Source organism: Methylobacterium sp. Leaf125 (genome assembly GCF_001423085.1).
GTDB lineage: Bacteria > Pseudomonadota > Alphaproteobacteria > Rhizobiales > Beijerinckiaceae > Methylobacterium.
This window is the reverse complement of sequence record NZ_LMNU01000004.1, coordinates 113331-171001: the sequence shown is the minus strand read 5'-3', so window position 1 is coordinate 171001 and position 57671 is coordinate 113331. Positions and strand designations below refer to the sequence as shown.

General features: G+C 69.6%; 45 protein-coding genes (2 of these 45 cut by a window edge). 25 read left to right on the top strand and 20 right to left on the bottom strand.

The genetic code is table 11. From position 1 onward, the window contains the following. The 3 genes from ASF58_RS07820 to ASF58_RS07810 form a co-directional block, all read right to left on the bottom strand. On the bottom strand, nucleotides 1-329 hold the beginning of the coding sequence (locus ASF58_RS07820; protein ID WP_055949912.1) for a bifunctional protein-serine/threonine kinase/phosphatase. Its footprint begins 1411 nt before the window's first position; only the first 329 of its 1740 coding nucleotides appear in the window; it begins with the start codon at nucleotides 327-329; the stop codon falls past the left edge of the window. A gap of 63 nt (nucleotides 330-392) precedes the next feature. Next, complete coding sequence (locus ASF58_RS07815) at nucleotides 393-1229, bottom strand: formate/nitrite transporter family protein (protein WP_055949910.1); 837 nt, start codon at nucleotides 1227-1229, stop codon at nucleotides 393-395. A 301-nt stretch (nucleotides 1230-1530) separates the two neighbouring features. Then, the gene (locus ASF58_RS07810) at nucleotides 1531-1944 is read right to left on the bottom strand and encodes a VOC family protein (RefSeq protein WP_055949907.1); all 414 of its coding nucleotides are present in this window, start codon (nucleotides 1942-1944) and stop codon (nucleotides 1531-1533) included. Nucleotides 1945-2030: 86 nt separating this feature from the next. Between ASF58_RS07810 and ASF58_RS07805 the strand changes: the two genes are divergently transcribed. Beyond that, nucleotides 2031-2735 carry a YafY family protein gene (locus tag ASF58_RS07805; protein ID WP_055949904.1) on the top strand — a complete coding sequence of 235 codons (705 nt, stop codon included), beginning with the start codon at nucleotides 2031-2033 and terminating at the stop codon, nucleotides 2733-2735. Between the two features lie 411 nt (nucleotides 2736-3146). Next, nucleotides 3147-4190 carry a zinc ribbon domain-containing protein gene (locus ASF58_RS07800; protein WP_055949902.1) on the top strand — a complete coding sequence of 348 codons (1044 nt, stop codon included), beginning with the start codon at nucleotides 3147-3149 and terminating at the stop codon, nucleotides 4188-4190. A gap of 225 nt (nucleotides 4191-4415) precedes the next feature. Here the strand turns inward: ASF58_RS07800 and ASF58_RS25655 are convergent, their stop codons facing one another. Together ASF58_RS25655 and ASF58_RS07795 are read right to left on the bottom strand one after the other, a co-directional pair. After that, complete coding sequence (locus tag ASF58_RS25655; protein WP_156375577.1) at nucleotides 4416-4655, bottom strand: hypothetical protein; 240 nt, start codon at nucleotides 4653-4655, stop codon at nucleotides 4416-4418. 191 nt (nucleotides 4656-4846) lie between these two features. Further along, nucleotides 4847-5263, bottom strand: coding sequence for a response regulator (locus ASF58_RS07795; RefSeq protein WP_055949899.1), 417 nt, complete (start codon nucleotides 5261-5263; stop codon nucleotides 4847-4849). A 662-nt stretch (nucleotides 5264-5925) separates the two neighbouring features. On the opposite strand from ASF58_RS07795, the gene ASF58_RS07790 reads away from it, so the two are divergent. Both ASF58_RS07790 and ASF58_RS27000 read left to right on the top strand, forming a co-directional pair. Further along, nucleotides 5926-7152 carry an MFS transporter gene (locus ASF58_RS07790; RefSeq protein WP_055949896.1) on the top strand — a complete coding sequence of 409 codons (1227 nt, stop codon included), beginning with the start codon at nucleotides 5926-5928 and terminating at the stop codon, nucleotides 7150-7152. A gap of 287 nt (nucleotides 7153-7439) precedes the next feature. Continuing rightward, nucleotides 7440-7877: a hypothetical protein gene (locus ASF58_RS27000; RefSeq protein ID WP_055949893.1), complete on the top strand. Its 438-nt coding sequence runs from the start codon at nucleotides 7440-7442 to the stop codon at nucleotides 7875-7877. A gap of 4050 nt (nucleotides 7878-11927) precedes the next feature. Here ASF58_RS27000 and ASF58_RS07775 read toward each other — a convergent pair. Next, a complete protein-coding gene (locus ASF58_RS07775) occupies nucleotides 11928-13241 on the bottom strand; it encodes a glycosyltransferase family 87 protein (RefSeq protein WP_244477220.1) in 1314 nt (437 codons plus the stop codon). 364 nt (nucleotides 13242-13605) lie between these two features. On the opposite strand from ASF58_RS07775, the gene ASF58_RS24810 reads away from it, so the two are divergent. Then, complete coding sequence (locus ASF58_RS24810; protein ID WP_082512909.1) at nucleotides 13606-14268, top strand: SAM-dependent methyltransferase; 663 nt, start codon at nucleotides 13606-13608, stop codon at nucleotides 14266-14268. A 916-nt stretch (nucleotides 14269-15184) separates the two neighbouring features. Here ASF58_RS24810 and ASF58_RS07770 read toward each other — a convergent pair. Both ASF58_RS07770 and ASF58_RS07765 read right to left on the bottom strand, forming a co-directional pair. After that, entirely contained in the window at nucleotides 15185-15874 is a 690-nt protein-coding gene (locus tag ASF58_RS07770) for a LysE family transporter (RefSeq protein ID WP_055949889.1), read from the bottom strand. Nucleotides 15875-15893: 19 nt separating this feature from the next. Further along, entirely contained in the window at nucleotides 15894-16097 is a 204-nt protein-coding gene (locus tag ASF58_RS07765) for a hypothetical protein (protein WP_055949884.1), read from the bottom strand. Nucleotides 16098-16432: 335 nt separating this feature from the next. Here ASF58_RS07765 and ASF58_RS07760 point away from each other — a divergent pair, with 335 nt between their 5' ends. Next, complete coding sequence (locus tag ASF58_RS07760) at nucleotides 16433-17512, top strand: transcriptional regulator (protein ID WP_055949881.1); 1080 nt, start codon at nucleotides 16433-16435, stop codon at nucleotides 17510-17512. On the opposite strand, the gene ASF58_RS07755 is transcribed toward ASF58_RS07760, so the two are convergent. Then, a complete protein-coding gene (locus ASF58_RS07755) occupies nucleotides 17487-18488 on the bottom strand; it encodes a PfkB family carbohydrate kinase (RefSeq protein ID WP_082512908.1) in 1002 nt (333 codons plus the stop codon). The genes ASF58_RS07760 and ASF58_RS07755 overlap by 26 nt on opposite strands. Before the next feature lie 158 nt (nucleotides 18489-18646). Between ASF58_RS07755 and ASF58_RS07750 the strand changes: the two genes are divergently transcribed. Continuing rightward, a complete protein-coding gene (locus ASF58_RS07750; RefSeq protein ID WP_244477226.1) occupies nucleotides 18647-19351 on the top strand; it encodes a GntR family transcriptional regulator in 705 nt (234 codons plus the stop codon). Between the two features lie 412 nt (nucleotides 19352-19763). Beyond that, nucleotides 19764-24422, top strand: coding sequence for a hypothetical protein (locus ASF58_RS07745; RefSeq protein WP_055949878.1), 4659 nt, complete (start codon nucleotides 19764-19766; stop codon nucleotides 24420-24422). A gap of 114 nt (nucleotides 24423-24536) precedes the next feature. Here ASF58_RS07745 and poxB read toward each other — a convergent pair whose 3' ends face one another. After that, a complete protein-coding gene (gene poxB, locus ASF58_RS07740) occupies nucleotides 24537-26297 on the bottom strand; it encodes a ubiquinone-dependent pyruvate dehydrogenase (RefSeq protein WP_055949875.1) in 1761 nt (586 codons plus the stop codon). 308 nt (nucleotides 26298-26605) lie between these two features. On the opposite strand from poxB, the gene ASF58_RS07735 reads away from it, so the two are divergent. Continuing rightward, on the top strand, nucleotides 26606-26884 hold the full coding sequence (locus ASF58_RS07735; RefSeq protein ID WP_055949872.1) for a hypothetical protein: 279 nt from the start codon (nucleotides 26606-26608) through the stop codon (nucleotides 26882-26884). Between the two features lie 36 nt (nucleotides 26885-26920). Beyond that, complete coding sequence (locus tag ASF58_RS07730; protein ID WP_244477219.1) at nucleotides 26921-27190, top strand: PilZ domain-containing protein; 270 nt, start codon at nucleotides 26921-26923, stop codon at nucleotides 27188-27190. Nucleotides 27191-27200: 10 nt separating this feature from the next. Here ASF58_RS07730 and ASF58_RS07725 read toward each other — a convergent pair whose 3' ends face one another. Genes ASF58_RS07725 through ASF58_RS07695 form a run of 7 tightly spaced genes read right to left on the bottom strand, consistent with a single transcriptional unit; the run spans nucleotide 27201 to nucleotide 36073 of the window. Then, a complete protein-coding gene (locus tag ASF58_RS07725; protein WP_055949867.1) occupies nucleotides 27201-28484 on the bottom strand; it encodes a hypothetical protein in 1284 nt (427 codons plus the stop codon). Beyond that, the gene (locus ASF58_RS07720) at nucleotides 28481-30277 is read right to left on the bottom strand and encodes an alpha/beta fold hydrolase (protein WP_055949864.1); all 1797 of its coding nucleotides are present in this window, start codon (nucleotides 30275-30277) and stop codon (nucleotides 28481-28483) included. Before ASF58_RS07720 ends, ASF58_RS07725 begins: the two co-directional genes overlap by 4 nt. Beyond that, nucleotides 30267-32705 (bottom strand): glycoside hydrolase family 2 protein, encoded by a 2439-nt coding sequence (locus ASF58_RS07715; RefSeq protein WP_244477218.1) that lies wholly within the window; start codon nucleotides 32703-32705, stop codon nucleotides 30267-30269. Before ASF58_RS07715 ends, ASF58_RS07720 begins: the two co-directional genes overlap by 11 nt. A 6-nt stretch (nucleotides 32706-32711) precedes the next feature. Next, nucleotides 32712-33686, bottom strand: coding sequence for a DUF1839 family protein (locus ASF58_RS07710; protein ID WP_082512906.1), 975 nt, complete (start codon nucleotides 33684-33686; stop codon nucleotides 32712-32714). A gap of 4 nt (nucleotides 33687-33690) precedes the next feature. Beyond that, nucleotides 33691-34659 carry an amino acid--[acyl-carrier-protein] ligase gene (locus ASF58_RS07705; RefSeq protein ID WP_082512905.1) on the bottom strand — a complete coding sequence of 323 codons (969 nt, stop codon included), beginning with the start codon at nucleotides 34657-34659 and terminating at the stop codon, nucleotides 33691-33693. After that, nucleotides 34659-35822 (bottom strand): acyl-CoA dehydrogenase family protein, encoded by a 1164-nt coding sequence (locus ASF58_RS07700; RefSeq protein WP_055949862.1) that lies wholly within the window; start codon nucleotides 35820-35822, stop codon nucleotides 34659-34661. The genes ASF58_RS07705 and ASF58_RS07700 overlap by 1 nt, the downstream gene beginning before the upstream one ends. Further along, the gene (locus ASF58_RS07695) at nucleotides 35819-36073 is read right to left on the bottom strand and encodes an acyl carrier protein (protein ID WP_244477217.1); all 255 of its coding nucleotides are present in this window, start codon (nucleotides 36071-36073) and stop codon (nucleotides 35819-35821) included. The genes ASF58_RS07700 and ASF58_RS07695 overlap by 4 nt, the downstream gene beginning before the upstream one ends. A 438-nt stretch (nucleotides 36074-36511) precedes the next feature. On the opposite strand from ASF58_RS07695, the gene ASF58_RS07690 reads away from it, so the two are divergent. The 12 genes from ASF58_RS07690 to ASF58_RS07635 all read left to right on the top strand — a co-directional run bounded on the left by ASF58_RS07690 (nucleotide 36512) and on the right by ASF58_RS07635 (nucleotide 54284). Next, nucleotides 36512-37600 (top strand): acyltransferase, encoded by a 1089-nt coding sequence (locus ASF58_RS07690; protein ID WP_055949856.1) that lies wholly within the window; start codon nucleotides 36512-36514, stop codon nucleotides 37598-37600. Between the two features lie 252 nt (nucleotides 37601-37852). Then, a complete protein-coding gene (locus tag ASF58_RS07685; RefSeq protein WP_055949853.1) occupies nucleotides 37853-39040 on the top strand; it encodes a glycosyltransferase in 1188 nt (395 codons plus the stop codon). A gap of 12 nt (nucleotides 39041-39052) precedes the next feature. Then, nucleotides 39053-41251 carry a polysaccharide biosynthesis tyrosine autokinase gene (locus tag ASF58_RS07680; protein WP_055949851.1) on the top strand — a complete coding sequence of 733 codons (2199 nt, stop codon included), beginning with the start codon at nucleotides 39053-39055 and terminating at the stop codon, nucleotides 41249-41251. A gap of 110 nt (nucleotides 41252-41361) precedes the next feature. Beyond that, the gene (locus ASF58_RS07675; RefSeq protein ID WP_055950099.1) at nucleotides 41362-42468 is read left to right on the top strand and encodes a glycosyltransferase family 4 protein; all 1107 of its coding nucleotides are present in this window, start codon (nucleotides 41362-41364) and stop codon (nucleotides 42466-42468) included. A 44-nt stretch (nucleotides 42469-42512) separates the two neighbouring features. Beyond that, nucleotides 42513-43655 carry a glycosyltransferase family 1 protein gene (locus ASF58_RS07670; protein ID WP_055950095.1) on the top strand — a complete coding sequence of 381 codons (1143 nt, stop codon included), beginning with the start codon at nucleotides 42513-42515 and terminating at the stop codon, nucleotides 43653-43655. Continuing rightward, entirely contained in the window at nucleotides 43636-44895 is a 1260-nt protein-coding gene (locus ASF58_RS07665; protein WP_055949847.1) for a glycosyltransferase family 4 protein, read from the top strand. The genes ASF58_RS07670 and ASF58_RS07665 overlap by 20 nt, the downstream gene beginning before the upstream one ends. A gap of 11 nt (nucleotides 44896-44906) precedes the next feature. Further along, entirely contained in the window at nucleotides 44907-46265 is a 1359-nt protein-coding gene (locus tag ASF58_RS07660; RefSeq protein ID WP_244477216.1) for a glycosyltransferase family 4 protein, read from the top strand. Beyond that, nucleotides 46262-47773 (top strand): lipopolysaccharide biosynthesis protein, encoded by a 1512-nt coding sequence (locus tag ASF58_RS07655; RefSeq protein WP_055949842.1) that lies wholly within the window; start codon nucleotides 46262-46264, stop codon nucleotides 47771-47773. Before ASF58_RS07660 ends, ASF58_RS07655 begins: the two co-directional genes overlap by 4 nt. A 148-nt stretch (nucleotides 47774-47921) precedes the next feature. Further along, entirely contained in the window at nucleotides 47922-49142 is a 1221-nt protein-coding gene (locus ASF58_RS07650) for an O-antigen ligase family protein (protein WP_156375576.1), read from the top strand. Nucleotides 49143-49337: 195 nt separating this feature from the next. Then, nucleotides 49338-50423 carry an efflux RND transporter periplasmic adaptor subunit gene (locus tag ASF58_RS07645; RefSeq protein WP_055949837.1) on the top strand — a complete coding sequence of 362 codons (1086 nt, stop codon included), beginning with the start codon at nucleotides 49338-49340 and terminating at the stop codon, nucleotides 50421-50423. Then, complete coding sequence (locus ASF58_RS07640) at nucleotides 50420-53521, top strand: efflux RND transporter permease subunit (protein WP_055949835.1); 3102 nt, start codon at nucleotides 50420-50422, stop codon at nucleotides 53519-53521. The genes ASF58_RS07645 and ASF58_RS07640 overlap by 4 nt, the downstream gene beginning before the upstream one ends. Before the next feature lie 181 nt (nucleotides 53522-53702). Continuing rightward, nucleotides 53703-54284, top strand: coding sequence for a TetR/AcrR family transcriptional regulator (locus ASF58_RS07635; RefSeq protein WP_055949832.1), 582 nt, complete (start codon nucleotides 53703-53705; stop codon nucleotides 54282-54284). A 49-nt stretch (nucleotides 54285-54333) separates the two neighbouring features. Here ASF58_RS07635 and ASF58_RS07630 read toward each other — a convergent pair whose 3' ends face one another. Further along, on the bottom strand, nucleotides 54334-54711 hold the full coding sequence (locus tag ASF58_RS07630; RefSeq protein WP_055949829.1) for a hypothetical protein: 378 nt from the start codon (nucleotides 54709-54711) through the stop codon (nucleotides 54334-54336). Between the two features lie 160 nt (nucleotides 54712-54871). After that, the gene (gene ndk, locus ASF58_RS07625; protein ID WP_055949826.1) at nucleotides 54872-55294 is read right to left on the bottom strand and encodes a nucleoside-diphosphate kinase; all 423 of its coding nucleotides are present in this window, start codon (nucleotides 55292-55294) and stop codon (nucleotides 54872-54874) included. A 295-nt stretch (nucleotides 55295-55589) separates the two neighbouring features. Here ndk and ASF58_RS07620 point away from each other — a divergent pair, with 295 nt between their 5' ends. Further along, nucleotides 55590-56135, top strand: a complete 546-nt coding sequence (locus tag ASF58_RS07620; RefSeq protein WP_055949823.1) for a DUF2147 domain-containing protein — start codon at nucleotides 55590-55592, stop codon at nucleotides 56133-56135. Between the two features lie 78 nt (nucleotides 56136-56213). Here the strand turns inward: ASF58_RS07620 and ASF58_RS07615 are convergent, their stop codons facing one another. Next, nucleotides 56214-56849, bottom strand: a complete 636-nt coding sequence (locus ASF58_RS07615; protein WP_055949820.1) for a glutathione S-transferase N-terminal domain-containing protein — start codon at nucleotides 56847-56849, stop codon at nucleotides 56214-56216. Between the two features lie 250 nt (nucleotides 56850-57099). Between ASF58_RS07615 and ASF58_RS07610 the strand changes: the two genes are divergently transcribed. Both ASF58_RS07610 and ASF58_RS07605 read left to right on the top strand, forming a co-directional pair. After that, a complete protein-coding gene (locus ASF58_RS07610) occupies nucleotides 57100-57357 on the top strand; it encodes a hypothetical protein (protein ID WP_055950090.1) in 258 nt (85 codons plus the stop codon). 143 nt (nucleotides 57358-57500) lie between these two features. Continuing rightward, nucleotides 57501-57671: the 5' end (the start) of a DUF4345 domain-containing protein gene (locus ASF58_RS07605; RefSeq protein ID WP_055949817.1), read on the top strand. 246 nt of this gene lie beyond the right edge of the window; only the first 171 of its 417 coding nucleotides appear in the window; it begins with the start codon at nucleotides 57501-57503; its stop codon lies beyond the right edge, outside the window.

Below are 57671 nucleotides of genomic sequence, written 5' to 3'. Positions count from 1 at the left end.
CGGGAGCCCTCGGGATCCTGCAGGTGCCGGTTGCGCCGGGTCTCGGCGAAAAGCCACGAATTCGTCGCGGCGATGACCCGGCTGGCCGCCGTCTTCACCGACCAGGTCTCGGGGGTCTCGTAGTAATCGGACAGGAAGCTCCGGACCGCCGTCTCGCTCGCGACGTGGCTGACCGGGCTGCTGCCGATTCCGTCCGCGAGGGCGATGGCGCTTCCCCGCAGAACCAGCGCGGCGCCTTCCGGCACGCGCGCGCCGTGAAAATCTTGGTTGGTCTCCTTGCGCCCGCGCTCGCTGGCCTGGCCGAGGGAGAGGATCAGAGGCGAAGGCATCGGCAGATCCCGGCGGTCGCGCCCGGCACCGTGCGGCGCGGGGCGCGACCGCCGAGTCGGCGCTCAGGCCGCGAGGCGGCGCTCCGCGTTGACGACGGTCCGCTTCGGGGCGGTCCGGACGTGGGTGGTGTAGAGAGTCAGGCCGGTGAAGGCGAGGCCGCCGACGAGGTTGCCGAGCACAGTCGGGATCTCGTTCCAGAAGAAGTAGTCGCCGATCGAGAACTGGCCGCCCATGAGCAGGCCGAAGGGGAACAGGAACATGTTCACCACGGAATGCTCGAAGGTCATGTAGAAGAACAGCATGATCGGCATCCACATGGCGATCACCTTGCCGCTGACCGTGGTCGAGATCATCGCGCCGACGACGCCGGTGGAGACCATCCAGTTGCACAGCATGCCGCGGATGAAGATCGTGAACCAGCCGCCGACGCCGTGCGCGGCGTAGCCGACGGTGCGCCGCTCGCCGATATGGGCGATGAATTCACCGACCTTGTCGGCCGGCGCCGTGAAGCCGAACGTGAACACGAAGCCCATCATCAGGGCCACGGTGAGCGCGCCGAGGAAGTTGCCGAGGAAGACGAGGCCCCAGTTGCGGAACACGCCCGCCCAGGTCACGCCGGGCCGGCGGTCCAGGAGCGCGAGGGGAGCCAGGACGAACACGCCCGTGAGCAGGTCGAAGCCCAGCAGGTAGAGCATGCAGAAGCCGACCGGGAACAGGGCGGCGCCGAGGATGGGAATGCCGGTCTGCTGCGTGATGCTGACGGCGAAGACCGCGGCGAGGGCCAGGATCGCGCCGGCCATGTAGGCGCGAATGATGGTGTCGCGGGTCGACATGAAGATCTTGGATTCGCCTGCATCCACCATCTTGGTGACGAACTCAGCAGGGGCGAGATAGGCCATATCGGGTCCTTTTCCTGTTCGGGCTTCTGCAAAGCTCGCCGGACGGGCTGGGCCGAGGCCCTCATCCGGCCACGCTTCATTGCGCGGCCTGCAGCGAGGGACGTGCGAGGGTCTCGCACGTCGCCTGTCGCCGATCGGCATGCAAAAGCCGTACCCGTTCGGGGCCGATCGCCGCCCGGGAAGCGCGTTCGCGGTTCCCCGACGCCGCCGGTTTCGCAACCGACGCGACCGACACGGGGGCGCCCCCGCGGCCCCGGTGCGGGACGGCGGACGAATCTGCGGTCGTCCGCCAACCGGGAGCTCAGGCGACCATGACGTCCAGGACCCAGGTCACGCCGAAGCGATCCGTCAGCATTCCGTAGAGCGGGGACCAGGCCGAGGCGCCGAGCGGCTGCAGGATCGACGCGCCCGCGCGCAGCGTCTCCCAGTGCGCGGTGATCTCCGCGGCCGAGCTGCCGCGGACCGAGACGTAGACCGCGTTCTCGCCGGGGTGCCACGGCTTCTCCGGCTGCACGTCGTAGGCCATGATCCGGAAGCCCTGATCGGACGCCACCTGGCCCCAGATCACCTGCTCGGCCTGCGCCGCGTCCTGCGTCGCCCCGAGGTCTGCGTACGTGACGATCGTCCGCTCGCCCCCGAAGACGGAGCGGTAGAAGTCGAGGGCCTCGCGGGCCTGGCCGCGAAAGTTGAGATGGGTCGTGGTTTGGACACTCATGGCGGTCTCCGATGCGCGGGACGTGTTGTCCTGCCTGGCGACCGGGATGTACCAACCCCGACCTGACAGAAACCGGCAGTAGCGTGATGGCCCGGAGCGACCGCCTCTTCCGTCTCCTCCAAGCGATGCGCACCCTGCCCGCCCCCGTGACCGCCGCACGGCTCGCCGAGGAGACCGGCGTCTCGGTGCGGTCGCTCTACCGGGATATCGAGAGCCTGCGGGCAGCCGGGGCCCGGATCGACGGCGAGCGGGGCTACGGCTACCGCTTGACCGAGGATTACGCGCTGCCGCCGCAAACCTTGGACCGCCTGGAGATCGAGGCGTTGGCCCTCGGCATGGCGGAGGTGTGTCGCATGGGCGACCCCGACCTGGCGGCGGCCGCGGCCTCGGTCGTGGCCAAGGTCGCCGCAACCCTGCCGGACGACCGCGAGCAGCAGCTGTTTCACGCCGTGTCGAAGGTCTACCGCCCCGACGCGCGCTATCTCCCCGTGCCGGGCCTCGGGCTGATCCGGCAGGCGTGCTGGCGGGAGGACGCGCTCGCCATCCGCTACACGGACGAACACGGCGCGGCCACGCAGCGCACGATCCTGCCGCTGGCGCTCGTGTACACGGAGCGGCGGCTGGTCGTTCTGGCCTGGTGCCGCCTGCGCGAGGCGTTCCGGATGTTCCGGGTCGACCGCATCGTCGAGGCCCGGGTCGCGGGCGGCAGCTTCCGGCCGGGACGGGCGTCGCTGCTGCGGGCCTACCTGGAGGCGTTGGAGAACGGGGCTGCGGCTCCGCCGGCGACCTGACGCGTCAGGCCGGCTTCTCCTGGTCGGCCCTGCGTCGGCCCTGCGTCGGCCGGCCGCTTCGGCACAGGGCGGGGCGCGGTCTCCGGTCTCGGAAGGCTGGCGAGACGCGACGTCCGCGCATCGCCGGAGAGCTCGGGAGGACCTTCACCGCACGAGCCGGAAGGCGACGTCGTCCTGCGCCGACAACCGCTCCGTCCGCGCTCCGGAATCGTGCCGGAAGGACGAGAGCCGGGTGCGCCCGGGCTGAGATCGGCTGCAGATCGTTGGTGACAGGGCCGATGTCTCCTGCGAGATCAAGGGCCGTTCCGATGCGCTCGGAACGCTGCGGGCATCCCGAGACGCGCGTGTCGGCGAGGCCGGTGCCGCACATCGGCGGATGCAGGCCCGTCACGCCCGAGCAAGGTTACTGAAATGGCATCTGGTCGCAGGCTCTCCGAACGCTGGTTCACGCTCGTGCTCTGGCTGGTGGCGTTCCTCTTCGCCTGGTTCCTGATCGGTCTCGGCTCCCTCGTGGTCGGCGACCTCCCCCAGGTCGAGCATCGCTACAGCCTCGACCAGTTCCTCGATGCCGATCAGGCGCGCCCGGCCGCGGAGGCCCTGCGGGAGATCAGGCGCGAGCAGGCGGACAGCCGCCGCCGGACCGAACAGGACCAGCTTGCCCTTGCGGCCGCGCGCGCCGCGTCCGAGGCCGCGCAGGAAACCTTCGCCAACTGGCTGAAGACCCGCGACGCCACGCAGCGGGTCGACCAGGATCCCGGACTGATTGCCCGCACGCAGCAGCTCGACACCCTCAAGAGTGCGGAGCGCGCCATCGAGGAGCGCCTGGAGGAGCGGGCGAGCGCACAGCTTGCCCTCTCGGAGCGCGAAGACGCGCAGGAGCGGGTCGATACGGAACTGCGCGCAACCGCCCAGGCGAAGCTCGATGCGGCCGAGCGGGAGCAGGAGCTGCGCGTGTTCGGCTATCGGCTCGCCCTCACGCTCCCGCTGCTCGCCCTGGCCGGATGGCTGCTGCTGAAGCGGCGGCGCACGCGCAACTGGCCCTTCGTCTGGGGCTTTGCCTTCGCGGCCGCCTTCGCCTTCTTCGTCGAGCTCGTTCCCTACCTGCCGAGCTACGGCGGCTACGTGCAATACGGCGTCGGGGTCATCCTGACCCTCGTCGTCGGCCGCGCCGCGATCAACGCGCTGCAGGCCTACAACGCGCGCCAGAAGGCGGCCGAGGCGCGGCCGAACGAGGAGCGCCGAACGGAGATCGCGACCGACCAGGCTCTGCTGCGGCTCGCCAAGAAGGTCTGTCCCGGCTGCGAACGGCCGATCGATCTCACCAATGCGGAGGCGAACTTCTGCCCGCATTGCGGCATCGGGGTCTTCGAGCGTTGCCCGGCCTGCACCCGTCGCAAGAGCACGTTCGAGCGCTTCTGCTACGCCTGTGGCACGCCCGCCGCAGGACCCGCCTAAGCGCGATCCGGCGCTGCGCACGCCCCGACCCAAGAGAGGCTTTCGAACCGAGACGCTTCCGAAACGCAGCTCCGATCCCGGCCGCGAAGTCCGCGCGCGACAGCGAGGGAATCGGGACCCGTCCGTCCACGTCACGACCGTGTTGCCGAGCGTCCGGGCGCGAGGCGCTTGGCAGGGCCTTCCGCCAGCGTGCCGGAAGGTCCGCCCGGCACGGACCGCTCCGCCCTACGGGGCCACGGGATCGAAGCGCTCGATGAAGCGCACGCCCTGCCAGAGTTCCACGGCGTGCTCGTTGCGCATGCCCTGGGCCACCACGAGCGCCGCGTCGTCGCTCTGGGCATCGAACTTGGTGATGACCAGCACGCTGCCGCGTGGGCAAACCATCATCACCAAGTAGCAACCATCAATGATCTCGTCGCTGACGGCAAGAAATCCATCAGCGCGAGCAGCCTGCTCAGCCGCCATGTCCCGCCCCTCCGAAGTCGAGGCACAGAGATGCATGGGCCACCTAACGCGCCATTACCGCGACAAGGTGAAACTTAGCAGTAGCGTCGTGCCGTGGCCACGCATCTACCACTGGGCACGGTGCGGAGGTATTCAGATTTCCGCGAGCATGATGCCCATTTCGCGTGCAGGAACCGCGCGGCTCTGGTGCATCAAGTCCTTTGACGCAGCGGCTCGGGCTTGTTCCCATCGGGTAAAATCTCGGTGAGATGGTCGTGCACCATGCCGGCGGTGAAAGGCTTACCGATAAAGACGGCTCCCTCAGGCATTTCATCCGGACCCGGCTGCACATGCCCGGAGGCCACCACGATGGAAATGTGGGGCCAGCAGCGTGCGGTTTCCCGGGCGACGGCAAAGCCGTTGCGCGTCCCGGGCATCTGAACGTCGGTGAACAGCAGCACCACCTGTTCGAACTTGTCCGCCAGCAAGGCGATGGCTGTGTCGCCATCGCACGCCTCGAAGGTCAGAAATCCGGCGTCTTCGAGGATGTCGGCGATATCCATGCGGATCAGGCCATCGTCGTCCACGATGAGCGCGTAGCGGGCGGAGGCGTCTGGAGGTTGGCTCATGCCCGTGCAATTTGCTCTATGATAAGGAGGTTCAGGGTTACCAACGTGGGAAGGCGCTCCGCGTTCATTGCATCGGAGCGGCTTCCACAGGCGGGCCGGTTCCACCCTGGGCGGGGCCGTTCCGGAGGAAGAACCGGCAGCACCCCATCGGGCGATGCGCCGATGGCAAGGAACGGGGACACCGCCGGCGCGGGCTCTCCTCGGCAAGCCGGGCCCGCATGGCCCTCCTGGACCAAGCCTCCGCGGGACGAAGACTCCGCCGGACCAAGCCTTCGTCGGACCAAGACTCCGCCGGACCAAGACCCCCTTGGATGAAGACTCCCTGGGAAGAAGACCCCCGCGGAAGCAGACGCCGGCAGCATCGCGAAGCGGTTCGGCCACGGGGGAGCCGTGTTCCAGTGCGCGCGGGTCTCGCCGCTGGTCGATCCGCCCCCGTCCCGGACACCCGCTTCCGCCGCTCGGCCGATGGGCCGCGCACCGGGTTTCGTCGGAGACACCATCCGGGCCGTCGTGGCGGATCGCGTCGCGCGCGACATCCGGGTGGGATACAGCTCGGCCACCCGAAGAAACCGCCAGACCGCGATCCTGTCAGGCCCGACGATGGATTGCCCGCAATGCGGAGCAGAGCCCCCTTGTCCAGAACACCCGTGTCCCGAACACCCTTGCCGAAGACGTCTCCGGCGCCCCCTCCGGCAACAGTCGCCGGACCGACCCTGCCAGGCAACGTCGCCCTCGGCCTGACCCAGATCGTCCTGTGGGGCGGCTCGTTCTTCCTGTTGGCCGTGCTGGCCGATCCCATCGTCCAGTCCACGGGCTGGCCGCAGGGCATGGTGGTGGGTGCCCTGTCACTCGCGATCCTGATCTCCGGGGTCCTCTCACCCTGGATCGGCCGGATGATCCGGCGTCATGGCGGCCGGACCGTCCTGGTCGCCGGATCCCTGGTCATCGCCGCGGGCCAGATCCTGATGGCGGTCTCCCCGAACCTGCCGATTTTCCTCCTCGCCTGGGCCGTCATCGGCGCGGGCATGGCGGCGGCCCTCTACGATCCGCTCTTCGCCGCCATCGGGCAGGCCTACGGTGCCTCGGCCCGCCGGGCGATGACCCAGATCGCCATCGCGTCGGGCTTTGCCATCACCGTGTGCTGGCCGGCGACGCGTTTCCTCGTCGTCCAGGTCGGATGGCGCGGCACCTGCGTCGTCTACGCCGTGCTCGCGGTCCTGGTGGTGGCGCCGCTCTTCGCCTGGGCCCTCCCCCGCCGGGAGCGGAGCGCTGCCGTCCTCCCTCCGCCGGCCGTGGGCGCGACGCCGCTCGCGAAACCCACCGGGCCGGCTCGCCTTCCGGGCGAGCACCTCCTCGCCGTGACGTTCACGAGCGCGGCGGTCATCATGACGGCGGTCTCGGTGCAACTCCTGCTGCTGTTGCAGGCCAAGGGCGTCTCCGCCGGTGCGGCCGTGGCCCTGAGCGCGCTCATCGGGCCGTCCCAGGTCGGAGCCCGCATCCTCGAACTCGTCTTCGGGCGTCGCGCCCATCCGGCCTGGGCGCTCCTCGTCTCGAGCGGGAGCGTCGGGCTCGGCCTCCTGATCCTGGCCACGGCGCCGAGTTTCGCCTGGCTCGCCATCGTCCTCTACGGGGCGGGCAACGGCATGCGCACGGTGGTGCGGGGAACCCTCCCCCTCACCCTCTACGGCCAGGACGACTACGCGGCCGTCATGGGCCGGCTCGCGCGCCTGCCCCTTCTCGGGCAGGCGGCGACGCCCCTGGCCTGCGGCTACCTCACGGACTGGTTCGGCCTCGACGTCCTCCTCGACCTGATGCTCGGCATCGCGGTGGTGAACGGAATCCTCTCGGTGATCGTCGCCCGGCGGGCGATCCGGTCGGCGAAGGCCTGAGGGGTGGACCGCGAACCGGGGCGATCGAAGCCCCCCTTGGCGTGTCGGGCCGCCCCGGCGCGGGTCTCACCCGCTCCATGGGGGCTCCGGCGCCAGCGCCCGTGCCGTCGCGGCCGAGGCCGTCCTGTACGGGAGGTGGATGCCGATGAAGTTTTGATACGCCTTGGAAAGGTAAATGAAATTTCAAATCAAACACAAGAATTGCGCTACTGAGGGGAATAGAATGTATTAACTCGACGGATACAACGCATGCATCAGGTCAATTCAGATCAGGGTGCGAGGACGGGATGGGCGCGGTCATTGTCGACGCGAAGGATTGGAAGGCAGGCAGCCCGATCTATTATCTGATGGGGCTCGGCAACGACGTTTACGACGTTCTGAATGCCGGTTCGGGCTACTCCTACGACACCAACGCCTCCTACGCGTTGACCTCCACCGACAACAACACGCTGCGCTTCGAGGTCCGCTCGGGCGACAGCAACTGGTACGACAAGCAGCGGAACGGGGCCGAGCGCTCCGAGGTGTCCAGCCGCGAGCTGATCAAGCAGGGCGTCCCGGCCGAGATCGCCTACAAGTTCACCCTCGAGCCCGGCGCGGCGAACACCGCCAAGGGCTGGCTCGCCTTCGGCCAGCTGATCCAGGATGCCACCGACGGCCAGGCCGGCGCGCCTCCCGGCATGTCGCGGCGAACACCGCCAAGGGCTGGCTCGCCTTCGGCCAGCTGATCCAGGATGCCACCGACGGCCAGGCCGGCGCGCCTCCCGGCATGTCGATCAACATGGTCGGCGAGAAGATGTCCGTGATGGTGCGCTATCGCGACGCCAGCGGAACCATCGTCGAGAAGGCGGTCTACCTCGACACCCAGGACATCCAGCGCGGCCACACCTACGACATCGACATCAAGGCGGTGTTCGACCCCACCGGCGCCGGCCGGCTCGTGGTCGTGCGCGACGGCCAGGTCATCGCCGACTACACCGGCCCGATGGGCTACGCCGACACCAAGGGCGTCTACTGGAAGGAGGGCATCTACCGCTCGCCCGCCGCCGAGACGATCNGGCGGGCGCGGCCTATGTCGCGGCGGCGGCGGCGCCGACCCTCGCCCTCGTCACCGGCGCCGTGGCCAAGGACGGGACCGTCGGCGCCACCTTCAAGGGCAGCGCGCCGGCCGGCGCGATCGTCAAGATCTACGACGGTTCACAGCTCGTCGCCCAGGGCGTCAGCGGCGCCGACGGGACCTACGTCATCAAGGTCGCGGGCGTCACCGCGGGCAGCAACGTCTTCACCGCCACCGCCACCGACGCCGCGGGCCACCTGAGCAAGGTGTCGGCGGAGGTCGTGGTCGAGGTCGGCACCTCGGCGGACATCCTCGGGCGCATCGATGCGATCGCGGCCAAGGCGGACCTGGCGGGCGTCTACCTGACGGACAAGCACGTCTTCACGGTGTCCTCGCTCGCCCAGATGCAGAGCATGAACGCCCTCGACAAGGATGTGCTCGCCAAGATCGACGGCGGATACCAGTTCCAGTTCTGGAGCGGCACGGCCGACAACCGGACCCTGTCGCGCTACGACGCCGGCGGCACGCTGGTCAGCAGCTACACGGCCCTGACCAAGGACGGGGTTCTCCTGCGCGAGACCTTCGTCGATGCGAGCGATGCGGCCAGCTACGCACGCGAAGTCTACCAGTACGGCATCACCGGCAAGAGCTACACGACCATCTACCAGGCCTACGACAAGGCCGGGAACGTCGTGCTCACGACCCGCAGCCACGCGGACGGCACCCCGGACTACTGGTCCAAGGTCGATGCCAGCGGAACGCTGACCAAGGTCTACGACGCCGCCGGCAAGCTCAAGTCCACCAATCTCGCCGGCAGCGACGGCGTCACGGTGGTCAGCAACTACAACACCGCCGGCGATGTCACGAACAAAACCACCACCTACGCCGACAAGTCGACCGACACGCAGGTCTTCACCAACGGTGTCCTGACGAACGAGTTCGTGACCCACGCCGCCGGCAGCCTGGTCATGAAGGAGAACTTTACCTACAACATCGCCGGGCAGTCCTACGTCACCCTGCACCAGAGCTACTCGGCCACGAACCAGCTGCTGACCGAGTTCAAGACCCGGGCGGACGGCTCGTTCGACACCATCACCTGGCTGGCCACGGACGGCTCGACCCGCACCCGCATCTACGACACCGCCCAGCGCCTCGCCTCCGAGAAGATCGTGCTGGCCGACAAGTCGAACGACGTGAAGACCTTCGTCGGCGGCGTGCAGACCCGGGAGGTTATCACCCACGCCGACGGCACCAAGGAGGCCTGGGACTTCGGGATCTCCGGCAAGACCTACGGCAGCATCCACCGCTGGTACGATGCCTCGGGCAAGCAGACGAAGCTCGAATACGTGGCCGACACCTGGGTCGACACCAAGTTCGCCCCGGCCCTCGGCCTCGGCAGCGAGCCGGCGCCGACCCTGGCCATGGTGCAGGGCGGCGCCCATGCGGGCATCGGCCCCGTGATGGGCCCGGCGCCGACGGCGTCGACCCAGATGGTCGGCGGGGCCCTGGTGGCGGTGCTGAAGGGCGAGGCCCTCGCGGGCTCGGCCGTGATGATCTACGACAACGGTCAGCTCATCGGCACGACGACGGCCGCGGCCAACGGCACCTACAGCTTCAAGACGGCCGGCCTCGCAGCCGGTCCGCACAAGCTCAGCGCCTCGACCCTCACCGAGGCCGGCCTCATGAGCCAGAACTCCGACAGCGTCTCCGCCTTCGTCATGACCAGCGCGGAGTTCGTGAAGCAGATCGGGACGATCAGTGCCACGGCCGGGCTGGCCGGCGTCTGGCTCACGGACAGCCATGTCCTCACCGTGCCGGCCGGGCGCGTGGCCCAGTACGTCGAGCGCTACGGCGCCGCCCTCAAGGCGATCAAGGGGGACGGCTACAGCTTCGAAGTGAAGAGCGGCACGCCCGACAACCAGACCGTCTCGTCCTACGATGCCGCCGGCACCCTGCAGGACGTGGTGACGCGCTCCTACAAGGACGGCAGCCTCACCAAAGAGGTGGTCGTCCACAGCGGGGCCGACGCGGCCTATGCCCGCGAAGTGCACCAGTACGGGGTCACCGGGAAGAGCTACGTCGAGACCTACCAGGGCTACGACAAGGCCGGAAACCTCGTGCTCTCGACCCGCAGCCACGCCGACGGCACCCTGGACTACCAGGCGGTGCGCGACGCGGACGGCACCACGACGACGCGCTCCTTCGACGCCAAGGGCGTCCTGGCATCGACCACCGTCGCCGGCACCGACGGCAGCGCGAAGACCGTCACGGTCGACGCCGCCGGCCACGTCACCGCGATCACCGAGGTCCACGCTGACAAGTCGGCGGTGGCGACGGTCTATGACGGCGCGGCGGTCACGTCGCAGACGGTCACCCATGCCCCGGGCGACGTCCTCGGCAAGGAGGTGTTCCAGTACGGCCTCAAGGGTCTCGCCTACACCGCCACCCACGCGTCCTACGATGCGGCCGGAAAGCTCGTCGCGATCGAGCGGACCGACGCCGACGGGCACCTCGTCTCGACGCTCAAGACCGGCGCCGACGGCTCGACGACCACGGAGAGCTACGTCGGCGGCGTCCTGGACGAGCAGATCATCAAGTACGCGGCGGGCGCGTCGATCGCCAAGATGGTGTTCGACTTCACGCCGCAGGACGCGACGCACGCCTCGCTGGGGACGGCCTTCGACGCCGCCGGGCGCACCCTCTACGCCGATGCGATGCACCGCGACGGCAGTCACGACGTGACGGTCCTGGCCCGCGGCGTGACGGTCGGGTCCTCCGCGTCGGACGACCACTTCACCAGCGCCGGCGCCGACACCTTCGTCTTCAAGGGCGGCTTCGGCCACGACACGATCTCGGGCTTCAACGCCGGCACGGGCTCGCTGCACGACGTGCTCCAGTTCGATGCGGGCGCCTTCCAGCACGACAACCCGATCTGGTCGGCGCGGGACGTCGGCAACGACGTGGTGCTGACCACGATCGCCCACGACACCGTGACGCTCCTCGGTGTCCAGAAGGACCAGCTGGTGATGAACGACTTCCACATCGTCTGAGGCGCTGCGGCCCGGCTCAGGGGGCTATCGCGAGGCCGGCCTGCCCGGCCTCCGGCCCCGGACCAGACGGCCCGCCCGGCCCAGGGGCGGGCCGAATGCCGTTGCCCTCCCCGACGACCTCGGCGCCCAATCTTGCCGGGGCCAGCCCGAGCCGGTCCGACGCGCGGACCCCCTCCAGAGCCGGCGATCCCCGGATCTCGGCGCAGGCCGCGGCGGTCCCGGCCGGGGGTGCGCCCCGAAGCGTGCGCTCGGGAGTGCTCGCGGCGCCCCGCACATGCGGCTTACGGGCCGGTGTCCGGACCGCCGCAACCCCGCGCCAGGCGCGGACGGGTCGCGCGCTCGCGGATCGAACGCCCCGCGCGCTGCCCGTCCCGGAGCGGATCGTCTCTCGCGGCGCACGCCCACCCGCGAACATCCGCCATCGTCCCGGCCATCGCCCGCGCCGGCGTCCGGGACGATCGCGCCGGATCCAGGCGGAACACGGGAGGGACCGCCGCGCCCCGGACGGACCCGACCCGACCCAACCCGACCCGACCGACGCCTTCCGTGGCCACGAGCCCGGAGACAGGACCGGACGGCAGGGGCGAGCCCGCCGGTGTCCGGCCGGGCGAGGCCAGGCGCTGCGGCACGGTCCCGCCTCGGGCGGGTCCGGGGGATGGACCGTTCGGGTCTCACGCCCTGCGCGTCGGCTCCAGGCGTTCCAAGTGTCCCAAGCGTTCCAAGTGTTCCAGGTCGCCCGGCCGCGGAGCCGTCCACGGACCGGGGCGCGTCGCGGCCGCGTCGGGCCGGATCACCCGGAGGGCAACGCAGGCGAGCACGGCCAGCGCCAAGCCGAGCCCGAGGGGCAGGCTCGTCAGGTCGGCGACGACCCTCGGCAGGGCGAACAGGGGCGTGGCACAGAGGAGGGCCCGCTCCGGCCAGCCCAGGCCCCCGGCTTCCCGGGCCGCCAGGACGAGGAACAGGGTCGCGGGCACCAGGGGCGCGAGGTCGTAGACCGGCACGTAGGGCGAGAGCAGCGGCACCGCGGCGAGCAGGGCGGCGGAACGCAGGGGCGCCGGCGTCGGCCCGCGCCAGCTCCGGAGGGCGAGGGCCAGCGCGGCCAGGGCGACGAGGCCCTGGAAGGCCCAGGCGGCGGCCATCGCGCCGCCCGCGAGCCGCACCGCGCCGAAGGCGCTGACGTTGATGTCGAGGCCCGCCCCGGCGTCCCGGAGGATGATCTGGTTCGTGGTGCCGAGGGTCTGCAGGAAGCCGATCCAGGCGGCCGGGCCGAACGCCGCCAGGGAGGCGGCGACCAGGGCGAGCATGGTGGCGAGGCAGGCGCCCAGGCAGGCCCGGCGGCCCGTGGCCAGGAGCAGGAGCGGCGCCAGCACGGCGAAGTGCGGCTTGTAGCAGAGCAGCCCGAAGCACAGCCCCGCCAGCCAGGGGCGCCGGTCCACCCAGGTCGCGCCCAGCGTCAGGAACCCGGCGGTGAACAGGCCGTTCTGGCCGTAGACGAGCGTGCAGAAGACGAGCGGATGCGCGAGCGCGATCCAGGCGCCGTCGCGGTGCCCGGCCGCGATCCGCATCGCGAAGGCGAACACGCCGACGGACAGCGTGGTCCAGAGCCAGAAGGCGGCTTGCGGCTCCCACACCGCCAGGGCGGCGGCCGGCAGCAGGAACACCGGCGGGTAGTGCCAGGCGAAGCGGCAATCCGGCCCGAACGCGGCCTTGAGGTTCGCGAGATGCACGGGCAGGTCGTAGGGCTCCCCGGCGCGGCCCTCCAGCGCCGCCCGGCCGGCGACCCAGATCTGGCTGAAATCCACGCCGAGCCCGTCGCCCTGCCAGTTGCGCCGCGGCGTGGGGCCGGTGCCGTACAGCAGGGCGACGACGCCGAGGGTCAGCGGCACGAGGATCAGGGCGGCGCGCCGGGCGAAGGCGAGCAGGCGCGCATCGGAGCCCACTAGGGCCGCGAACTCGGCGCGCCCTGCGCCGAGGGGCGAAACCACGGCTCTGCACCGTCCCGTCATGGCCATTCGGATCCCACGCACCAGGCCCGCTCCGGGGGACCGGGGGCCACGCGGACGGCCACGGCCCGGGCGGCCGGAGGCTGCGTCCGCCCCGACCAGTAAGGCCGGAAGCGCTTAACAAACCGCGCCCCGCCCTTGGGAACGCGGTCAGTGCGACGTGTGCGACGTGAAGTGGTGCTTCAATTTGGACTCTAGTCGGCGCGAAAGCTCACGTTGAGTCCGAATGCCAGTGGTCGCAGCCCTGCCTTTACGTCGCCTTCTGCCTGCGCTGCCACCATGTTAGATCAGAGACAGGGTTCAAAATTTAGCGTGTGATAAAGTGTCGGAAAAACCAATTAGAACGATGAAGTATCAGTCCTACGCGGTTTCCGCACAAAGGATTGAGCCAAACGATAGCGCGGACGATTTCCCCACGCCGCCATGGGCAACCCGAGCATTATTAGAGCATGTTCTAGATAATAAAGCCGGATTAAAGGAGATGTCCTGTTTAGAGCCAGCTTGTGGTGCAGGGCATATGGCTAAGGTTTTGAATGAATATTTCGGGGAAGTTAAGGCATCAGATGCGTATTGGTATGGTTACAGCGACATAAGAGATTATTTGACATACCCGTATGAGACCAATTCCTGCGATTGGGTCATAACAAATCCGCCATTCAGATTGGCTGAAGAATTCATCATTCGATCGATGCGCGTCGCAAGAAAGGGCGTAGCGATGCTTGCAAGAACCGTTTTTCTTGAAAGTCGCGGTCGATATGAGAATATTTTTCGCGATATGCCTGTGACAAAATTCGCTCAATTCACTGAACGAGTTCCGATGGTTAAAGGTCGCCTTGACCGAAAAGCTTCAACAGCCACTGGCTACGCATGGTTTGTATGGGAAAAAGACGGGTCTTATGAGCCCCGTCTGATGTGGGTGCCCCCATGTCGGAAGGCTCTGGAAAGACCGTCCGATTACCCTGTCCTTCAATCTGACATGGCAGTGGTAGCTCCGATTAAGCTTCGTTAGCGTCAAATCTTTCTCTAGCTTTTTGAAGGATTTTGATGGCCTCTTCGAGGCCATCCTCTCCTTTGGTGCTCAGAATCCCTAGCGCGCTCACAACAGACGCATGGATACGGCGACCCTTGATGCCGGGGGGCCCAGATGGAGGCAGGGACGCGGCCTCGGCCATGGTCAAGCTGCCGTGAGATCCGTCCTTAACTTCAGCAATTCGACCTTGGTTTACTCCAAACCATGCAGATATATCATGGGCCCTATCGCCTCGATTTACCATTCCAAGAACTATTTGGGCCTCGATGTTTGATAGATGGATGCCGCTTGGTCTTGCCATGTCCACTCTCTAGAGATGCATAGTGATCGCGGCGAAACCAGAAATTTCCCGCAAGACAATCTGCTGCGACAGTCGCTATACCACAAGCTGTTTTTTTCGACGCGCCTCGCTTACCCACAGTGTGAACCACCGCCTCGACGAGGGTCGATACATCCTTGATGTTTCAAGGCTGATTGGATGCACCAGTGGCCATAGCAATTCTGATTGGATCTTTCTCGTGTAATTTCGCAAAGTTATACAGGTTGCCAAAAGCTCGAGCATATAAGCTTGTTGATCAGATCTCTTTGATGTGGGGTTCGAGAGGGAGTAAAGCCCTCAATTTGTATGTGCATCGTGCAGCTCTCACGCTCCACGAATATTATATCGATGACGTGAGTGGCCGATGACGCACAATCCTTCTTCGACTTATGGTCTCGCGGCCCTATGTGGAGGCCGGCGCGCCTTGAGCTAACGATGTCCGCTAACGGATGAGGGTGCATGAGTCAGAATCCGCTTGGGCGAGCCTTCAGGCGCGCGCTTCAGCGTGATGTCGGACGGGTTCCCAACCGGGGTGCCAAAGCTGCCCCCGGTTTACCGGTAGACGCGAGCGGAACATTAATGCGCCCCGGCCCGCGCGCAGGACGAGGCCCGATCCAGGCCGGCCGCTGAATCGCCGGCCGTGCCGCTGGCCAGCCCCGTGGCCAGACCTCTGGCCAGGAGGCTCACCGCCAGGACGGCGAGGAGGAGGCCCGCGGCCCGGTTCACCCGGTTCAGGGTGCGGCTGGTCAGGCCGCGCCGGAACAGCGCGACCGCCGTGTTGAGGGTGATCCACCAGCCGAACGACCCCAGGAACACGCCCGCCGCCAGGAGCGGGAGCGGGGCGCTGCCTGGGACCGGCAGGGCCGGCAGGGCGGCCAGGAACAGGACGGGGGTGATCGGGTTCGCCAGGGCGAGCCCGATGGCGCTGCCGTAGCTGGCCACCAGGCTGCGGTGCCCCGCGCCCGGCAGGCCCAGGACCGCGACGCGGCGCAGGACCCGGATGGCGACGGCCAGCAGCACCGCCCCCGAGACGAGGGAGGGCAGGGCCGCGTTCGACCAGGCCGCCGGCAAGCCGGCGCCCCAGCTTGTCGCCAGGGTTCCGTAGGTCAGGTGGACCGTCGCGACGCCGAGCCCGGTGGCGAGGCCGGTGGGCAGGCCGCCCGCGAGCGTGCGCTGGATGCAGAGCAGGCTCGTCGGGCCGATGGGGGCGGCGATGGACAGGCCCAGGCTCGCGCCGGTCAGCAGGGCCGTGACGAGGACGCCCATGGCGCCCGCGGCGGGGCGCCTAATCGTCCTCCGCGCGGTCGAGGGGGACGAGGTCCGCGCGGGGCGCGACGGGGGCGCGGCTCGCCTCCGGGCACCCGATCTGAGCCCGCTCCAGGGCCGAGGAGGCCTGGGCGCAGGCGAGATCGGGCAAGTCGTTGAGTTCGTCCGCCCAGGTCACCGTGCAGGACAGGATGATGATGACGCCGGCGCATAAGATCTTCATGGCTGGATCCTCCGAAACACCGACAGTCTAGGCAGGCCGGGAGGCCGGGCATCCACCGGACGGCGGATGGCGTGGCCGCCGCCGCTCCGGTCGCCGCGGACCCCGCACGGCGCTGGCGTCCCATCGGGAAAGACCTGTCCTGCCAGGGGCTTGCCGCCGTTCCGGACGCCGGCCGGATCCCGCCCGCCATGGCCTCGGCCCTGTATGGAGGCCGCCGCCGACGTTCCCGCGCCCCCGTCGGGCCGGCGGCATCCCCCATTCGGAGGATACCGCTGCCGGTTTTGGACTGATATTGGTCTTATCAAGATCAGACAGATCACTGATGGGGCGGGCCGGTGCGGGAAGCTCTAATCGACCGGATCTACGAGGCGGCCGGCACGCCGGAACTTTGGCCGGACGTGCTCCAATGCTTCGGAGAGACCGCGCATTCCGACGGCGGCGTGCTCATGGTGCTGCCGCCCGCGGGCACGCCGCGCTGGATCGCCTCCCCCGCCCTCGAGCGCCGCCTGCGGCATCACACCGACGCCGCGACCGGGCGCGGCAGCGGGCGCACGGCGCAGTGGCGCGCCCTCGCCCATGGCAGCTTCGTCCGCGACGTCGACCTGCTGCCGGGCTCCTATGACGGCCGGGCCTGCCGGGTCGACGAACCGTTCTGGCAGGTGGGCACGACGATCCCCCTCCCCACCGGCGACGTGGCGATCGTCACGGCCGAGCGCCGGGCCGAGTCGGGTCCGCACGAGGCCGGCCTCCTGCCGCGCCTCGACGCCCTGCGGCCGCATCTCGTCCGCGCCTGCCAGCTCAGCGCGCAATTCGGCTCCGAGCGCGCCCGCACCACCACCACGGCCCTCAGCCGGATCGGGCTGCCGGCGGCGGTCCTGTCGGCCTCGGGCCGGGTCCTGACCATGAATGCCCGCCTGCAGGAGCGGGACGAGGTCCTGCCCTCGGGCCAGCACGGCGGCCTGCTGTTCAAGAGCCTGGCCAACAGCAAGCTCCTGCAGGACGCGATCGCCAACGTGGTCGCCGGCCGGCGCACGGCCCAGACCATGCCGGTGCGCAGCTACGCCGACCACCGCGCCCACATCGCCCATATCCTGCGCTTCGACCGGCACCCCGGCGACGTCTTCGACGCCTCGGCGGTGCTGCTCATCCTGGTGGAGGTCGGCGTCCGGGCGGCGCCGGATGACGGCCTCCTCCACCTGCTGTTCGACCTGACCCCGGCGGAGGCGCGCCTGCTCCAGGCCCTGGCCGGGGGGCTGCGCCTGCAGACCTATGCGGAGAGCGTCGGCGTGCAGACCAGCACGGTGCGTACCCAGCTCACCTCGATCTTCAACAAGACGGGGACCAAGCGGCAGGCGGAGCTCCTGAGCATCGTCGCCTCGCTCTCGCTGTTCAGCGGGCCGTCGGTCCCGTGCTGAGGCCGGCACCGGAAGAGGCGGCGTCCGGCCCGGCGGCGTCCGGGAAGGCTTCGAGGAAGGCGTCCAGGGCGGCGGCGGTCGGGAAGGCGTCGAAGGCTCCGAACTGACCGGTGGCCAGCGCCCCGCAGGCCGCCGCGCGTCGCAGGGCGGCATCGAGGGGGGCCTTCGCCAGCAGGGCCGCCATCAGGCCGGCCGCGAAGGCGTCCCCTGCCCCGACCGTATCGATCGCCGTCACCGCGAAGGCCGGCTGGCGCAGGGGCGGCAGGCCGGGGCGGAACGCGATCGCGCCGCGCTCTCCCAGGGTCACCACGAGGCAGGCCGGGCCGCGGTCGAGGAGGGCGGCGATGGCCGGCGTCGGGGCGCGCGTCCCGGTCCGGATGGCTTCCAAGGTCTCGGCCGCGCCGAGGCCGAGTTCCGCCGCCTCGACCCCGTTGACCACGAGGATCGTGGTGTCGGCCAGGATCGCGGGGTCGAGGGGGCGCATCGGCGACGGGTTGAGCAGGGTGGGCCGGCCCCGCCCCCGGGCCAGGGCGAAGGCCTCGCGGATGGGCGCATCCGGGGATTCGAAGGTCGCCGCCACGAGGTCGGTGGCTTCGACGCGGGCGGCGGCGGCCCGGACATCCGCCGCCGTCAGGGCGAGGTTGGCCCCGAGGCAGACCGCGAGGCAGTTCTCCCCCGCCGGATCGACGAAGGCGACGCCGGCCCCGGTCGAGCCCGCCCGCGGCACCAGCATGGTGTCGGGAAAGCCCACCTGCGCGAAGGTCGACCGGACCACCGGGGAGAACACGTCCTCGCCGACGGCGAAGAGCCCGTCCACCCGGACGCCGAGCCGGTGCGCGGCCAGGGCGAGGTTGAAGCCCTTGCCGCCGGGCTCGGCGCGGAAGGCCGAGCCCGCGAGGGATTCGCCCGCCTGCGGCAGCCGCGCGACCTTGACCGAGCAGGCGATCACGAAGCTGCCGATGACGAAGACCCGCATGGAGCACCCCGGGCTGATCCGATATAAGCATCCCTACCGGAGGTCGGTCGGACGTGCGCCCTAGAAATCGGACGATACACGGCGATGTCGCGCCGGATCTCGCGGCCGGTGATCGCCCCTCGGTGCTGTCCCTGCTGCGGCTGCGCGGCGACACCGCCATGCCGCTCTACCGGCAGATCGAGGGCCAGCTGCGCGAGCTGATCCTGTCGGGCTCGCTGCCGCCGGGCGTCATCCTGCCGGCCGAACGACAACTGGCCGACAGTCTCGGGGTCAGCCGCGTCACGGTCCAGCGCGCCTATGCCGAGCTCAGCGACGAGGACCTGCTCGTCCCCCGCGGGCGCTCGGGCTTCCTCGTGCGCCACCGCCCCGAGCCGGTGCGCCCGGGCATGGACCGCCTCAAGGGCTTCACCGAGGAGATGCGGGAGCTCGGCAAGATCCCCTCCTCCCGCATCCTGGAGCGGGCGGTCACCGAGGACCGCTCGATCGCCTCGATCTTCGGCCTGCCCTCCACGGCCCCGTTCCTGCGGCTGACCCGCGTGCGCTCCGGCGACGGCGTGCCGATGTCCCGGGAGGTGGCCTGGTACAACCTCCGGGCCGTGCCCGCCCTGGAGACCGGCGACCTCTCCGGCTCGGTCTACGCCTTCCTGGCCGAGCACCCCGGCGGCCGCCTCGTGCGCTGCGAGCAGACCGTCGAGGCGACGATGCCGAATGCGGCCGAATGCGAGATCTTCGCCTTCGCCCAGCCCCTCCCCTGCCTGCTGATCAAGCGCCACAGCTACAACGGCGACTCGGTGATGATCGAGTATGTCGAGGGCCTGTTCCGCGGCGACGCGTACCGCTACCGCCTGAACCTGAGCACCTGAGACACGGGTCCGCGCGGCCGTGCCCGGATCGGCACGCCGGCGCCGCTCCGGAGCCGAGCCCCGAGCCGCCCGCAGCGATCCGCCGGACGCGGCGGGTCGCGCTGGCGCCTGCGCCGAATCCACACCGCCGCGGCGTGGATCATCTGCCCGTGCCCGCTCGAAGTCTCTAATCATTTTTCGTTATTCAAAGAACCAAAGGTTTGATTTTCCTCGTTGTCCCGCTGCGGTACGTAAAAATAGACGCAAAAACGGCAGCGTTATCGTCTAATCGCGAATGGTTGTTCTGGAGCCCTGATCTTTACTGCCACTCATCTGGCTCCTCTGAAGCGCGCATCAGGACCTGTTCGCGTCGTTAGATACGCTGTGGTCGTCGTTGTTCGTATCTTTTCTGTCGCAGGGAGACAGGGACGCCATGTATACGATGGACGGTAATCTCGGTGAATGGGCGCCTTCCGATCGTCTCAATCCTGTCGGCAGCGGGCCGACGGATTACGGCCTCTACGGGCACATCGAGGGCGGCGTGGCTTCCTTCGCCATCACGGCCCCCGCCGGAACCGCGATCGGGACCTACACCACGCTCTGGCTCGACACCGACGCCAGCGCGGCGACCGGATACACACTCTTCGGCCTCTACGGCGGCTACGATTTCAACATCAACATCGCGCCGGACGGGAAACCCTATCTCTATACGGGGGCCGATGGGGGGAACCTCGTCTCGGGCACACCCCTCGCCTACGCCTACAATGCCGATCGCACGGTGCTGGAATTCAGCCTTCCGACCGCGCAGATCGGTGGGCCGATCAGCCTGAACGTCCTCGCGGACGTCAACAACGCGGTCTTCATTCCCGGCGATTACGCGGCAGGCCCCTACACGATCGCGGAGACCAATCAGCCCGGGGACCTGACCCTGTCCGGCCTGACCAACGGCGATGCGACCGAAGGCACGCCCATCGTGGCGACCCTCAGCGATGCCGATGGCCTGATGCCCGGTGGGACGGTGCTCTACACCTTCCTGGATATCGTCACGAATCAGGTGCTGCAGGCGACCGCGTCCAACAGCTACACGCCGACCTACGGCGACAGCGGCAAGATCATCGCCGTCACGGCCACCTACACCGACGCCCTCGGGCACGCGGACACCGCTTCCGCCTCGGCCGGCACCGTCATCGACGTGGACCGGGCCGGCAGCCTCCTCCTGTCGGGCTCGGTGGCGGAAGGCGAGACGGTCAGCGCCAGCCTGTCGGACCCCGACGGGGTCCCGGCCGCGGGGAGCGTGAGCTACGCCTTCCAGCTCGACGGCAGCACGGTCGAGACGAATACCTCCGGCCAGTACACCCTGGGCTACGCCGATGCCGGTAAGGCCCTGTCCGTGGTCGCGAGCTACACCGATGGGCAGAGCCATGCCGGCGTTGCCTCGGCCACGGGCGGCACCGTGGTGGACGTGGATCGCGCCGGCATCGTCCTGCTCTCGGGCCTCGTCGCGGAAGGCCAGACCGTCAGCGCCAGCCTGTCGGATCCCGACGGCACCCCGGCGCCGGGGAGCGTGACTTACGCCATCCAGCTCGACGGCAGCACCGTCGAGACCAACACCTCCGGCCAGTACACCCTCGGCTATGCGGATGCCGGTAAGCTGCTCTCGGTGGTCGCGAGCTACACCGATGGGCAGGGCCATGCCGGCATCGCCTCGGCCGCGGGTGGCGCCGTCACGGACGTGGACCGCGCCGGCAGCCTCCTGCTGTTGGGCCCGATGGTGGAAGGCCAGACCGTCAGCGCCAGCCTGTCGGATCCCGACGGGGTCCCGGCCGCCGGTGGGGTAAGCTACGCCTTCCAGCTCGACGGCAGCACCGTCGAGACCAACACCTCCGGCCAGTACACCCTCGGCTACGCCGATTCCGGCAAGCTGCTCTCGGTGGTCGCCAGCTACACCGATGCGCAAGGGCACGCGGACATCGCCTCGGCCGCAGGCAGCACCGTCACGGACGTGGATCGCGCCGGCAGCCTGATCTTGGTGGGGTCGATGGCCGAGGGCCAGACGGTGAGTGCCGTCCTGTCGGATCCCGACGGGGTCCCGGCACCCGGCGCCGTGCGCTACGCCTTCCAGCTCGACGGCAGCACGGTCGAGACCAACACCTCCGGCCAGTACACCCTCGGCTATGGCGAGGCCGGCAAGGTCCTCGCGGTGGTTGCCAGCTACACGGATGCTCAGGGGCATGACGGCGTGGTCGCGGCCGCGGGCGGCACCGTCACGGACGCGAACCGGGCCGGCAGCGTCCTGCTGTCGGGCCTCGTCGCGGAGGGCGAGACGGTCAGCGCCAGCCTGTCGGACCCCGATGGGACTCCGGCGCCGGGGAGCGTGACTTACGCCTTCCAGCTCGACGGCAGCACCGTCGAGACCAACACCTCCGGCCAGTACACCCTCGGCTACGCCGATGCCGGCAAGGTGCTCGCGGTGGTCGCGAGCTACACGGATGCGCAGGGCCACGCGGACATCGCCTCGGCCGCGGGTGGCGCCGTCACGGACGTGGACCGCGCCGGCAGTCTCCTGTTCTCGGGCCCGATGGTGGAAGGCCAGACCGTCAGCGCCAGCCTGTCGGATCCCGATGGGACTCCGGCGCCGGGGAGCGTGAGCTACGCCTTCCAGCTCGACGGCAGCACGGTCGAGACCAACACCTCCGGCCAGTACACCCTCGGCTACGCCGATGCCGGCAAGGTGCTCGCGGTGGTCGCGAGCTACACCGATGCGCAGGGCCACGCGGACATCGCCTCGACCGCGGGCGGCACCGTCACGGACGTGGACCGCGCCGGCAGCCTCCTGCTGTCGGGCCCGATGGTGGAAGGCCAGACCGTCAGCGCCAGCCTGTCGGATCCCGATGGGACTCCGGCGCCGGGGAGCGTGAGCTACGCCTTCCAACTCGACGGCAGCACCGTCGAGACGAATACCAGCGGCCAATACACCCTCGGCTACGCCGATGCCGGCAAGGTGCTCGCGGTGGTCGCCAGCTACACCGATGCGCAGGGCCACGCGGACATCGCCTCGGCCGCGGGCGGCAGCGTCACGGACGTGGATCGGGCCGGCAGCCTGTTGCTGTCGGGCCTGATGGCGGAGGGCCAGACGGTGAGTGCCGTCCTGTCGGATCCCGACGGGGTCCCGGCCGCCGGCGGAGTGCGCTACGCCTTCCAGCTCGACGGCAGCACCGTCGAGACGAATACCAGCGGCCAATACACCCTCGGCTATGCCGATGCCGGCAAGCTGCTCTCGGTGGTCGCCAGCTACAGCGATGCGCAGGGCCACGCGGACATCGCCTCGGCCGTGGGCGGCAGCGTCACGGACGTGGACCGGGCCGGCAGCCTGCTCCTGTCCGGCCCGATGGCGGAGGGCCAGACCGTCAGCGCCAGCCTGTCGGATCCCGATGGGGGCCCGGTGCCGGGAGGGGCGAGCTATGCCTTCCAACTCGACGGCAGCACCGTCGAGACCAATGCCAGCGGCCAGTACACCCTCGGCTACGCCGATGGCGGCAAGGTCCTCTCGGTGATCGCGAGCTACAGCGATGCGCAGGGCCATGACGGCGTGGTGGCGGCCGCGGGCGGCAGCGTCACGGACGTGGACCGCGCCGGCAGCCTACTCCTGTCCGGCCTGGTGGTGGAGGGCCAGACGGTGAGCGCCAGCCTGTCGGACCCCGACGGGGGCCCGGCGCCGGGGGGCGTGCGCTACGCCTTCCAGCTCGACGGCAGCACGGTCGAGACCAACACCTCCGGCCAGTACACCCTCGGCTACGCCGATGCCGGCAAGGTGCTCTCCGTGATCGCCAGCTACACCGATGCCCAGGGGCATGACGGCGTGGTCGCGGCCGCGGGCGGGAGCGTGGCGGACGGGGACCGGGCCGGCAGCCTGGTCCTGGCCGGCCTCAGCGAGGGCAAGGCCGTCGAGGGACAGATGCTCACCGCCCGGGTGACGGACGCGGATGGCGACCCGGCCGCCGGCAGCGTGGCCTACGACTTCACGCTCGACGGGATCGTGGTCGAGACGAACACCACCGGGGTCTATACGCCCGGCTACCAGGATGGCGGCAAGTCGCTCACCATCGCTGCGTCCTACACCGATGGCCTGGGCCATGACGGGCGCGCCACCGAGACGATCGGGGCGATCATCGACGTGGGATCGCGCGACTCCGTCACGTTCAACTTCGCCTTCGACGCCTCGCAGGTCCGGATGGACGAGGGACGCGCGTTCCTCATCGATCCGAACGGGCTGTCCCACGACGTCACCGGGATCTACGAGATCAGGTTCACCGATGGGACCATCGTCGAGAACGATGCGAGCCCGCTGGTCGACGACCTGTTCTACTACGGGAGCAACAAGGACGTCTGGCGGGACGGCATGGATGCCGACACGCACTACGCCCAGTTCGGCTGGCAGGAGGGCCGCGATCCGAACGCCGCGTTCTCCACCACGGGCTACCTGGCGGCCAATGCGGATGTCGCGGCCGCCAAGGTGAATCCCCTGACGCATTACGAGACCCAGGGCTGGAAAGAGGGCCGCGATCCGTCGTCGAGCTTCGACAACGAGCTCTACCTCGCCCGGAATCCCGACGTGAAGGCGGACGGCATGAATCCCCTGACCCACTACCTCGCGTTCGGTCAGGCCGAGGGACGCGAGACCTACGACGCCGTGGGCCGCGCCACCGACCTGAACACGCATCCGGGCTTCGACGCGGAATACTATCTGCTGTCCAACCGCGACGTCGCCCAGGCGGCGCTCAAGGCCGGCGGGGACAGCTTCGCCTTCGCGTACCAGCACTACGAGACCAACGGCTGGCACGAGGGCCGCAACCCGAATGCGATCTTCGACACCCAGGCGTACCTGAACGCCTACGCGGACGTCGCCGCGGCGAACATGGATCCGCTGGCGCATTATCACGCGTTCGGCTGGAAGGAAGGGCGCGACCCCTCCGCCAGCTTCCACACCAACGCGTACGAGGCGGCCAACCCGGACGTCGGCGCCGCGCAGATGGACCCGATGCTGCACTACCTGCAGTTCGGCGCGATCGAGGGCCGTTCCCCCTTGGACTGACGGCCTTGGGCTGACGGCCTTGGGCGGCCGGGCGAGACCCGGCCGCGCCCGCGGCGGTGGTTCGGGGCCGGGGGGCCGGCCGGCGAACTCGGGCCGCTCGCGCGGCTCCGGGTCTCAGCGCAGGAGGTTCGTCTTCGCCAGGTCGAGCACCGAATCCCCGCGCCCGCTCATCACCGCCCGCAGGACGTAGAGGCTGAAGCCCTTCACCTGCTTGCCGTCGATCTTCGGGGGCATCGAGAGTTCCTGGCGGGCCACCACGCAGTCGAGGAGGGCCGGACCCGGATGGGTCATCACCTCGCGCACGGCGCCCTCCAGCTCGGCCGGGTCCTCGACCCGGACGGCATGGATGCCGGCGCCGCGGGCCATGGCGGCGAAGTCCGGGTTGTCGAGGGACACGCCGGTCTCGATGTAGCCGGCGGCCTTCATCTCGAGCTCGACGAAGCCGAGGGTGCCGTTGTTGTAGACCACGATCTTCAGGGGCAGCTGCTGCTGGCGCAGGGTGAGGAGGTCGCCCATCAGCATGGTGAAGCCGCCGTCGCCGGAGAGCGAGACCACCTGCCGGTCGGGATAGGCCGATTGCGCGCCGATGCCCTGCGCCATGGCGTTGGCCATCGAGCCGTGCACCCAGGAGCCGATCAGCCGGCGCCGGCCGTTCATCTTGAGGTAGCGCGCCGCCCAGATCGTGGGGGTGCCGACATCGGCCGTGAACACAGTGTCGTCGTCGGCCGCCTCGCTGACGAGCTTGGTCAAGTATTGCGGGTGGATCGGCTGCGGGCCGGATTTCAGGCCGAACCAGCTCCGGGTCGGCGTGACCGTGGCGAGGTCGTCGAGGTCCTCCCGCGCCTTGGCGTAGTGCTTCAGGGCGGCGTCGAGATGCTTGCGCTCGGACTTGACCGTGAGCTTCGGCAGCAGGGCCCGGATGGTGTCGTCCACGTGGCCGACGAGGCCGAGGTCAAGCTTGCACCGGCGCCCGAGCTGGCCCGGGCGGATGTCGACCTGCGCGATCGTGGCGTCCTGCGGGTAGAACTGCCGGTAGGGGAAGTCGGTGCCGAGCATCAGCAGCGTGTCGCAGGACATCATCGCGGCATAGCCCGAGGCGAAGCCGATCAGCCCGGTCATGCCGACGTCGTAGGGGTTGTCGTACTCGACCACGTCCTTGCCGCCGAGCGCATGCACGATCGGGCTCTTCAGGGCCTCGGCGAGCTGGAGCAGCTCGGCATGGGCCCCCGCGCAGCCGCGCCCGCACAGCAGGGTGATCCGCTCGGAGCCGTTCAGGAGGTCGGCCAGCGCGGTGAGCTCGGTCTCGGCCGGCCGCACCACGGGCCTGGGCGGGATCAGCCCCGCATTGGGGGCGACCCCGCGGGTGGGCGCGTCCATCAGGGCGACGTCGCCCGGGATGATCACCACGGCGACGCCGGAGAGGCCGATCGCCGCCCGCATGGCGTTCTCCAGCACCTGCGGCAGCTGGGAGGCGTCGCCCACCATCTCGCAGTAATGGCTGCACTCGCGGAACAGCTCGCCCGGATGGGTCTCCTGGAAGTAGCCCGAGCCGATCTCGGACGAGGGGATATGGGCCGCGATGGCCAGCACCGGGGTGCGGGTGCGGTGGCAATCGTAGAGGCCGTTGATCAGGTGGACATGGCCCGGCCCGCAGGACCCGGCGCAAACCGCGAGTTTGCCCGAGAGCTGGCTGTCGGCCCCCGCCGCGAAGGCCGCCACCTCCTCGTGCCGGACATGGACCCAGTCGATGGTGCCCCGGGCCCGCAGCGACTCGGTCAGCGCGTTCAGGCTGTCGCCGACGATGCCGTAGATCCGCTGGACGCCCGCCTGATCCAGGGTGTCGACGATGAGGTCCGCGACGGTGACGATCTTCATGGCGCTCGGCTCCGGTTGTCCCCCTGCCGAACGGGACGTCGCACCCCCCGGTTCCACCTGAGGGTTGTGTCCCGTGCACAGCTGTCACCCGGGGGCGTTGGCCCGTCGCGCGACCTCGACACGACCTCCGCCGTATACCCGGCGCGGTTTTCCCGCCCGGACGTCCGCGTTGCAGGCTTTCTCGCGGGGTACGGGCAATTTGAGCGACCCGGTTAGGCCGTTCTTCGCACGGCCCCCTGAATCCTGCGATATCCGAATCCTGCGACGTCCGAATCCTGCGATATCCGATCGGTCTCGAGATCCGTCCCATGCAAGACCGCCGCGCCGCGCCCTGGATCCGGTCCGATCACGCCGGCCGCCTCACCCTCGACAAACCCGTCAAGATCGCCTGCCGGGTCGATGATGTCTCCCGGATTGGGGTCAGGATCACCCGGCCGGATGCCGCCTCGGTGCCGCGTCCCTGCCTGCCGACGGCCTCACCGCTGAACAGTCGCAAGGTCTTCCACATCGTCCGGCCCACCCAGGACATGCTCGGTGCGCTCTTTCGATGCCGATCCGCCCCGGGCATCGTCGTTACCGGGTCGTAACCACTCAGGACTTACCTTCGCTCAGACCACAACCACATGGCACTCCCGATGGAAGAGAGACGATCCGAGCCCCGTTCCCGCACGTTGCTGGCAGGCAAGATCGCGTTGCACGGTGGCGGAGTGATCGACTGCACCCTGCGCAACCGCTCCCCGTCCGGCGCCCGCCTCCGGGTCGCCAGCGTGGTCGGCATTCCCGACCGCTTCACGCTGCTTCTGGAGATGCAGGGCGAGCGTCGCCCGGCCCGGGTCGCCTGGCGCAAGCCGGGTGAGATCGGCATCCAGTTCGTCGACGAACCGGCCCCTTAGGACCGGCGGACTACCAGATCTCGAGCACGGCGAGGCGGTCGGTGACCGCCACCGTGAAGGCCTGCATCGGCGCCAGCGCGGTGACGCTGACGACGCCGTCATCGCCGAAGCGGTGCAGCCGCAACCGCCGGGGCGGGCTCGAAAGGTGCAAGTCCACGGCGCGCGGCGCGCTGTCCGGGCGGGGCGCCCGGGCGTTCCGGTCCCAGCCGTCGAGCCCGAGCCAGATCGGCACCAGCAGGGCGCCGTCCGCCCGCGCGAAGCTGGCCGCCACGAGATCGGGCACGCCCACCGGCAGCACGACCCCGATGCGGTCCCGGGACGCCCGCGCCTCTTCTGCGCGGCCGTTGAACAGGCGGATCAGGCTTCGCACGGCTGCGAAGGACGCGCTCGGCGTGCCGTCATGGGCGATGAGGCCGAACCGGCTCTCCGGGTCGGCCTCGCCCCCGTCGAAGGCGGAGATCAGCTCGTAGAGATAGGTCCGCCGCACGCCCTGCAGGTAGCTCCATAGGAGCAGGCGCGGCAGGTAGCGGGCGCGGACGGCTTCCGAGACCGGCAGGTGGGCGCTCCGGGTGGCCAGGGCCGTGTGATAGCCCGTTTCCGTAACGATGACCGGCGCGGAGCCGAAGACCGGACGAACGGCCGCGACGAAACCGCCGAGACTGCCCGCCCCTCGGGTCTCGGGATGCTCCATCCCCGGATAGGCGTGGACATTGGCGAGATCGACCGAGGCGGACAGGTTCTCCGCGGCGGCGATGTTGGCCTGGATGTAGCTCGGTCCGGCAACCCGGACGGTGCGATGCCGCGGGGTGTCCCGCACGGTGCGAAACAGCGCCGCCTGATGATCCGCGGACAGGCGGGCAAGGCCCGCCCGCGCGGCCACCGGCGGCTCGTTGCCGCCCTCTACGACGACGAGCCCGTCCTCGGCCCAGTCGGCAATCTCGGCGAAGCGCTCCGGGGGTACGCGGGGACCGGGCGTCAGTCCGTCGTAGAAGACCAGACTGAAGCGGTAGCCCCGGCGGGCGAGGCCGGCGATCCGCTCGAACTGCCCGGCAGGCTCCGTGCCGACGAGGACGATGTCGTCGCGCAGGTGACGCAGGCCGAGGTCGTCGAGAGCGGCGGCGCACTCGGCAAAGCGCGCGACGTAGGGCGAGCCGCCATGGCCGAGATGCACGTTGATGCCGATGGCATCGATCAGGTCCTCGCAGCGATGCACGGGCGCGGGCGCGGCCACGACCCGCGGCGCGAAGACCCCCGCCGCCAGGGCCAGGGTCGCCCGGCGGGTGAGCCGGCTCACGCCAGGCTCGCCAGACTGGTGGCTCCGGAATCGGTCTCGACGAGGCTGCGCGCTTCAACGCGAAACGCCTGAGCCTCCTGAACCGCCCGCAGGAGGTCGCGCAGGTGATGCCAGAGCAGGGCCTGGGCCGCGGGCGAGCTGAAGTTGTGGTCGACCTCCGGCACGATCGCCACGGGCGCGCCGAGACGCCGATCCGCCCGGCCGGGCGCGCGGCCGAGATGGCGATGCAGGGCGGCGAGCCCGGGGTCACCGGCGCTGTAGACGAGGCGGATCTCGGCACCCCGTCGTCGCAGTCGCGCGACCCGTCGGGCGACGGAGCCGCCGGGGGAGATTGGGTTTACGAGGCGCCGCAGCCGCCGCACGGCGGCCGCGAGGCTGCGCTTGGCCAGGGTCGCACCGATCGCCCGCACGTGGATCTCGCCGCGCAGGAGCCGCCGCCAGGTCGCACCCCGCTTGAGCAGCGCCGCGTAGGTACCGGTGCTGCCGAAAGTCTGGCGAATCGCGGCGTCGACATCCTCGTCCGGGTCCCAATCGAAGCAGTAGAGGTTGACGAGGAGCGCTCCATCGACCCGCGCGTCGCGGCAGAGGGCCTGGAACGCCGCATGGGCGCCGCTGCAAGTGCCCACGAGGACGATGGGTCCTCGGACCTCGGCCAGGTGATCGAGGGCCTGGCCCACATCCGCGAACCCGTCGGGGGCGTAGGGCGGCTTGCGGCCATCAGACCGGCGGCCGCTGTCGCCGATGCCGGCGAGATCGAAGCGGAAGGAGGGAACTCCGTCCGCGGCGAGCCTGCGGGCGAGCGTCGTGGTCTGCCGGCCCCAGCCCGAATGCACGGTCATGCCGGTCGAGACGAACACCACCGTCGGCGCGCCCGGATCCTGCCGACGCGGCGTACAGCGGATGCCGAACAGGTCCGGCTGGAACCGGGCGGGCGCCTCGGACCAGTCGCTGCCGGCGAGGCGCGCCGGGCCGAGATGCAGGGGGATCGCGGGTCCGGCGATCGTCACGCCGTCCGTCGCGAAAGCGGTGATGCGATCGAAATCCGCCTCAGGGACCTCGGCGAAGATCGGGTCGCCGACGAGGAGCGGAAGGCCCGGCAGTGGTCCCGTCTCGACGGTACTGCCGAGCGCCGTCAGGCGTCCCGCCAGCGTCCGGGTTTCCGGGGCGAGGAGGAGGGTTCGCGGCGCCGGCGCACGCGGGATCGCGGTGGCGTCGAGGGCGCCGACATCGGCCAGGAAGGCCGCATCCATGCGGAAGCCCCCGACGGACAAGCCGTCCGGATCCGCCGTCGGGGCCACACCCCCCGCGACACCGCCCACCGTCCGGGCGCGAAGCCGCATCTCGCGGAGATAGGCGCGTCCGGTGACGGCCGGCGCCAGCAGGACCAAGCGGTCGACAGCCTCCTCCTGGGCCGCCAGAAGAGCCAGGTTGGCGCCGAGACGCAGGCCGACGAGGACGATCTCCGTGACGCCGGTCGTCTCGCGCAGGAAGCGCACTGCTCGGCGGATTGCCGCAACATTGGCCGAAACCCGCGCCTCGGCTGGATCGCCAGAGTTGCCCTCCCCCGGATAGTCGAACCGCAGGGTCGGGCAGCCGGCCGCGGCGATCCGATCCGCCAGGGCACGCCAGGGGCGATGGGCGGCCATCTGCTCGAACCCGAAGGCGCCGCACAGGACCACGCCACGCCGGCCCGCGGCCGGGTGGATCCACCCGAACAGGTCGTCGAAGGTCACCGGCATGGCGGCGTCGGGCGCCGCGCTCGTCCCATGCTGGTGGCGGACCTCACGCGTCATGACCGAACCTCACGCTCTCTCTACTGTTGAGGGCCGCGATCATGCCCTGCGGGAGCTGCTGGCAACCGGGAAAGCGAACCAGCCTGTCCGACCCCGGCGCTAGGTGGAAGCCACTGTCGCAGGGCCGCGCCGCGGAACTCCGTACGGTCACAGCGAGAGCGAGGTGGTCGGTTCCGACGCGCAGGGTCGGCACGGATGCACCCGCCACGGGTTCGACCCGCAGGCCGATCGCCTCGGGGGTGACCGGCCGGGTACCGGGAAAGTGGAAGCTCTCGGCGACGACCGCGCCGTCCGTATCGGTGAGACGGGCATGTGCCACGTCGTGGATGCGGGGGCCGAAGCGATAGCTGTCGGTGGCATCGAAGAAGCGGCCGAGCATCTCGGCCGAGGATAGGGTCAGGGAGGCGCGCGGGTCGAGCGTGATCCCGCGCTCGGCCCGCGCCGCGACCTTGCCGGTTCGGTCCGCGAAGGTCAGTGCGAGGCGCAGGTCCACAGGCCCGGCGGTCTCGTTGTGAACATGGATGTATAGACCGCCCAGGCCCTCGTCCGACAGGGTGACCTGAACCGGACGGAAGGCCCGCTTCAGAGCGTACCACCCGGATTTTGGAGCTTGGGTCCAGTCGATCACGCCCCAGCCGGTGCCTGGTCCGAGGTCGCGCAGGAACCAGACGAGGCCGCCGGCTGTCGGAGAGCGCGCTCGGCGCCACTCGGCGAAGGTCTGCTCCATGACCTCGGCCACGGCAGCGCGGCCGAGCTCGAGGTAGCGCTCGGGATCGTCGGCGCGCAGGGCGGCGGGATCGACCCCGTAGAGCAGGCCGACATAGTGGTCGCGCACCTGCTCGAAGTCCCAGTCGGCGCCCCGGTCGCGGGGGATGCCGCGCGTCCAGATCGGATCGGCGGGCCGTCGCTGCCCGAGCGTCGCCGGTTCCGGCAGGTTGGCGAAGGCGAGGCATTCGCTGGCGAAGCCCACCTCGGCCCAGCGCGCATCCTCAAGAGGCCGACGATAGGCACCGACGCCGTAATAATGGGTACAGCCCGCGCTCGGCAAGAACGGCAGGTCGCCGCCCGACGGCGAGTTCGGCACCACCACGAGGTCGGGACGGGTGTCGGCGACGAGCCCGGGCAACGTTTCGCTGCAGAAGGCGTCGGCCCAGACGGTCCGCGGCGCTCCGAGCATGGCCGCCTGCTGCCAGACCTCGCTGCCGCCGCAGATCACGGCGAGGGAGGGGGCGAGCTGAACTCGGTCGAGCACGCCCGTCACCTCGCGTGCGAGCGCGTCCGTAAAATCGGCGGCGTCGTGCGGATAATCGAAATTCGCCAGCATCAGGTCCTGCCAGACGAGGATGCCGGCGGCGTCGCAGAGGTCGTAGAATTCGGACGCGGGATAGAGGGTGGTGCCGGGGACGCGCAGCATGTTCATGCCGGCCTCGCGCGCGAGGTCGACGAGGGTGCCGCACTCCGCGGTGCCGAGGCCGACGAGGTCCGACGGGGTCCAATTGGCGCCACGGCAGAACACCGGCACGCCGTTGACGGCGAGGGCCAGACCTTCTGCGAAGGGACGTGTCAGCGCCAGGGTGCGAAAGCCTGTCCGGCCGAGATCGATTGTCGTGCCGTCGATCGCCACGCTCACGGCATGGAGGTGGGGCGTGCCGTGGGTATGGGGCCACCAGGGCGCAATGCCGGGCAGCGCCAAGGTTCCGGCGTACAGGCCGGGCGCGGATTCTGTCAGGACGATCGCCCGCCCGTCGCAATGCAGCGTGACCGACGCGGGGTGGCCGCTGATCCGAAGGCGCGCCGAGAGCCGGCCTGCGTCGGCATCATAGATGGCCCGAAGGTCGGCTTCCACCAGACCGGGGTGCTGGGGCTCCACCGTGATCGGGCGGTAGGGACCCACGAGGTCGATTTCCGGGCACCAGCCCGGCATGAACCCGAGGAGGCTCGTGCGGACGTGGCGCAGGGAGCCCGGAGTAATCATTCGGGGGCGCCAGCGGCCGCGCTTCGACGGGCGGTCGAGCTCCGCCTTGAGCGACCGGAAGCAGAGGGCCAGCTCGGTCCCCGGCCGGAGATCGGCCTCGACGGCGTGAGCCTCGAACATCGAGCGTGAGACCAAAACGGGCACGCCGTCGAGCCACACCTCGGCGAGCGTCGCCAAGCCCTCAAAGCGCAGGCGGACGGGGCCACTGCGGGCCAGCGGACCCCGGTACCAGACGTCCTGATCATGAATCGGCGTCGGGGTCGCCTCGGACCAGAGTCCGGCGCCCCGCAGGGCCGCGGCGGCGGTACCGGGCACCGGGGCGGGGATCCAGTCGGCGGACTCCAACAGGTCGCCAGGCCCGGTCCAGGCACCGGGAGGCGTCAGGGTGAGCCGCCAGGGGCCGTCCACGGCCTGCGGCACGACACCGTCGATCGACCGGATTCGGGCCACCATCCGCCCCTATCGATCGAGCGCGCGGTCGAGGGCCGCGAACACGTCCGCGTAGGTGGCCGCGAGCCGGTCGAGACGCGCTGCGAGGCCGTCGGCACTGCGGCGGTGAAAGGCCCGGGCAAGCTGGAACTGGAAGGCCTTGGCCTCGACGGCGAGGCGTGAGGCCACGTCCGAGGCGGGGGCGAAACGCCCCGCACCCGCCGCCTCAAGCCAGGTGAGATGGCTCGCGAGCATCTCGAAATTCGCGCCGAGCTGGCGCGTGGTGTTGAAGGCGTAGGCGTGGAAGATCCCGAGGGGGCGCTGAACCAAGGCTGGTGCCGTCCGCGTGAGAGTGTCGTGAAACGCCAGGATCGGGTTGTGCCCTGGCGCCCGGTCGCGGTGGCGTCGGAGCAGGTCGAGCGCGGCGCCCGGCAACTCCGCCGGGCTCATGGGAGGGGCGACCGCCTTCACGAACTCCGCGTAGGGCGGCAGCACGGCGGATCCGAAGAGGCCATGATAATCGTCGCCGGAGAGCCGGAAGCGCCCGGCATTGTGGAGGTAGTCGAGCTCCCGTGTGTCCGGGTCGAGAGCCAGGATGCCGATCGTGGTCTTGCCGTGCTCCCGGCCGTAGGTGGTGCCCTGGGTGTCGGGCAGGTAGATCGCGTCGACCTCGACCAGCACCGGCCGGCCCTGGCGGACCTGGATCAGCGCCTGTGCTTCGAGGGTGTCGTAGACCGCGAGTTCCAGCACCTCGAGCCCGTAGAGCCGCTCGAGATCGGCTGCCTGTGGCTTGAAGAACGTGAATTGGTCGCCCTCGAAATCCTGCCGCAGGGTGAACCCCAACATCGCCTCCGGCACGAGGCCGCGCCCGTGCAGGAGTTCGATCCAGAGGTCGACATAGCAGTTCGTCTCCGGCCAGTTGCGATCAGCTCCATGCAGCGGATGCGGCGCGTAGGGCATCGCGGGGCCGAGCCCCGGCGCCGGCTGGAGAAGGGCGGCGGTCACCAGCTCAACCCCACAGGGTGGTGCGCACGGAATCCGGCCAGGCAGCAAGGTCCAGGCCGTGATGGCGCAGGAGCGCCAGGGTGATCCGCTCCAGGCCGAAGCCGACGCAGGCGGTGTGGGCGACGCTGCCGTCGGCTTGGCGCAGGTCCCAGGTCGTTCCGAAATGGTCCTGGTGGTAGTTGAAGCTGAGGCAGGCGGTCGGCTTCTCGACGCTGTTTACGGGCACGTTCAGCTCGAACTTGAGGTTCTGCTGGCGCTGGTTGTTGGCGAGCATCCGACCGGCCCGGCCGAAGAAAGGATCGTTTGCCACGTCGATCGCCAGCGGCAGCGCGAGGCTGCGGATCATCTCGCTGCCGCGGGCGAGCCAGGATTCGCGGAAGGCCAGCACCTGCTCAGGGCTGCCCATGCGGACGAATTCGCGCATCCGGAAGAGCTGCATCCGGGTCGGCTCCAGGCTGGGCTCGCGCCGGAAGCAGTAGGATTGCAGGTCGAACAGGCCACCCTCTGCGGGCAGACGGCCGCGCGCTGCGGCGGCCGGGTAGAGGGGGTAGCAGGCCGCGGGGGTGAGCACGATGTCCGTCGCCTGCTGGTGGCCGGTCCAGTCGTTCCGGGCCTCGACGCAGGCGAGAAGCTCGGCATGCTCCGCCTCGTTGCCGCAGAAACTGTGCACCGTGCCGGCGAGGTTCGGGAAACCCTTCAGGTAGCCGCTGCGCTCGAAAGCCGGCCGGCTCATGGCGGGGGGAAAGCGCATCACCTCCGCGCTATCCGTCGCACCGAGTCGGCTGATCAGGCGCTCGAGGGCGTCGACGACGCTCTCGAAGGCGCCGCTGCGGCCGTAGAGGCCGTCGACGCCGGTGCGCACCAGGAGGCCCTGGTCGAACAGGCGGTCGAGGAAGCTCGGGACGGCGCCCGAGGCATCGTCAAAGATCTCGGCGGCTCCGGAATCTGCCGGAAGAGAGAAGGTCGAGTCCATCACGCGCTCATGAGCTGGCCGCCGCCCTTCTGCACGAGCAGAAGCTTGGCGGTGTTGGCGAGGATGCGGTCGTTTCCGATCATCAGCGGTGCCGACAGGATGTCGCGCAGTGGCCGGCCGAGGCTGAAGGGCGTGCCGTTCTTGTAGCCGGCGAGGCCGACGATCGAGAGGGCGCGCTGCACGATATCGACGGCCATCTCGGAGGTGGTCGTCTTCAGGTTGTTGAGCATGACGGAGAAGCCGATCGACCCGATGGTGTCGGCGTCACCCTGCGCGTCCTCGTAGCGGCGGAGCGCCGACACGATGGCGGCCCGCATCGCCTGGAGGGTGTTGGAAACTTCCGCGAGGCGCAGGGCCGTGGGCGGCACCTGTCCCGGCTGGCGCCGGGCCTCGGCCTGCACGAAGGTGCGGGCGCGGTCGACGGCGGAGTTGGCGATGCCGAACCAGACGCTGCTCCACAGGAGGTGCGAAGAGGCCAGCATCGACTGGGCCGCGATCTCCGCGAAGGGCTTGGGCAGGATCTGCTCGACGGCAATATCCCGCGCCTCCAGACGAAAGCCGTCGCTGCAGGTGCCGCGCATGCCGAGGGTGTCCCACACGGTCTTGCACTCCAGGGAGATCTGGTCGGCGAACAGGGCCACCAGCACTTGGTCGGAGCCCGCGGCTTCGGGGTGACGTCGGGCGGTGGCGAGGATCAGGTCCGCCTGCGTCCCGTAGGAGATCACGGAGGCGTCCTTGCCGAGGGCGAAGACGCTGCCGGTGGTCTCGACGGCGCAGAAGCTGGTACGCAGGTCGCCGCCGATTCCAGCTTCCGTGGTCGAGGAGGCGACGAGGAGCTGCTCCCGGGCGATCTGTTCCATCAGGTGGCAGTGCCAGGCGCTGTCCAGCCCATGTGTCACGAGGCTCGCGACCTTGATGTGGTGCATGGCGAACACCATCGCGGCACTGCTGCACGCCTGCCCGAGGGTGCTGCACAGGTCCGCGATCTCTCTCAGCCCCGCGCCTTCGCCGCCGAATTGGCTCGGGATCTGTAGTCCCAGCAGGCGCTCCGCCTTGAGGGCCGTGACCGCCTCCAGCGGGAAGCGACCGTCGCGGTCGACCGAGTCGGCGTGAAGCGCAGCGACTGCCGCCGCGCGCTGCCCGCGCTGGGCCACGGTGCTCATGCGGCCTTGGGACGAAGGACGGTGGCCACGGTCTCGCGGATCGCAGCGATCGACGCGAAGGACTTGCGGGTTAGGAACTCGTCCGGAAATTCGATGCCGAACCGCTCCTCAAGGGCCAGCATCAGCTGGACCGAGCCGAACGAGTCGAGGCCGCGATCGAACAGGCTGTCGTCGTCGCCGATCTGTTCGGCGACCGGGGCCAGCGCCTCATTGGTTGCGAGGATCTGGCGGATGTCCTGGGATGTGACCAAGGTACGGCTCCTGTCTAAGCACTGATTCATGTATTGGTCATCCGAATGAATTGTCAAACAACAAGGAGCGCAATGGTAAATACCGGCCTCTGTTGTATGCAATTGAGCTTGCCGGCTAAGGGCCTTCTGATGCTCACCCGCGTGCCGAACCTTGGCGCAGCCTCTTGATCTTCGCGCAGATCCTTGCAGTTGGCGCCCTTCCCGGATCTCTTCCTAAGACCGCCCTCCTAAACAATTCGCCGTCAATCTCAGCGCGCGGGTGAAACACCTGATAATGTGATGAACAAACTCTGACGATGATTGACGAAATGCGCAATGATTCAGGATAATGCCTGGAATGACGTGACTTTGCCAACCGTTTAGCGCTCAAGTTTGATGATCAGGCGTTGTTCGGGGTCCGCTCCGGTTCGGCGGACGCACGCGATCCTTCGGCGAGAGATGATCTACAACCTGCAGATCCTGCGCGCCCTGGCGGCCTACTCGGTCTTCCTGACGCATTTCGGACTGTACGCGGGCCCCATCCTGCCGAGGCCTGACGCCCTGGCTTTCGGAGCGGCGGGCGTGGACGTGTTCTTTGTCCTGTCCGGCTTCATCATGTTCGTGAGCACGGCTGGTCGGCGTGAGAGCCCTGGCCGGTTCCTGCTCCGCCGGGCGATCCGGGTGGTGCCCCTCTACTGGCTCGTCACCCTTGCGCTGGCGCTGATCGCGCTTGCCGGACTGAAGCCGATCGGCATCGTCGAGCTGCGGCTGGACTATGTGGTGCAGTCACTGCTGTTCCTGCCGTTCTCGCGGGGCGGCTACGTCGAGCCCCTCAATTCGGTGGGCTGGACGCTCAATTACGAGATGTTCTTCTATGCCGGCTTCGCTGGCCTGCTGATGCTGGCAGGCCTGCGGGCGCGAATGATCGGCCTCGCCGCCGCCTTCGGCGCGGTGATCCTTCTCGGCCTGGCGCCTGTGCCGGGGCTCTACTGGGCCTATTACACGAAGCCGATCGTGCTCGAATTCGTCGCCGGCGCGGCTCTCGGGTACGCCTATCTCCGCCTGGGGACGCCCACGCCCGGCTTTCCCGTTCGGCGGACAGCCGGCGCCGCCCTCGGGGTCGCAGGCGCCCTCATCCTCGGTGGCCAGGTGGTCGCGGGGGCCCTCGGCGCCGATCTGGAGATGACGGGTTTCCTGCGTCCGCTCATTTGGGGGAGTGCGGCGGTGCTGGCGGTCGGCGCGCTGCTTCTGCTGGAGCAAGGCGACATCGTCCTGCGCGCGCGCTGGCTCTTCTCGCAGGGGAACGCCAGTTATGCGTTCTATCTTATCCACAACCTTATGTTGCACGTCAGCGCCAAGGCGGCGGCCATTCTGGTGGCGCCCGGTCCCCAGCGCGTCGCGCTGGTCTTCGTCCTGGCCTTCAGCGCCTCCGTGCTCCTCGCGGAATGGCTGTTCCGCTGCGTGGAAAGGCCCATCGGAGCCGCCTTGCGGCGGGTGTGCGACGGGAGCCCACGTCCTGCAGCACTGCCCGGGCCCGTTCCTCTATGACTGGATAAAAGCCGCTTCGCGCGACCGCCCCCTACCCGGATCCCTAATAAAAACCTAAGACGGGTGAGGAGATTTTCGATAAAAGCATCCGTAAAGCATTATCTGTAAGTAATAATCGCTTGTGACGCTGCTTTAAGACCTGGGTCGATCATAGTATTGAAGTTCGAAGAGAGAATGCTCTCCTGGGTCGGTGGTCTTGCCGCCCGTCGGCGGAGATTCTCTGTGTCCGGCATGCCGGCGAGGATGGTTCGGATGCGCGTAGCGATCGTTCACGACTGGTTATACGTGGTCGGAGGCGCCGAGCAGGTGCTTCGCCAACTGCTGAAGATCTATCCTCAGGCGCATGTCTTTACCTTGTTCGACTTTTTGCCCGAGTCCGCCCGGGCCTATCTCGGCTACACGCAAGCGCGCACCAGCTTCATCCAGCGCCTTCCCTTCGTGCGTACGCGGCACCGGCACTACCTGCCGCTGATGCCGCTCGCCATCGAGCAATTCGACCTGTCGAGCTACGACCTCGTCATCTCGAGCAGCTACGCGGTGGCCAAGGGCGTGCTCACCGGACCGGACCAGCTTCACGTGTCCTACGTCCACTCGCCCATGCGCTACGCCTGGGATCTGCAGCACACCTACCTGCGGGAGAGCGGCTGCGCGAGCGGCCTCAAGGGCCTGCTTGCTCGCCTCATCCTCCACCGGATGCGTCTGTGGGACTACCGCACCGCGGCCGGGCCGAACGCGATCATCGCCAATTCCGGCTTCGTGGCGCGGCGGATCCACAAGGTCTACGGCCGTGGCGCCGAGGTGATCCCTCCGCCCGTCACCCTGTCCAGTCAGCGCTACGACGGGCCCCGCGGGAACCACTTCCTGGTGGCGAGCCGCCTCGTGCCCTACAAGAACGTCGAGGCCGTGGTGCGCGCCTTCGCACAGTTGCCCGGCCTCAACCTCGTGGTCGCGGGCACTGGTCCGGAGGCCGAGCGGCTGAAGGCGATCGCGACGCCGAACGTCACCTTCGCGGGGTTCGTCTCCGACGAGGAGCTGCGCCGCCTCATGGCCACCGCCCGCGCCTTCGTCTTCGCGGCCGAGGAGGATTTCGGGATCATCGTGGTGGAGGCCCAGTCGGAGGGCACGCCCGTCCTGGCCCTCGGTCGCGGAGGAGCCCGCGAGACCGTGCTGGTGCGGGGGCCGAACCGCACGGGCATGTTCTTCGATACGCCCGAGCCCGATGCCATCGCGTCCTGCGTCTGCGACTTCATCCGCCAAGAGGACAGTTTCACCCGCGAGGCCTGCCGGAACCAGGCGGAGCCGTTCTCCGCCGAGCTGTTCCGCATCCGCTTCTCGCGCTTCGTCGACGAACAGCTCACGATGCATCGCGCCGCCTGCGAGCCACGCCTGCGCACCCTCCCTCGGCTCGAGGCTGTTCCCCGCTTCGAAGCCGTGTCCTGAGGAACGGCGCGCATGTCCCTCCTCACCCTCGACATGCCCGATCGCGCGCCGGTCGCCGGGCGCGTCCCCGAGCAGGACCGCGAGCGCGGCGGCGCCCTCATGGCGCCTCTCCTCAAGATCTGGCGCCGCCGCGTCCTGTTCGCGACCATCTTCGTCGCCATCCTCGGGCTCGCGGTGGCCATTCTGATCCGCACGCCGGCCCAGTACGTCGCGACCGGCTCCGTCATCGTGGCCGAGCCCGAGCCGGGCGCCAGCAACGCCTCGATGGCCTGGATCCAGAAGCTCGGCGACCCGGCCGATCTCGAGAGCCAGATCCTGGTGATCCGCTCGCCCCGCATGATGCGCCTCGCCGCCGAGAGCGGCCTCGCCGAGGCGGTGATGGCCGAGTGCCGTGAGACCGTCACCCGCGGGCACCCCGACCGGATCACGGAAAAGAAGAATGCCGTCTGCGCCAAGCTCGGTGCGGATCGCGACGCGCTCGTGGAGTATCTGCAGAAGCGCTACATGGTCGGCAGCGCCGGCCGCTCGCGCGTCATCGCCATCGGCTACAAGTCGCCGCTGCCCGAGGTGGCGCAGACGATGACCAACGCCCTCATCAACGCCTTCCTGGAAGACCAGCGCAACGCGCAGGCCTCGAGCCGCAAGGCGGCCACCGACTGGCTGTTCACCGAGATCAAGCAGCTCGACGCCTCGATCCGCGACGACGAGGCACGCATCCAGGCCTTCCGCCGCCGCAAGGGGCTTGTGAAGGGCGCGACCGGTCCGATCAGCGCCGAGCGCCTCACCGGGATCAGCCAGCAGCTCGCTGCCGCCGAGGCGGCCAAGGCAGATGCCGCCGCACGCCTGAAGGAGATCGAGGCCGACCGGCGCCGTGGCTCCGACAGCGCCCCGGCGGTGCTCGCTAGCCGCGCCGTGGGCGACCTGAAGCAGCAGATCAGCGGGGTCAGTGCCCAACTCGCCAATCAGAGCACTCTGCTCGGCCCGAACCACCCGACCGTTCGCGCTCTGCAGACCGAGCAGGCCAGCCTGCGCGCCCGGATCGACCGGGAGCTCGCCAACGTCGCCGACGGCCTGCGCAAGACCTACGAGGCCTCGAACACCCTGGCGCGCTCCCTGCGCGCCCAGATGGACAGCGCCAAGTCCGAGGCGGCCGCCGCGATGGACGACGAAGCCTCGATCGAGGGCATGGTCCGCAACGCGGAGATCAAGCGCGCCCGCTACGCCGACCTCGTCAAGCGGGCGAGCGAACTGGAGACCGAGCGCCGCATCCTCACCGGCAGCACCCGCCTGGTGAGCCTCGCCGAAGTGCCGCAGGAGGCGTTCTCGCCCAAGCCCGTGCCCTTCCTCGCCGGTGCCGTCGTGTTGGCGACCGTGCTGGCCGCCGGCGTCGCCCTGCTGCGCGATCTCGCCGACCGCCGGGTCCGCACGCCCGCCCAGCTGGTGGCCGGCACCGGCGCTCCGGTCTTTGCCCAACTGCCCTGCCTGGATGGCGGCGGCCTGATGGGCCGTCTCTCCGACCGGCGCCGGGAACTGCCCCTGGCCGAAGCCCTCCAGCGGGCGAAGGCCGACCCCGGCATGCGGAACGTGCTGCGGACCCTCCACGCCCACCTGTTCCTGGCGGGGGGCGACGGCTCGCGCACAGTCCTGGTGACCTCGGGCAAGCCGCGCGAGGGCAAGTCCTTCACGACTTTCGCGATCGCCGGCCTCAGCGCCGCGAGCGGCCGCCGCGTCCTGGTGATCGAGTGCGACCTGCGCCGGCCCAACTTCGAGGCGTCCCTCGGTCTCGGCCGCAGCCCGGGCCTCGCCGGCGTCCTGCGCGGCGAGATCGACGCGGCGGCGGCCGTCATCGCCAAGGACGGATTCGACGTCATCCCGGCCGGCGTCCCAACGCCGGACTCGACCGAGCTCCTGATGAATCACCGGATGGCGAACCTCCTGCGCTGGAGCCGGCGCTACGACCTGGTGCTCCTCGACAGTCCGCCGACCAGCCTGCTGATGGATGCCTGCATGCTCGCCCGTCACGTAGACGGCGTGCTCTGCTGCACCCGTGCGGGCCGCTCGCAGCTTTCCGACACGATCGAGACCGTGACGAGCCTGCGCAAGGCGGGCGGCGCCGTCCTCGGCATCGCCATGACGATGGTCAAGTCCGGCGGCCAGCCGGCCTACGAGGCGATGCCCCTGTCCTTGCCGCATCGCGCGGGAGCCGCCTGATGGCCGGGGTGCTCTCCACCGCGGTCGGGTCCGAACTCGCGCCCGCCGCGCCTCCGATCGAGACGCGGGCGGCCTACCCCCGGGTGCTGTTCGTCAGCCACACCGGCACCATGTCCGGAGCCGAGCTCGTCCTGCGGGACGTCGTCGGGGCCTGGCCGGACTCTCAGGCGTTCCTGTTCGAAGGCGGTCCCCTCGCCGATGCCCTGCGGGAGGCCGGCCTGACGATCCGTCTCGCCGCGCCGGGCGCCGATCTGTCAGGCCTGCGCCGGGACGTCTCCCCGCTGCACGCCCTTCCGGTGCTCGGGCGCCTCGCCCGTCTGGCGTGGGACCTCGCCGGGGCGGCGCGTGGCTGCGACGTGGTCTATGCCAATTCCCAGAAAGCTTTCCTGCTCGCGGCCCTGCCCACCCGTCTCGTCGGTCGCCCCTTGGTCTGGCACCTGCACGACATCCTCGACGGCGCGCATTTCGGCCGGGCGCAGCGGATCATCCAGGCCCGGCTCGCAAATGCCTGCGCGGTGCGCGTCGTCGTCCCCTCGCGGGCCGCGGCCGAGGCCTTCGTGCAGGCCGGCGGCCGCCGCGATCGGGTGACGGTGGTGCCGAACGGCCTCGACCTGACCCTCGACCCGCGCCCCGCGGCCGAACTGCGCGCGGAACTCGGCCTGCCGGTCGGTCCCCTCGTCGGCGTGTTCAGCCGTCTCGCGCCCTGGAAAGGGCAGGACGTCGTGATCGAGGCGCTGGCAGCGGTGCCGGGCCTGCGCTGCGTGGTGGTGGGCTCTGCCCTGTTCGGCGAGGATGCCTACGCGGCGACCTTGCGCGATCTCGCGGCGGCCCGCGGCGTCTCGGACCGGGTGCTGTTCCTGGGCCAGCGCAGCGACGTGCCCCGCCTGATGCAGGCCGTCGATGCGGTGGTCCATCCCTCCGTCGATCCCGAGCCATTCGGCCGGACTCTCGTCGAGGCGATGCTGGCCGGCGTGCCGGTGGTCGCCACCGATGCCGGTGCCTCCAGCGAGATCCTCGACGGCGGAGCCCTCGGCACCCTGGTGCCGCCCCGTCGACCCGATCGCATCGCCGCCGCCCTCAGCGAGATCCTGGATCGCCCGGAGGCCTTCGCGGAGCGCACCCGTCTGGCCCGCGAGCGAGCCCTTGCCCGCTACGGCGCCGCCCGGATGCAGGACGACCTCGCCGCCCTGATCCACCAGGTCGCCGCCCGCGCGTGACGCATACAGGCCATCCCCTCTTCCGAAGCTGCCGAGCCACGATGATGCGCGTCCTCGTCAACATGCCGAGCCAGCACGGGGGGCGCCCGTCCGGGGTGGCGCTGGTCGCCTTCCGGGTGATTGCCGGGCTGCTCGACCGGGGCAACGTCGCGGTCGTCCTGCGCTCACCCTGGACCCGCACGCAACTGCCCGAGGCGATCCGCGACCGGGTCGCGGTCCTGACGGTGCCGCGCCCGCGCCTGATGGTCCTCGATGTCCTGCGCCAGGCCGTCACCGTCCCGGCCCTTTGCCGGGCCGAGGGAATCGACGTGGTGCTGAACGCCGATCCCTACGGTGCGGCCTTCGGGGGCCGGGCCCGCGTCAGCGTCGTGCATGACATCTACTTCCGCACCATCCCGGACTGCACCGGGTGGCGCGAGGCGCTCACGACGGACCTGATCTTCCGGCTCGTTCTCGGCAACAGCGCCCGCGTGATCGCGGTGTCGGACACCACCCGGGACAGTCTCGGGCAGTTCTACCCCTCCTTGCGCGAAAGGGTCCGGACCGCGCCCTCCGCGGCCATGCTCGATGCGTCGGCATCGAGCGGCGTCGCGCCCGAAGCCACGCGGGGCGCCTACGTCCTGGCGGTGGGCAATGCCACCCACAACAAGAACTTCGCCACCCTGGCGCGTGCGGCCGCGGCGCTCTCCCACACCCATCCCGACCTCGCCATCGTCCATGTGGGCGAGGACCCGCAGGAGACCCTCGCGGCGGCCCTTTCGGGAGCGCCGGTGCGTCTGATGCGCCTGTCGCGCATCGGCGAGGATCGCCTTGCCAGCCTTTACCGGGGCGCCCTCTGCCTGTGCGTGCCCTCCTTCGCAGAGGGATTCTGCCTGCCGGTGCTCGAGGCGCAGACCCTGGGCTGCCCGGTGTTGTGCTCGGATCGCTCGGCGACGCCCGAGATCGCCGGGGATGGTGCGCTCACCTTCGATCCCACGGATCACGCCGCGCTCGCCGCGGCCCTGCGCCGCCTCCTGCACGAGCCCGGCCTGCGTGCCGACCTGATCGTGCGCGGCCACGCCAACGCCCGCCGCTACGACTGGGCCGAGACCGCCCGGCGCTACGAGGGCGTGCTGATCGAGGCGCTGCAGGACGCCGCCCGCCCGATGCCCGCCGGGGAGGCCGCGGATGCGCATCCTGCACCTTAGCTCCCTCTACGCCCCCGAGCAGGTCGGTGGCGCCGAACTGATGGTGGAGACCCTGGCCCGGATTCAGGCCGACCTCGGCCATGCCGTTGCGGTGGCCTGCGCCTCGCGCCGGTGGGAGGCCCCGACCCTGCAGGACGGGGTCACCGTCTATCGGACCGGACACGGTACGCCCTTCCACAGCCTCGACTGGCCGCGGCAGGGACGCCTCGACCGCCTCCGCTACAAGCTCGCCACGCAGTGGAACCGGCAGACGCTGAGCCGGATGGAGGCGGCGGTCCGCGATTTCGCCCCCGATATCGTGAACACCCACTCGATCTCGGAGATCACCCCGGCCATCTGGCCGATGCTCCGGCGCCTCGGCATTCCGGTAGTCCACACGCTTCACGACTTCACGAGCCTGTGCACCAACGGGGCGATGGCGAAGCACGGACGGGCCTGCGTCGGCCAGCACCTCAAGTGCCGGCTCTACGCCGAGCCCCACCGCCGGTGCCAGCGTGCGGTTTCCGCGGTTGCGGCAGTCGGCACCGACATCCTGGACCGGCACCTGGCCGCCGGCTTCTTCACCGCGATTCCCCACCCGCTCCGCCAGGTGATCTGGAACCCGATCGCCCCCGGCGGTCCTTCCGCACGCCAGCCGCGCCGGCCCGGCGACCCGGTCGTGTTCGGCTCCCTCGGACGCATCGAGGCCTCGAAGGGCACCGACGTGCTGCTGGCGGCCTGCCGCCACCTGCCACCCGAGGGCTGGCGCCTCGTCATCGCCGGCCGCGCGGCGGATGGACTGGAGCGATACCGTGCCCTGGCCGAAGGGTTGCCGGTAACGTTTGCCGGGTATGCCGACAAGGATGCCTTCCTCGACGCCATCGACTGTCTCGTCGTCCCACCGGTCTGGCCGGAAGCGTTCGGCCGCACAGTGGCGGAAGCCTACGGTCGCGCCGTGCCGGTGATCGGTACCGCCGTGGGTGGAATCAGCGAGCAGGTCGGCCCCGGTCCCTGGCTCGTCCCTCCCGGCGATGCCGCCGCCCTGGCCGCCGCGATGGCGCGGGTCGTGGCCGCGCCGGAGTGCCTTTCCGACGGTCTGTCCCGTGCCGAAGCCGTTCGATCGGGCACAGACCCCGACGCCGTCGCCGCCGCCTATCTCGCACTCTACGCCGCCGTTCGCGCTGGCGTCGCGGCCTCCCCCCATCCTCTCCCGCCGGTGGCCTTCTCCGAGCCTCCGCGTCTCGACGAGTGTCGCCCATGACCGCTTCCGTGATGACAGCTTCCGAAATGGCCGCTGCCCCGATGACGGCCTCGGGCCTCGCCCGCGCCCCGCTGGCGCCGTCCGCTGCCCCGGCTCATGCAGCGCGCGGCGCGGAGGGCGCCGCGCGGATCGCCGCCACCGGACCGCTGCGCATCCTGCATCTCAGCGCGCTTTACCCGCCCTACATCGTCGGCGGTGCCGAGCGCTCGGTGGAGCACCTCGCCGAGGAATTGGTCGCGGCCGGTCACATTGTGGCGGCGGCCTGCATCGCCCGGGAGGCCGAGCCCAAGACCGTGCGCAACGGCGTCACCGTCTATCGCATGGCCCACAACAACGATTTCTGGCTGGAGGACTGGCCCAAGGCGACACGGGTCGGCCGCACCTGGGCCAAGCTCAAGCAGCAGTGGAATTTCGCCATCGCCGCCGAGTTCGGCCGCGTCGTCGACGACTTCCGGCCCGACATCGTCAACACGCACTCGCTGCTCGACGTCTCGACCCTGGTCTGGCGCGAGGCGGCCAAGCGCGGCATCCCGATCGTTCACACGGTCTGCGAATACGACCTGATCTGCGGCAATGCCGCGATGTTCCGGCACGGCAAGCCCTGCACGCACTGGCACCTCGGCTGCAAGGTGGTGAACGCCACCAAGCAGATTACCAACCGGGCGGTGGGGGCCGTGGTCAGCGTCGGGACCGAGATCCTGAAGACCCACGTGGATCACGGCCTGTTCCGCCATCTTGCGCCGGAGCGCCGCCGGGTCATCTACTATTCCTGCACGGTACCGGACGGCGATCCCGAGGCGCGGCGGCAGATCGACCGCACCGGCCGACCGCTGACGTTCGGCTATCTCGGCCGCATCAACGTCGAGAAGGGCGTCGGCACCCTCGTCGACGCATTCCGCGCGGTCGGACCCGGCGACTGGCGCTGTCTCGTGGCCGGCCAGGCGATGGACGACTCGATCGACCGCTTCAGGGCGCAGGCCGAGGGCCTACCGATCGAGTTCGTGGGTTGGGCCAAGCCCGCCGACTTCCTCAGCGAGATCGACGTGCTCATCGTGCCCTCGTTCTGGGCCGAGCCCTCGCCGCGGACGATCTACGAGGCCTACGTCATGGGCGTGCCGGTGATCGGTGCGGCCTCGGGCGGCATCCCCGAGCTGATCGGCGAGGACAACGCCGCGTGGCTGTTCACGCCGGGCAATGCGGCCGAACTCGCCGACCGGGTCCGGGCCGTGATCGCCCGCGGTCGCGTCGACCTGCCGGACGAGCGCAGCTTCCAGCACGTCATCCGCGAATCGACCTCCGAGCGCGTGGCCGAGAAGTATCTCGACCTCTACGCCGAGCTTGTGGACGAGCGCCGGGCCGACCGCGCGTGAGCGCCACCGCACTGCTTCCGGGGCAGGCCGCCACCGCACCGGCCTCCCTCGGTGTCACCGACGAGCCGGACGTCTCCGGCCGCTCCTTCGCGGCGGCCCGGTGGGTGGCGGTGGCCTCGGTCGGCAACGTCGTGCTCAGCTTCGGGGTGTTCCTGGTGCTGGCCCGACTGATCGAGCCCGCCGAGTTCGGGCTCGTCGCCGTCGCCGCCGTCTTCATCGACATCCTGCAGATCGTCGCCCGCGGCGGCCTGCCCGATGCGGTGGTCCAGCAGGCCGACCTCGACGAGGCCTTCGCCGCCACGGCCTTCTGGGTGACCCTGGCCTCCAGCGTCGTCTACGCGGCGGCCCTCGTCGGTCTGTCCTGGCCGATCGCCTGGTTGCTCGACCTGCCCGAACTGCGTCCCGCCCTCTGCGCGCTCTCCGCCTGCTTCGTGATTTCGGCCCTGGGCGCGATCCACGAGGCGCGCCTTCAGCGCAGCTTCGGCTTCCGCAAGCTCGCCCTGCGGGCGCTGGGCGCGAACATCCTCGGGGGCGCCGCCGCTCTGGCCCTGGCGCTCGCGGATTACGGAGTCTGGAGCCTCGTGGTCCAGCGCCTCGTCGCCACCGGTGCGACCACACTCCTGACCTGGGCGGCGATGCCCTGGGTCCCGGCCCGGCGCCTGGATCTCGCGGCGGCCCGGCGCCAGCTCGCCTTCGGCTCGCGGGTCTTCTCCACCAACCTGCTGCTGGTGTTCTCGATCCGCAGCCAGGAGGTGATCGCCGCCTATTTCCTGTCCACCACCGATGTCGGTCACTTGCGCCTCGCCTGGCGCTGTATCGATCTCGTGAGCCAGGTCGCGGTGATCCCGTTCTCGGCCGTCGCGCTGACCACCTATGCGCGCCTGCAGGATCGCCCTGCCGACCTCGCCGCCGCCTTCCACGATTTCACCCGGACCTCGGCGTTCCTGGCGCTGCCGGCCTTCTTCGGCATGGCGGCCGTCGCCCCGACGCTGATCCCGTTCCTGTTCGGCGATCAGTGGCACGATGCGGCGCCGGTCCTGCGCATCCTCGCGCTCCTGGCGCCGGAATTCGTCGTGACCTCCATGCTGTGGATGATCTTTACGGCCCTGGGCCGCAGCGGCACCGCCCTGAAGCTCGCCGGCGTCCAGTTCGGGATCGGAGCCGTGGCGGCGATCCTCACCGGACCGTTCGGCCTGTCGGCCCTCGTCATCGGCCACGTAGTCCGGGCCTACCTGTTCTCGCCCCTGATCGTCGCGCGGGCGGGGCGCTTCGTCCCGGTGAGCAACGGGGGTCTCGTCGGGGTGCTGCTGCCCGCCACCGCCTGCGCCGGAGCCATGGCGGCCGTGGTGCTCCTGATGCAGGAGCCGATCCATGCGGGCCTCGGCGACCGCCTCGGCCTGTTCGCCTGCGTGAGCTTGGGCATGATGGCCTATGGCGCCCTCGCCCTGGTCTTCCTGCGTCCCACGGTCCGCGCGGCGCTCGGGTTCTTCGTCCGCCGCGGCGGCTGAGCCGGGCGCGTTCCGCCGCCTGCACGCTTCGCAAACCTTTGCGCGCGAGAGTGCGCGCGTGGTCGGAGGCGTGCCCCCGCCGGGTTCACGGCGTATTCTCGGAGGGTCCGGAGCGATGACGGGGCCAGCGGAGCCGATTGCGGTCGGGATGCAACGGACGCGGGCGGTGCCGATCGTGGCCGACCGTGCCGCCGTGTTCCTGCTCGGAGTCGCGTTGCAGCTCAACGTCCTGACGTCGAGCTTCGGATTGCCGGTCCAACGCCTGTCGGACCTCCTGCCCTTCCTGCTGATCCCTTGGTTCGGCCTGCGCCGCGCCGTGATCGTCGAGGGGCTGCGCCAGGCTGTCCCGATCGGAGCCGTCGGCATTCTGATTGCCCTCTCGCTGGTGCTGAAGGCCGAGATCCAGGCGGGCGACGTCTACCTGACCCTCGTCCTGCTGCTCTACTTCGTCCTGGCGATGATCCTGCTCGTGATGTTCCGCGACCGAAGCCTGGAGAACGCCTTCTGCTGGGGCCTTCTCGCAGGCCTCGGCGGATCGCTGGTCGTCCTGCTGCTCTCGTCCTCCGGACTCCCCCTGGACCGCTTCGGCCTCGGAGTTCCGACCGACGGCCTGGACGAGGAACTCAAGCTCTTCGTCGAGGACAAGCAGGGCGGCCTCTGGGCGTCGGGAAACGAGACCGGCCACGTCTTCGCCCTCGGCGGGGCCGCGGCCCTGCTGCTCAGCCTGCGCTACCGCCTGAACCTGATCTACCTTGCCTATTTCGCGGCCCTGCTGGCGAGCTTCCCCCTGACCAACAACCGCTCCGGGTTGTTCATGCCGGTGCTGATCCTGCTGGTGCTGATGCGCCGCAGCATCCGGCTGCAGGTGGTGCTGCCCGTCCTCGGGGTGCTCGGGATCCTGCTCATCGGCTTCTCGATGACGGGCGAGATCCCCCTGCCCCAGAAGCTGGCGCAGTCGATCGAGACGCGCTTTGCCGGCGACGGCAACGTCTCGGGCAACGCCGACGAGCGCTTCATCTCCGGCTTCACCGCCCTGCAACTCGTGGCCGAGTACCCGTTCGGCGTTGGCGAGACCACGCGGCGCGAAGAACTCCGCGCCCTCACCGGGCTCGTGACGCCGCATAACGGCTTCATCTCCCTCGCGCTCCAGAGCGGCATCGCGACGGCCCTGCTCCTCCTCGCCGCCCTGGTGCGCATCGCCCTCGCACCCGCCGCTGCCGGTCCCTTCGCCGCCTACACGGCCCTGTTCCTGGTGCCCTCGATGATGTTCGAGGAACTGTCGGTGAACCAGTACTTCCTCTTCTTCATGGCGGTGCTGCTGGCCTCCCTGGTCGTGCGGTCCGGCCCGGCGCCAGCGCCAGGGCGCTGAGGGGCACGGGTGCCGCGTTGACCGATCCGGTCGTTCAGAACTCCTGATCAGGGACTTCACCTCTCCCGGTGTTCCTGTTTCCCCGTGTCCATTCGCACGCCGGCCGCCACAGCATCCTTGACCCCGACCCTTCACCAAAATAGATTATGATCGTAATTTTAGGGCGGCGGACGGTCCGGCTGCGGAGGATGCGTCATGCAGAAGTGGTTCGTACCCGGACTTGCCACCCTCGCCCTCGGCGCGTGCTCGCCGGCGGAGACGGCGGTGAACCCCGAGCCGCCCCTGGTTCAGATCGCCGAGGTGGCCCCCGGCCCCGACGCGGTCTCGCGCTACACCGGGGTGATCCGGGCCCGCACCGAGAGCAATCTCGGCTTCCGGGTCGGTGGCAAGATCTTCGACCGCCTCGTGGATCCGGGTGATCGGGTGCGCCGCGGCCAGCCCCTGATGCGCCTCGACCGCACCGACTTCTCGCTTGCCCTGAATGCCGCCCGCGCCTCCGTCGAGGCGGCCCGGGCCCAGATGATCAAGGCCAAGGCCGACGAGGAGCGCAGCCGCAAGCTGGTGGCCGACGGCTGGACCTCGCGGCAGACCTACGACCAGAACAAGGGCGCGGCCGATGCCGCCATCGCTCAGTTCGCCAATGCCGAGGCCCAGGCCAGCCAGATTCAGAACCAGGCGGGCTATGCCGAACTCCAGGCCGATGCGGACGGCGTCGTGATGGAGGTGCCTTCCGAGCCCGGCCAGGTGGTCGCGGCCGGGCAGACGGTGGTCAAGCTCGCCCGCGACGGGGCGCGCGAGGCGGAGGTGTTCCTGCCCGAGGGCAGCCGCCGCGCCGCCGAAGGGGAGGCTTCCGCCACTCTCTATGCCGAAGGCGCGGCGACCTACCCGGTGCGCCTGCGTGAATTGTCGGCCACCGCCGACCCGGCCACCCGCACCTACCGGGCGCGCTACATCCTGTCGGGCGGCGGCGAGGCCGCGCCCCTGGGCGCCACCGTCACCCTTCAGCTCAGGGCCCCCGCGACGGCCCGCCTGCCGCGCGTCGAGGTGCCCCTCGCGGCCCTGTTCGACCAGGGGCGCGGCACCGCGGTCTGGCGCTACGATGCCGCCACCGAGACCGTGCGTCCGCAGATCGTACAGGTCGCCCGCCTGGGCGAGGAGCGCGCGGAGATCGTCGGCGGCCTCAACCCCGGCGACCGGATCGTGGCGCTCGGCGCGCATCTCCTCAAGGCGGACCAGCGGGTGCGCCCGGCGCCCGCCAGCATGACCGGAGTGGTGCGATGAGCGGCTTCAATCTCTCGGCGCTCGCCGTCCGCGAGCGGGCCGTCACCCTGTTCCTGCTGATCGCCCTTACGGGGGCGGGCTTCTTCGCCTTCGAGAAGCTCGGGCGGGCCGAGGACCCGGCCTTCACCGTCAAGGTCATGACGGTCTCGGCCGCCTGGCCCGGCGCCACGGCGGAGGAGATGCAGCGCCAGGTCGCCGACCCCCTGGAGAAGCGTCTGCAGGAGCTCGTCTATTACGACCGGGCCGAGACCACGGTGCGCCCAGGCCTGATGGTGACGAAGGTCATCTTCAAGGATGCGATGCCCCCGGCCAAGCTCCCGTCGGAGTTCTACCAGACCCGCAAGAAGCTCTCCGACCAGGCCTCCAGCCTGCCACGCGGGGTACTGGGACCGCTCTTCAACGACGAGTTCTCGGACATCTACTTCGCCCTCTACGCCGTGCAGGCCAAGGGCCTGCCGCATCGCGAGCTCGTGCTGCGCGCCGAGGACCTGCGCCAGCGCCTGCTGCGGGTGCCGGGCGTGGAAAAGATCAACATCCTGGGCGAGCAGGCTCAGAAGATCTTCGTCGAGATCTCCTACCAGCGCCTCGCGACCCTCGGCGTCACCGGCCAGCAGCTGCTGGCTGCGCTGGCCAACCAGAACGACGTCACCCCGGCCGGCTTCGTCGAGGCGGCGGGTCCACGCGTGTACCTGCGCCTCGACGGGGCCATTGACGGGCTCGACGCGATCCGCGACCTGCCCGTGGCCGCCGGTGACCGCAGCCTCAAGCTCGGCGACATCGCCGAGGTCCGGCGCGGCTACGAGGACCCCAAAACCTTCGAGATCCGCAACGACGGCGAGCCGTCCCTGATGCTCGGCCTCGTGATGAAGCCGGGCTTCAACGGTCTCAAGCTCGGCGAGGCGCTCAATGCCGAGGAAGTGGCGATCCACCATGAGACGCCGGTGGGCATCAGCTTCACCAAGATCACCGATCAGGCCAAGGTCATCGACGACGCCATCCACGAATTCATGGTCAAGTTCTTCACCGCCCTCGGCGTGGTGATCTTCGTCTCCCTGGTGGCGCTCGGCTTCCGGGTCGGCATCGTGGTGGCCCTGGCCGTGCCGCTCACCCTCTCGGCGGTGTTCGTGGTGATGATGGTCACCGGCCGCGACTTCGATCGCATCACGCTGGGCGCCCTCATCATCTCGCTCGGCCTCCTCGTCGACGACGCCATCATTGCCATCGAGATGATGGTGGTGCGCATGGAGGAAGGCGCCGACCGCATCGAGGCGGCGACCTATGCCTGGAGCGCCACGGCCGCGCCGATGCTCACCGGCACCCTGGTGACTATCGCGGGCTTCCTGCCCGTGGGCTTTGCCGCCTCCACGGCAGGTGAGTACGCCGGCAACATCTTCTGGGTGGTGGCCTTCTCGCTGATCATCTCCTGGATCGTGGCCGTGACCTTCACGCCCTATCTCGGCGTCAAGCTCCTGCCGAACATCATGACGGTGGCGGGCGGCCACGACGCGATCTACGCCACGAAGACCTACGAGCGCCTGCGCCGCGTCGTGCGCCTGTCCGTCGACCACAAGTGGCTCGCCGCCGGCATCACCGTGGGGCTCTTCGCCCTCGCCGTGGTGGCGATGGGCAAGGTCGAGCAGCAATTCTTCCCGAATTCGGAACGCCCCGAGCTCATCGTCGAGGTCACGCTGCCGGCGGGCTCGGCCTTCGCCACCACCGAGGCCAGCGTCAAGCGGGTCGAGGCGGCCGTGCGCGACCTGGCCGAGGCCAAAGAGATCACGAGCTATATCGGGCAGGGTATGCCGCGCTTCGTCCTCTCCTTCGATCCCGAGCTGCCCGATCCGGCCTTCGCGCAGATCGTGGTGCAGACGGCCGACGCCCAGGCGCGCGACGTCCTCCGGGGCAAGGTGCGCCAGCTCGTGGAGGACGGCCGCTTTCCGGAAGCCCGCGTGCGGGTGCTCCAGATCGTGTTCGGCCCACCCATCCGCTTTCCCGTCGCCTTTCGGGTGGTGGGGCCCGACCTCGATGTCATCCGCGGCATCGCCGCCGAGGTTCGGGAGGTCATGGCAGCCAATCCCAACATGCGCCTCGTGCACCTCGACTGGGGTGACAAGACCCCGAGCCTGCGCCTCGCCTTCGACCAGGAACGCCTGCGCCTCATCGGCCTGACCCCGAAGGAGGCCGGCCAGCAGCTGCAGAGCTACCTCAACGGCACGCCCGCCACCCAGGTGCGCGAGAACCTGCGCTCCGTCGACGTCGTCCTGCGCAGCCCCGGGCCCGAGCGGCGCTCCCTGGGCGAGATCGGCGACCTGACGCTGACGACCAGGGACGGGCGCCAGGTGCCGGTCTCGCAGGTGGCGCGCCTGGAGAGCCGGACCGAGGAGGCGGTGCTCAAGCGCTACAACCGCGAGACCTACATCCGCGTCCAGGGCGACGTGCTCGACGGCAAGCAGCCGCCGGACATCCACGCCCAGGTCTTTCCCCTCCTGGCGCCGATCAAGGCCAAGCTCCCGCCGGGCTACCGCATCGATACCGCGGGTGCCGTGGAGGAGAGCGAGAAGGCGATGCTGTCCCTGGTGGCGGTGTTCCCGATCATGCTGATCGTGACGCTCACCGTCATCATGATCCAGGTCCGCTCATTCGCCACCATGTTCATGGTCTTCGCCACCGCGCCCCTCGGTCTGGTGGGCGCAGCCCCGACGCTGTTGCTCTTCCACCAGCCCTTCGGCTTCAACGCGATCCTGGGGCTGATCGCCCTCTCAGGCATCCTGATGCGCAACACCCTGATCCTGGTGGACCAGATCCACCACGATCAGGCGGCGGGCCTGGGGGATTACGACGCCATCGTGGAATCCACCGTGCGCCGGGCGCGCCCCGTGATCCTGACGGCGGCCGCCGCCATGCTGGCCTTCATTCCCCTCACCCACTCGGTGTTCTGGGGGGCGCTGGCCTACGTGCTGATCGGCGGCGTCGGCGTCGGCACCCTGCTGACCCTCCTGTTCCTGCCCGCCCTTTATGCGCTCTGGTTCCGGGTGGCCCGTCAGCCACGCGCCGCAGGGGACGCAACCGAGGCGGCACCGCAGGCGGCCGGGACCTGACGTGGGCACGGGGTGAGATCCCGGCGTCGATGATATAAGCGCATCGCGCTGGGCTTCCTCAGCCTCGCGCGGTCCGTCGGCCGACCCGCACCCTGCCCCCTCGGCGGGTCGGCCGACGCGGACCTGTATTGATGACGGCCCGCATCTATATAAGACCGGGACGGCAACGGGAGAGCCGGAGATGCCGAGAGTTTCGCAGGAGCAGGCCAAGCTCAACCGCCAACGGGTCGTCGAGGTCGCCGCCGCCCTGTTCCGGGAGCGTGGCCTCCACGGAGTCGGGGTGGCCGACATCATGGCCTCGGCCGGCCTGACGCATGGCGGCTTCTACGGCCAGTTCGCCAGCAAGGATGCGCTGGCCGTCGAGGCGTTCGACTCGGCCCTCGGGGAGGACCGACGCGGCGCCCTGGACATGCTGATCGCCAACTACCTGTCCGTCGGCCACGTCCAGTCGCCCGGCATGGGCTGCCCCCTCGCCGCCCTGGCCAACGACGTGGCCCGCGAGCCGACGGGGAGTCCCCTGCGGGCACGCTTTACCCACGGGGTTCGGCACCTCGTCGGTCTGCTGTCCGAGCTCTCGCCCCAGGGTGCGAAGGAGCGCCGCCGGCAGCGAGCGCTCGCCAAGTTGTCCACCCTCGTGGGCGCCGTCGTCCTGGCCCGGGCGGTGGACGATCCGGGCCTCGCCGACGAGCTCCTCCAGGCCGCGCGCATCGCGGCGGGGGAGCGGGGAGACGCGCCGGCTCCGGACAACGCGTCGTCGCACTGAAGCGGCTCCAACGCGTTGCCAGCCGCGGCTGTCCGGGACGAGCCGAGCCTTACGCCGGACGCGGCAGCTTGCAGCTGTCGAGGGCGTTCAGCGCCTTGGCGCGGGCGGAATCATTGAAGTAGCCGGTGCTGCGGTAGGCATCGAGTTCGCTTCTGTCGAGGCTTGCCAGCGTCTGGTTCGCGTAGCAGCCACAGGGGCGAGCGAGGGAGACCTCGGAGACGTTCTGCAGGCGGGCCTGGGTGACCGTGCAGGCGTGACGCACGCGCCCGGTCAGGTTGCCGGCGGAGGCCGTCTTCAGCGCCGGATCGGGGGTGTAGCCTTCGAGCGACGCGGTCGGGCCGGACTTGTTGGTATTGCAGGCGGCGACGAGCGAGAGCAGGCCGGCGGCGAGCAGGAGTCGGCCGGTGCGCGGGGCGATGGAGCGCATGGAATGATGGGTCCGTGAAAGCGATTCGGGAACGAACCGGTTTCACGTCCGTGCCCCCGCCGCGCAAGGGCGCCGGGGCCACACTGGGACGGCAAACGCCGAAGCTTCCGGGAAGCTCCGGCGCGCCGGTTTGGTCGACCGTGTCCGAACCCCGAAGGATTCAGCCGGCGATGTCGGAATCCTGGAAGAACTGGGCGATCTCGGCCTTGGCGTTGTCGAGGCTGTCGGAGCCGTGAACGGTGTTCTCGCCGACCGACTCGGAGAAGGTCTTGCGGATGGTGCCCTCATCGGCGTTGGCCGGGTTGGTGGCGCCCATCACTTCGCGGTACTTGGCAACGGCGTTCTCGCCCTCGAGCACCTGCACGACGACCGGCCCGGAGGTCATGAACTCCACGAGCTCGCCGAAGAAGGGGCGCTCCTTGTGGATCTCGTAGAACTTCTCGGCCTGGGCGCGGCTCATCTGGATGCGGCGCTGGCCGACGATGCGCAGGCCCGCCTTCTCGATCACGGCGTTGACCGCTCCGGTCAGGTTCCGCTTCGTCGCGTCGGGCTTGAGAATGGAGAAGGTGCGCTCGGTGGCCATGGTCCGTCCGGTTGTGATCGCTCAGCCGAAAATGGCTTCGGCGCCGGGCTTATAGCCGGCAGGCTCCCGCCCCTCAACCCGAGGCGCGAACGCGGGGGATAACCCGACGATCGGTGCCGGTTTTCCCGCCGCCATGGCTTTGGCGCAACAGCGCCGGAAAATCGCCCGAATGCGGACGCCTCCTGTGGCCAGACGAACACGGCCCTGCCGCCGCGCCGGGTCGCTTGCCGATCCCCTTGCCGACTCTCTGGCCGCCGGCCTCCTGCCGCAGCCACGCCACGATGGAGACCAGGACATGCGCGTCGCTCTTACCGCCGCCCTCATCCTCACCGGCCTCGCCCCTGCATCCGCCGCCCCCGCGCAGGACCCCTCGGGCACCTGGCTCACCGGAGACGGCCGCGCCAAGGTCCGCATCGACCGCTGCGGTCCGGGTGCCGCCAACATCTGCGGGAAGGTGGTGTGGGCCAAGACTGCGACCAACGAGGACGGGACCCCGCGCACGGATATCAAGAATCCCGATCCGAAGAAGCGCAGCCGCCCGGTGCTTGGCCTGACGCTCCTCGATAATCTGAAGCCCGAGGAGGCGAAGTTCTCCGGCGAGATCTACAACGCCGACGAGGGCAAGATGTACCAGGTCAGCCTGGAGCGCGAGAGCAACTCCGAGCTCTCGGTCTCCGGCTGCCTCCTCAAGGTCCTGTGCGGCTCGCAGACCTGGACCCGGGTGCCGGACGTGAACCAGCAGGCCTCCGCCGCCACGCCCGACTCGGCGCCCGCTCCCCGGCCCGCACCGAAGGCCGCCAAGGCCGCCCCCGCGAAGGCGGTCGCGCCGCCGGCCGAGTGATGGCGGCCAGAGGACGCCCGCCACGGGACGCCGGCCAGTGACACCCTTGAGGTGACGCTGGCTGGGTGAGGCAGCCGCTCAGACCGCCGCGAATCCCCGCTGCACGGCCGGCCGCGCCATGACGCGGTCGAGCCAGGCCCGCACGTGGGGCACGCTGGCGAGCTCGATGCTCTGCTTCTCGTGGTACTTGGCCCAGGGCAGGATCGCGATGTCGGCGATGGAGAAGTCGCCCGCCACGAATTCGTGGTCCGCGAGGTGCCGGTCGAGCACGCCGTAGAGGCGCTGCGCCTCCGCGGTGAACCGGTCGATGGCGTAGGGGATCTTCTCCTGCGCGTAGATGCGGAAATGATGGACCTGGCCGAGCATCGGCCCGAAGCCACCGACCTGCCAGAACAGCCACTCGTCCACCGCTACCCGGGCGCGCGCGTCGGCCGGGTAGAGGCAGCCGGTCTTGCGCCCGAGATACTGCAGGATCGCACCGGACTCGAACACCGTGATGGGCTCGCCCCCCGGTCCGTCCGGGTCGACGATGGCGGGAATCTTGTTGTTCGGCGAGATCTTCAGGAAGTCGGGCGCCATCTGGTCGCCCCGGCCGATATTCACCGGCACCACCCGGTAGGGCAGCCCGCACTCCTCCAGCATGATCGGGATCTTCCAGCCATTCGGCGTGCTCCAGGTGTGCACGTCGATGGGTTTTCCCGGCGCGTGTGCCATGCTGATGTTTCCGACCTTATTCAGGCTCGCTCGACCCGCCGAAACAATCGGGAACGCGAGCGGATGGTTGCAGACTCCGTGCCATCGCTCCGACACGTGGCACGAGCGGTGGATCGCGTCGATACCCGTACAAATGGCACTTGCCCTCGCCCGGGGTTGTGGCTGTGATGCGGCCGGCCCGCCACACGGCGGCGCCCAAGCGTCCCCGGGGGTCGTCATGCTGTCGTTCCGTTCGCGTCACACCCGTGCTTTGTTCGCGGGCTTGCTGCTTCTGGCAAGTCCCCTCCTTCTGACAAGCCCGTTCGTCGCCAGCGGTGCGCTGGCACAAGCCGCGGCGGCGAAGCCCGCCAAGGAGTTCAGCGTCGGCCAGAGCGCCGCGCGCGAGCGTCAGAAGAAATGCGGCGCCGAGTGGCGCGCCCTCTCGGTCGCCGACAAGGCCGCGCAGGGACCGAAATGGCCGCAATACTACAGCAAATGCGTCAAGCGCCTGAAACAGATGAAGGCCTGAGGCGACCCGGCCGCGCGCGATCTTCCGCGGGCGGCCGACATCCCGTGCGGAACCGAGCCGGTCCTTTCGCGGGTCGCCAAGGAACGTAAGCCTGGCCGTCCCGGTTGCCGATCCTGACAGGCGGATTCCGAACGGACGCGACGATGCGGGAACGGCAGGCGCTGCAGCGCGCGGTGGCGGTGATGGCCCTGGTCCCGGTGGCCTCCGGTCTCTACGGCGTGCTGTTCGGCCTGAACGGGATCGGACACGGCGGCCTCGTCGACGTCTCCGCCGACAGCCACTTCCGATACCTCTCCGGCCTGCACATGGGCATC

What these genes read in the sequence shown, in the direction of transcription:
- ASF58_RS07645 (WP_055949837.1), top strand. Translation starts at nt 49,338, where the DNA reads ATGCAGAAGTGGTTCGTACCCGGACTTGCCACCCTCGCCCTCGGCGCG.
- ASF58_RS07730 (WP_244477219.1), top strand. Translation starts at nt 26,921, where the DNA reads ATGGCACTCCCGATGGAAGAGAGACGATCCGAGCCCCGTTCCCGCACG.
- ASF58_RS07720 (WP_055949864.1), bottom strand. Translation starts at nt 30,277, where the DNA reads ATGACGCGTGAGGTCCGCCACCAGCATGGGACGAGCGCGGCGCCCGAC.
- ASF58_RS07670 (WP_055950095.1), top strand. Translation starts at nt 42,513, where the DNA reads ATGCGCGTCCTCGTCAACATGCCGAGCCAGCACGGGGGGCGCCCGTCC.
- ASF58_RS25655 (WP_156375577.1), bottom strand. Translation starts at nt 4,655, where the DNA reads ATGGCGGCTGAGCAGGCTGCTCGCGCTGATGGATTTCTTGCCGTCAGC.
- ASF58_RS07715 (WP_244477218.1), bottom strand. Translation starts at nt 32,705, where the DNA reads ATGGTGGCCCGAATCCGGTCGATCGACGGTGTCGTGCCGCAGGCCGTG.
- ASF58_RS07765 (WP_055949884.1), bottom strand. Translation starts at nt 16,097, where the DNA reads ATGAAGATCTTATGCGCCGGCGTCATCATCATCCTGTCCTGCACGGTG.
- ASF58_RS07750 (WP_244477226.1), top strand. Translation starts at nt 18,647, where the DNA reads ATGCCGCTCTACCGGCAGATCGAGGGCCAGCTGCGCGAGCTGATCCTG.
- ASF58_RS07620 (WP_055949823.1), top strand. Translation starts at nt 55,590, where the DNA reads ATGCGCGTCGCTCTTACCGCCGCCCTCATCCTCACCGGCCTCGCCCCT.
- ASF58_RS07660 (WP_244477216.1), top strand. Translation starts at nt 44,907, where the DNA reads ATGACAGCTTCCGAAATGGCCGCTGCCCCGATGACGGCCTCGGGCCTC.
- ASF58_RS07810 (WP_055949907.1), bottom strand. Translation starts at nt 1,944, where the DNA reads ATGAGTGTCCAAACCACGACCCATCTCAACTTTCGCGGCCAGGCCCGC.
- ASF58_RS07675 (WP_055950099.1), top strand. Translation starts at nt 41,362, where the DNA reads ATGTCCGGAGCCGAGCTCGTCCTGCGGGACGTCGTCGGGGCCTGGCCG.
- ASF58_RS27000 (WP_055949893.1), top strand. Translation starts at nt 7,440, where the DNA reads ATGGGCGCGGTCATTGTCGACGCGAAGGATTGGAAGGCAGGCAGCCCG.
- ASF58_RS07755 (WP_082512908.1), bottom strand. Translation starts at nt 18,488, where the DNA reads ATGCGGGTCTTCGTCATCGGCAGCTTCGTGATCGCCTGCTCGGTCAAG.
- ASF58_RS07745 (WP_055949878.1), top strand. Translation starts at nt 19,764, where the DNA reads ATGTATACGATGGACGGTAATCTCGGTGAATGGGCGCCTTCCGATCGT.
- ASF58_RS07815 (WP_055949910.1), bottom strand. Translation starts at nt 1,229, where the DNA reads ATGGCCTATCTCGCCCCTGCTGAGTTCGTCACCAAGATGGTGGATGCA.
- ASF58_RS07680 (WP_055949851.1), top strand. Translation starts at nt 39,053, where the DNA reads ATGTCCCTCCTCACCCTCGACATGCCCGATCGCGCGCCGGTCGCCGGG.
- ASF58_RS07705 (WP_082512905.1), bottom strand. Translation starts at nt 34,659, where the DNA reads ATGGACTCGACCTTCTCTCTTCCGGCAGATTCCGGAGCCGCCGAGATC.
- ASF58_RS24810 (WP_082512909.1), top strand. Translation starts at nt 13,606, where the DNA reads ATGAAGTATCAGTCCTACGCGGTTTCCGCACAAAGGATTGAGCCAAAC.
- ASF58_RS07685 (WP_055949853.1), top strand. Translation starts at nt 37,853, where the DNA reads ATGCGCGTAGCGATCGTTCACGACTGGTTATACGTGGTCGGAGGCGCC.
- ASF58_RS07615 (WP_055949820.1), bottom strand. Translation starts at nt 56,849, where the DNA reads ATGGCACACGCGCCGGGAAAACCCATCGACGTGCACACCTGGAGCACG.
- ASF58_RS07805 (WP_055949904.1), top strand. Translation starts at nt 2,031, where the DNA reads ATGGCCCGGAGCGACCGCCTCTTCCGTCTCCTCCAAGCGATGCGCACC.
- ASF58_RS07770 (WP_055949889.1), bottom strand. Translation starts at nt 15,874, where the DNA reads ATGGGCGTCCTCGTCACGGCCCTGCTGACCGGCGCGAGCCTGGGCCTG.
- poxB (WP_055949875.1), bottom strand. Translation starts at nt 26,297, where the DNA reads ATGAAGATCGTCACCGTCGCGGACCTCATCGTCGACACCCTGGATCAG.
- ASF58_RS07665 (WP_055949847.1), top strand. Translation starts at nt 43,636, where the DNA reads ATGCGCATCCTGCACCTTAGCTCCCTCTACGCCCCCGAGCAGGTCGGT.
- ASF58_RS07795 (WP_055949899.1), bottom strand. Translation starts at nt 5,263, where the DNA reads ATGAGCCAACCTCCAGACGCCTCCGCCCGCTACGCGCTCATCGTGGAC.
- ASF58_RS07640 (WP_055949835.1), top strand. Translation starts at nt 50,420, where the DNA reads ATGAGCGGCTTCAATCTCTCGGCGCTCGCCGTCCGCGAGCGGGCCGTC.
- ASF58_RS07800 (WP_055949902.1), top strand. Translation starts at nt 3,147, where the DNA reads ATGGCATCTGGTCGCAGGCTCTCCGAACGCTGGTTCACGCTCGTGCTC.
- ASF58_RS07635 (WP_055949832.1), top strand. Translation starts at nt 53,703, where the DNA reads ATGCCGAGAGTTTCGCAGGAGCAGGCCAAGCTCAACCGCCAACGGGTC.
- ASF58_RS07690 (WP_055949856.1), top strand. Translation starts at nt 36,512, where the DNA reads ATGATCTACAACCTGCAGATCCTGCGCGCCCTGGCGGCCTACTCGGTC.
- ASF58_RS07650 (WP_156375576.1), top strand. Translation starts at nt 47,922, where the DNA reads ATGCAACGGACGCGGGCGGTGCCGATCGTGGCCGACCGTGCCGCCGTG.
- ASF58_RS07735 (WP_055949872.1), top strand. Translation starts at nt 26,606, where the DNA reads ATGCAAGACCGCCGCGCCGCGCCCTGGATCCGGTCCGATCACGCCGGC.
- ndk (WP_055949826.1), bottom strand. Translation starts at nt 55,294, where the DNA reads ATGGCCACCGAGCGCACCTTCTCCATTCTCAAGCCCGACGCGACGAAG.
- ASF58_RS07700 (WP_055949862.1), bottom strand. Translation starts at nt 35,822, where the DNA reads ATGAGCACCGTGGCCCAGCGCGGGCAGCGCGCGGCGGCAGTCGCTGCG.
- ASF58_RS07630 (WP_055949829.1), bottom strand. Translation starts at nt 54,711, where the DNA reads ATGCGCTCCATCGCCCCGCGCACCGGCCGACTCCTGCTCGCCGCCGGC.